This is a genomic window from Streptomyces sp. NPDC107654 (assembly GCF_055639035.1).
Genome location: NZ_JBVKBI010000001.1, coordinates 354,976 through 410,725 on the forward strand (window position 1 = coordinate 354,976; position 55,750 = coordinate 410,725).

At 73.3% G+C, this 55,750-nt stretch carries 50 protein-coding genes (1 of these 50 cut by a window edge); 18 read left to right on the forward strand and 32 right to left on the reverse strand.

All coding sequences use genetic code 11. From position 1 onward, the window contains the following. On the reverse strand, positions 1 to 258 hold the start of the coding sequence (locus ACZ7N4_RS01595; RefSeq protein WP_471352579.1) for a TetR/AcrR family transcriptional regulator. 372 nt of this gene lie to the left of the window's left edge; only the first 258 of its 630 coding nucleotides appear in the window; it begins with the start codon at positions 256 to 258; its stop codon lies beyond the left edge, outside the window. Between the two features lie 76 nt (positions 259 to 334). Then, positions 335 to 1,921: an MFS transporter gene (locus ACZ7N4_RS01600; RefSeq protein ID WP_471352581.1), complete on the reverse strand. Its 1,587-nt coding sequence runs from the start codon at positions 1,919 to 1,921 to the stop codon at positions 335 to 337. Between the two features lie 224 nt (positions 1,922 to 2,145). On the opposite strand from ACZ7N4_RS01600, the gene panB reads away from it, so the two are divergent. After that, entirely contained in the window at positions 2,146 to 3,024 is an 879-nt protein-coding gene (gene panB, locus ACZ7N4_RS01605; RefSeq protein ID WP_471352583.1) for a 3-methyl-2-oxobutanoate hydroxymethyltransferase, read from the forward strand. A 390-nt stretch (positions 3,025 to 3,414) separates the two neighbouring features. Here panB and ACZ7N4_RS01610 read toward each other — a convergent pair whose 3' ends face one another. Beyond that, the gene (locus ACZ7N4_RS01610; RefSeq protein WP_471352585.1) at positions 3,415 to 4,830 is read right to left on the reverse strand and encodes a glycosyltransferase family 39 protein; all 1,416 of its coding nucleotides are present in this window, start codon (positions 4,828 to 4,830) and stop codon (positions 3,415 to 3,417) included. A gap of 660 nt (positions 4,831 to 5,490) precedes the next feature. Here ACZ7N4_RS01610 and ACZ7N4_RS01615 point away from each other — a divergent pair. Together ACZ7N4_RS01615 and ACZ7N4_RS01620 are read left to right on the forward strand one after the other, a co-directional pair. Then, positions 5,491 to 6,516 (forward strand): ATP-binding cassette domain-containing protein, encoded by a 1,026-nt coding sequence (locus tag ACZ7N4_RS01615; protein WP_471352587.1) that lies wholly within the window; start codon positions 5,491 to 5,493, stop codon positions 6,514 to 6,516. Then, positions 6,513 to 7,334 (forward strand): ABC transporter permease, encoded by an 822-nt coding sequence (locus ACZ7N4_RS01620; RefSeq protein WP_471352589.1) that lies wholly within the window; start codon positions 6,513 to 6,515, stop codon positions 7,332 to 7,334. The genes ACZ7N4_RS01615 and ACZ7N4_RS01620 overlap by 4 nt, the downstream gene beginning before the upstream one ends. A gap of 56 nt (positions 7,335 to 7,390) precedes the next feature. Here ACZ7N4_RS01620 and ACZ7N4_RS01625 read toward each other — a convergent pair whose 3' ends face one another. Both ACZ7N4_RS01625 and ACZ7N4_RS01630 read right to left on the reverse strand, forming a co-directional pair. Then, a complete protein-coding gene (locus tag ACZ7N4_RS01625; protein WP_471352591.1) occupies positions 7,391 to 10,681 on the reverse strand; it encodes an ATP-binding protein in 3,291 nt (1,096 codons plus the stop codon). 14 nt (positions 10,682 to 10,695) lie between these two features. Further along, positions 10,696 to 11,223: a DUF6578 domain-containing protein gene (locus tag ACZ7N4_RS01630; RefSeq protein WP_471352593.1), complete on the reverse strand. Its 528-nt coding sequence runs from the start codon at positions 11,221 to 11,223 to the stop codon at positions 10,696 to 10,698. A 116-nt stretch (positions 11,224 to 11,339) separates the two neighbouring features. Between ACZ7N4_RS01630 and ACZ7N4_RS01635 the strand changes: the two genes are divergently transcribed. After that, on the forward strand, positions 11,340 to 12,140 hold the full coding sequence (locus tag ACZ7N4_RS01635) for a site-2 protease family protein (protein ID WP_471352595.1): 801 nt from the start codon (positions 11,340 to 11,342) through the stop codon (positions 12,138 to 12,140). On the opposite strand, the gene ACZ7N4_RS01640 is transcribed toward ACZ7N4_RS01635, so the two are convergent. From ACZ7N4_RS01640 to ACZ7N4_RS01650, 3 genes are read right to left on the reverse strand one after another with little or no spacing between them, the layout of a single operon-like run. Beyond that, positions 12,130 to 12,366 (reverse strand): hypothetical protein, encoded by a 237-nt coding sequence (locus tag ACZ7N4_RS01640; protein ID WP_471352597.1) that lies wholly within the window; start codon positions 12,364 to 12,366, stop codon positions 12,130 to 12,132. The two genes, ACZ7N4_RS01635 and ACZ7N4_RS01640, sit on opposite strands and share 11 nt — an antisense overlap. A gap of 13 nt (positions 12,367 to 12,379) precedes the next feature. Further along, positions 12,380 to 13,093 carry an NADPH-dependent F420 reductase gene (gene npdG / locus ACZ7N4_RS01645; RefSeq protein ID WP_471352599.1) on the reverse strand — a complete coding sequence of 238 codons (714 nt, stop codon included), beginning with the start codon at positions 13,091 to 13,093 and terminating at the stop codon, positions 12,380 to 12,382. Between the two features lie 37 nt (positions 13,094 to 13,130). Then, a complete protein-coding gene (locus ACZ7N4_RS01650) occupies positions 13,131 to 14,207 on the reverse strand; it encodes a sialidase family protein (RefSeq protein ID WP_471352601.1) in 1,077 nt (358 codons plus the stop codon). 107 nt (positions 14,208 to 14,314) lie between these two features. Between ACZ7N4_RS01650 and ACZ7N4_RS01655 the strand changes: the two genes are divergently transcribed. Further along, positions 14,315 to 14,911 (forward strand): hypothetical protein, encoded by a 597-nt coding sequence (locus tag ACZ7N4_RS01655; RefSeq protein WP_471352603.1) that lies wholly within the window; start codon positions 14,315 to 14,317, stop codon positions 14,909 to 14,911. Between the two features lie 64 nt (positions 14,912 to 14,975). On the opposite strand, the gene ACZ7N4_RS01660 is transcribed toward ACZ7N4_RS01655, so the two are convergent. Further along, positions 14,976 to 15,209 (reverse strand): hypothetical protein, encoded by a 234-nt coding sequence (locus ACZ7N4_RS01660; protein WP_471352605.1) that lies wholly within the window; start codon positions 15,207 to 15,209, stop codon positions 14,976 to 14,978. A 58-nt stretch (positions 15,210 to 15,267) separates the two neighbouring features. Here ACZ7N4_RS01660 and map point away from each other — a divergent pair, with 58 nt between their 5' ends. Continuing rightward, the gene (gene map, locus ACZ7N4_RS01665) at positions 15,268 to 16,125 is read left to right on the forward strand and encodes a type I methionyl aminopeptidase (protein ID WP_471352607.1); all 858 of its coding nucleotides are present in this window, start codon (positions 15,268 to 15,270) and stop codon (positions 16,123 to 16,125) included. Positions 16,126 to 16,195: 70 nt separating this feature from the next. Here the strand turns inward: map and ACZ7N4_RS01670 are convergent, their stop codons facing one another. The 3 genes from ACZ7N4_RS01670 to ACZ7N4_RS01680 form a co-directional block, all read right to left on the reverse strand. Continuing rightward, positions 16,196 to 16,393: a hypothetical protein gene (locus ACZ7N4_RS01670; RefSeq protein ID WP_471352609.1), complete on the reverse strand. Its 198-nt coding sequence runs from the start codon at positions 16,391 to 16,393 to the stop codon at positions 16,196 to 16,198. Positions 16,394 to 16,532: 139 nt separating this feature from the next. After that, positions 16,533 to 17,177 (reverse strand): PhzF family phenazine biosynthesis protein, encoded by a 645-nt coding sequence (locus ACZ7N4_RS01675; protein WP_471352611.1) that lies wholly within the window; start codon positions 17,175 to 17,177, stop codon positions 16,533 to 16,535. Then, positions 17,170 to 18,030 carry a hypothetical protein gene (locus ACZ7N4_RS01680; RefSeq protein WP_471352613.1) on the reverse strand — a complete coding sequence of 287 codons (861 nt, stop codon included), beginning with the start codon at positions 18,028 to 18,030 and terminating at the stop codon, positions 17,170 to 17,172. Before ACZ7N4_RS01680 ends, ACZ7N4_RS01675 begins: the two co-directional genes overlap by 8 nt. Before the next feature lie 185 nt (positions 18,031 to 18,215). Here ACZ7N4_RS01680 and efeO point away from each other — a divergent pair, with 185 nt between their 5' ends. From efeO to ACZ7N4_RS01700, 4 genes are read left to right on the forward strand one after another with little or no spacing between them, the layout of a single operon-like run. After that, on the forward strand, positions 18,216 to 19,352 hold the full coding sequence (efeO, locus tag ACZ7N4_RS01685; protein ID WP_471352615.1) for an iron uptake system protein EfeO: 1,137 nt from the start codon (positions 18,216 to 18,218) through the stop codon (positions 19,350 to 19,352). A 16-nt stretch (positions 19,353 to 19,368) separates the two neighbouring features. Next, positions 19,369 to 20,643, forward strand: a complete 1,275-nt coding sequence (efeB, locus tag ACZ7N4_RS01690; RefSeq protein ID WP_471352617.1) for an iron uptake transporter deferrochelatase/peroxidase subunit — start codon at positions 19,369 to 19,371, stop codon at positions 20,641 to 20,643. 3 nt (positions 20,644 to 20,646) lie between these two features. Next, positions 20,647 to 21,519 (forward strand): iron uptake transporter permease EfeU, encoded by an 873-nt coding sequence (efeU, locus tag ACZ7N4_RS01695; RefSeq protein WP_471352619.1) that lies wholly within the window; start codon positions 20,647 to 20,649, stop codon positions 21,517 to 21,519. Next, a complete protein-coding gene (locus ACZ7N4_RS01700) occupies positions 21,479 to 22,471 on the forward strand; it encodes an SCO2278 family lipoprotein (RefSeq protein ID WP_471352621.1) in 993 nt (330 codons plus the stop codon). Before efeU ends, ACZ7N4_RS01700 begins: the two co-directional genes overlap by 41 nt. A 24-nt stretch (positions 22,472 to 22,495) precedes the next feature. On the opposite strand, the gene ACZ7N4_RS01705 is transcribed toward ACZ7N4_RS01700, so the two are convergent. The 5 genes from ACZ7N4_RS01705 to ACZ7N4_RS01725 all read right to left on the reverse strand — a co-directional run bounded on the left by ACZ7N4_RS01705 (position 22,496) and on the right by ACZ7N4_RS01725 (position 27,846). Next, on the reverse strand, positions 22,496 to 23,236 hold the full coding sequence (locus ACZ7N4_RS01705) for a bifunctional DNA primase/polymerase (RefSeq protein WP_471352623.1): 741 nt from the start codon (positions 23,234 to 23,236) through the stop codon (positions 22,496 to 22,498). A 107-nt stretch (positions 23,237 to 23,343) separates the two neighbouring features. After that, on the reverse strand, positions 23,344 to 23,958 hold the full coding sequence (locus ACZ7N4_RS01710) for a TetR/AcrR family transcriptional regulator (RefSeq protein ID WP_471352625.1): 615 nt from the start codon (positions 23,956 to 23,958) through the stop codon (positions 23,344 to 23,346). 31 nt (positions 23,959 to 23,989) lie between these two features. Continuing rightward, entirely contained in the window at positions 23,990 to 24,985 is a 996-nt protein-coding gene (locus tag ACZ7N4_RS01715) for a small ribosomal subunit Rsm22 family protein (RefSeq protein WP_471352627.1), read from the reverse strand. A gap of 426 nt (positions 24,986 to 25,411) precedes the next feature. Then, on the reverse strand, positions 25,412 to 26,593 hold the full coding sequence (locus ACZ7N4_RS01720) for a serine hydrolase domain-containing protein (protein ID WP_471352629.1): 1,182 nt from the start codon (positions 26,591 to 26,593) through the stop codon (positions 25,412 to 25,414). Then, positions 26,533 to 27,846 carry a multidrug effflux MFS transporter gene (locus ACZ7N4_RS01725; RefSeq protein WP_471352631.1) on the reverse strand — a complete coding sequence of 438 codons (1,314 nt, stop codon included), beginning with the start codon at positions 27,844 to 27,846 and terminating at the stop codon, positions 26,533 to 26,535. Before ACZ7N4_RS01725 ends, ACZ7N4_RS01720 begins: the two co-directional genes overlap by 61 nt. A 137-nt stretch (positions 27,847 to 27,983) precedes the next feature. Between ACZ7N4_RS01725 and ACZ7N4_RS01730 the strand changes: the two genes are divergently transcribed. Continuing rightward, positions 27,984 to 29,024: a Gfo/Idh/MocA family protein gene (locus tag ACZ7N4_RS01730; RefSeq protein WP_471352633.1), complete on the forward strand. Its 1,041-nt coding sequence runs from the start codon at positions 27,984 to 27,986 to the stop codon at positions 29,022 to 29,024. Positions 29,025 to 29,080: 56 nt separating this feature from the next. Next, the gene (locus ACZ7N4_RS01735; RefSeq protein WP_471352635.1) at positions 29,081 to 29,839 is read left to right on the forward strand and encodes an SDR family oxidoreductase; all 759 of its coding nucleotides are present in this window, start codon (positions 29,081 to 29,083) and stop codon (positions 29,837 to 29,839) included. A gap of 229 nt (positions 29,840 to 30,068) precedes the next feature. Here the strand turns inward: ACZ7N4_RS01735 and ACZ7N4_RS01740 are convergent, their stop codons facing one another. From ACZ7N4_RS01740 to ACZ7N4_RS01750, 3 genes are all read right to left on the reverse strand, one after another. Further along, on the reverse strand, positions 30,069 to 31,262 hold the full coding sequence (locus ACZ7N4_RS01740) for a D-alanyl-D-alanine carboxypeptidase family protein (protein WP_471352637.1): 1,194 nt from the start codon (positions 31,260 to 31,262) through the stop codon (positions 30,069 to 30,071). 192 nt (positions 31,263 to 31,454) lie between these two features. Beyond that, a complete protein-coding gene (locus tag ACZ7N4_RS01745) occupies positions 31,455 to 32,435 on the reverse strand; it encodes an aldo/keto reductase (protein ID WP_471352639.1) in 981 nt (326 codons plus the stop codon). Between the two features lie 55 nt (positions 32,436 to 32,490). Then, positions 32,491 to 32,817 carry a nuclear transport factor 2 family protein gene (locus ACZ7N4_RS01750; RefSeq protein ID WP_471352641.1) on the reverse strand — a complete coding sequence of 109 codons (327 nt, stop codon included), beginning with the start codon at positions 32,815 to 32,817 and terminating at the stop codon, positions 32,491 to 32,493. A 133-nt stretch (positions 32,818 to 32,950) separates the two neighbouring features. Here ACZ7N4_RS01750 and ACZ7N4_RS01755 point away from each other — a divergent pair, with 133 nt between their 5' ends. From ACZ7N4_RS01755 to ACZ7N4_RS01765, 3 genes are all read left to right on the forward strand, one after another. Next, complete coding sequence (locus tag ACZ7N4_RS01755) at positions 32,951 to 33,496, forward strand: DoxX family membrane protein (RefSeq protein ID WP_471352643.1); 546 nt, start codon at positions 32,951 to 32,953, stop codon at positions 33,494 to 33,496. Positions 33,497 to 33,675: 179 nt separating this feature from the next. Continuing rightward, positions 33,676 to 34,488 carry an AfsR/SARP family transcriptional regulator gene (locus tag ACZ7N4_RS01760; protein ID WP_471352645.1) on the forward strand — a complete coding sequence of 271 codons (813 nt, stop codon included), beginning with the start codon at positions 33,676 to 33,678 and terminating at the stop codon, positions 34,486 to 34,488. A gap of 47 nt (positions 34,489 to 34,535) precedes the next feature. Then, positions 34,536 to 35,222, forward strand: coding sequence for an NADH oxidase (locus ACZ7N4_RS01765; protein ID WP_471352647.1), 687 nt, complete (start codon positions 34,536 to 34,538; stop codon positions 35,220 to 35,222). A 20-nt stretch (positions 35,223 to 35,242) separates the two neighbouring features. On the opposite strand, the gene ACZ7N4_RS01770 is transcribed toward ACZ7N4_RS01765, so the two are convergent. From ACZ7N4_RS01770 to ACZ7N4_RS01815, 10 genes are all read right to left on the reverse strand, one after another. Next, positions 35,243 to 35,851: a response regulator transcription factor gene (locus ACZ7N4_RS01770; RefSeq protein ID WP_471352649.1), complete on the reverse strand. Its 609-nt coding sequence runs from the start codon at positions 35,849 to 35,851 to the stop codon at positions 35,243 to 35,245. 80 nt (positions 35,852 to 35,931) lie between these two features. Next, on the reverse strand, positions 35,932 to 37,134 hold the full coding sequence (locus ACZ7N4_RS01775; RefSeq protein WP_471352651.1) for a sensor histidine kinase: 1,203 nt from the start codon (positions 37,132 to 37,134) through the stop codon (positions 35,932 to 35,934). Positions 37,135 to 37,277: 143 nt separating this feature from the next. Then, positions 37,278 to 37,925 (reverse strand): response regulator, encoded by a 648-nt coding sequence (locus tag ACZ7N4_RS01780; RefSeq protein ID WP_471352653.1) that lies wholly within the window; start codon positions 37,923 to 37,925, stop codon positions 37,278 to 37,280. A gap of 57 nt (positions 37,926 to 37,982) precedes the next feature. Next, entirely contained in the window at positions 37,983 to 39,176 is a 1,194-nt protein-coding gene (locus ACZ7N4_RS01785; RefSeq protein ID WP_471352655.1) for a sensor histidine kinase, read from the reverse strand. A 52-nt stretch (positions 39,177 to 39,228) separates the two neighbouring features. After that, positions 39,229 to 41,433, reverse strand: a complete 2,205-nt coding sequence (locus ACZ7N4_RS01790; RefSeq protein WP_471352657.1) for an MMPL family transporter — start codon at positions 41,431 to 41,433, stop codon at positions 39,229 to 39,231. 87 nt (positions 41,434 to 41,520) lie between these two features. Then, entirely contained in the window at positions 41,521 to 42,414 is an 894-nt protein-coding gene (locus ACZ7N4_RS01795; RefSeq protein WP_471352659.1) for a GHMP family kinase ATP-binding protein, read from the reverse strand. Then, on the reverse strand, positions 42,411 to 45,731 hold the full coding sequence (locus tag ACZ7N4_RS01800) for a non-ribosomal peptide synthetase family protein (RefSeq protein WP_471352661.1): 3,321 nt from the start codon (positions 45,729 to 45,731) through the stop codon (positions 42,411 to 42,413). Before ACZ7N4_RS01800 ends, ACZ7N4_RS01795 begins: the two co-directional genes overlap by 4 nt. After that, complete coding sequence (locus ACZ7N4_RS01805) at positions 45,728 to 46,972, reverse strand: ATP-grasp domain-containing protein (protein ID WP_471352663.1); 1,245 nt, start codon at positions 46,970 to 46,972, stop codon at positions 45,728 to 45,730. The genes ACZ7N4_RS01800 and ACZ7N4_RS01805 overlap by 4 nt, the downstream gene beginning before the upstream one ends. 71 nt (positions 46,973 to 47,043) lie before the next feature. Beyond that, a complete protein-coding gene (gene argH / locus ACZ7N4_RS01810) occupies positions 47,044 to 48,528 on the reverse strand; it encodes an argininosuccinate lyase (RefSeq protein ID WP_471352665.1) in 1,485 nt (494 codons plus the stop codon). Further along, positions 48,525 to 49,607 carry a pyridoxal-phosphate dependent enzyme gene (locus ACZ7N4_RS01815; protein WP_471352667.1) on the reverse strand — a complete coding sequence of 361 codons (1,083 nt, stop codon included), beginning with the start codon at positions 49,605 to 49,607 and terminating at the stop codon, positions 48,525 to 48,527. The genes argH and ACZ7N4_RS01815 overlap by 4 nt, the downstream gene beginning before the upstream one ends. A 221-nt stretch (positions 49,608 to 49,828) precedes the next feature. On the opposite strand from ACZ7N4_RS01815, the gene ACZ7N4_RS01820 reads away from it, so the two are divergent. Then, the gene (locus ACZ7N4_RS01820; RefSeq protein ID WP_471352669.1) at positions 49,829 to 50,560 is read left to right on the forward strand and encodes a thioesterase II family protein; all 732 of its coding nucleotides are present in this window, start codon (positions 49,829 to 49,831) and stop codon (positions 50,558 to 50,560) included. Between the two features lie 26 nt (positions 50,561 to 50,586). On the opposite strand, the gene ACZ7N4_RS01825 is transcribed toward ACZ7N4_RS01820, so the two are convergent. Then, complete coding sequence (locus ACZ7N4_RS01825) at positions 50,587 to 51,966, reverse strand: class II 3-deoxy-7-phosphoheptulonate synthase (RefSeq protein WP_471353135.1); 1,380 nt, start codon at positions 51,964 to 51,966, stop codon at positions 50,587 to 50,589. 210 nt (positions 51,967 to 52,176) lie between these two features. On the opposite strand from ACZ7N4_RS01825, the gene ACZ7N4_RS01830 reads away from it, so the two are divergent. Together ACZ7N4_RS01830 and ACZ7N4_RS01835 are read left to right on the forward strand one after the other, a co-directional pair. Then, on the forward strand, positions 52,177 to 53,688 hold the full coding sequence (locus ACZ7N4_RS01830; protein ID WP_471353137.1) for an anthranilate synthase component I family protein: 1,512 nt from the start codon (positions 52,177 to 52,179) through the stop codon (positions 53,686 to 53,688). 14 nt (positions 53,689 to 53,702) lie between these two features. Then, positions 53,703 to 54,284 (forward strand): anthranilate synthase component II, encoded by a 582-nt coding sequence (locus ACZ7N4_RS01835; protein WP_471352671.1) that lies wholly within the window; start codon positions 53,703 to 53,705, stop codon positions 54,282 to 54,284. A gap of 5 nt (positions 54,285 to 54,289) precedes the next feature. Here the strand turns inward: ACZ7N4_RS01835 and pdxR are convergent, their stop codons facing one another. Then, on the reverse strand, positions 54,290 to 55,675 hold the full coding sequence (gene pdxR, locus ACZ7N4_RS01840) for a MocR-like pyridoxine biosynthesis transcription factor PdxR (protein WP_471352673.1): 1,386 nt from the start codon (positions 55,673 to 55,675) through the stop codon (positions 54,290 to 54,292). Positions 55,676 to 55,750 lie beyond the last annotated feature (75 nt).

Here is a 55,750-nt window from a genome sequence, read left to right on the forward strand (position 1 = left end):
GGGGAGTTCGGGGTCGGGGGGTTCGGCGGCGCGTACGACGTCGACGAACAGTTCCTCCTTGCCGCTCCAGCGGCGGTAGATGGTGGCCTTGCCGACCCCGGCCGTGCGCGCGACCCGCTCGATGGACAGCTCGGCGAGGGGCACGCCCTCCTCCAGGAGCTTCATCACGCCTTCCAGGATGGCGTGTTCCACGGCTTCGCTGCGCGGGCGGCCCCGGGCGGGTCCGTCCGGACGCGACCGCTGGTCGGCAAGGCTCACGTCGTTCCGTCCTCTCACTGTGCTGCGGGAATTGTCCCGCAGCGGCCTCCTTCCCCCGTGGAACCGCGCGCGGAGCTCACTCCCCGGCGGCGACCAGTTCCGGCTCTTCCTCCCGCCGCCGCCCGGCCGGCGGCCTGCCCGGCAGGAACAGGGCGGTCACCACGGCGCCGATCAGCGCGACGCCCGTACCGCACAGGGCGGTGACGTGCATGGCGTGCAGGAAGGCGTCGTGGGCGGGGGTGACGAGGGCCTCGCCGCGCGGGCCGAGCTTCTCGGCGACACCGAGGGTGGCCTCGATGGACTCGCCGGCGGTGGCGCGCACGCCCGGCGGCAGCAGGCCGAGCTTGTCCTCGATGCCGTCGCGGTAGGAGGTGGCGAGCACCGAGCCGAGGACGGCGATGCCGAGGGCGCCGCCGACCTGGCGGAAGGTGTTGCTGAGCGCGGAGGCGGAGCCGGCCTTCTCGCGGGGCAGGGCCTGCATGATGACGACGGAGGTCGGCGTCATGATGTGCGCCATGCCGGCGCCCATGAGGAAGAAGACGACCTCCAGCAGCCAGATGGGCGTGTCGGCCTCGAAGCCGGCGAACGCGGCCAGGGTCGCGGCGATCAGCAGCAGGCCCCCGGTGGTGGTGGCCTTGTTGCCGAACCGGTCGACGACGAGCCGGGCGCGCGGCGCGAACAGCAGCTGGGCGAGGGCGAGCGGCAGCATCAGCACGCCGGACTCCAGCGGGGAGTAGCCGCGCACGCTCTGGGTGTAGAAGACGCCGAAGAACGTGACGCCCATCAGCGCGAAGAAGACCAGCGCGATGGCGCTCATGGCGGCCGAGAAGACCTTGTTGCGGAAGTAGGTGACGTCCAGGGAGGGGTGGTCGCTGCGCTTCTCGAAGACGACGAAGGCGGCCAGGACGGCGAGGCCGGCGGCGATGGTGGCCAGCACCTTGGCGTCGGTGAAGTCGGCGAGTTCGCCGCCCTTGATGATGCCGTAGACCAGCAGGACGAGGCCGACGACGGACAGCACCACGCCGACGGGGTCGAGACGGCCGGGCTTCGGGTCGCGGGAGTCGGGCACCAGCCAGCTCATCAGGACCAGGGCGACGATCACGATGGGCACGTTGACGAAGAAGACCGAGCCCCACCAGAAGTGGTCGAGCAGCGCACCGCCGGTGATCGGGCCGATGGCGATGGCGAGGCCGACGCCGCCGGCCCAGATGCCGATGGCCTTGGGCTGTTCCTCGCGCTCGAAGACGTTCATGAGGACGGCGAGGGTGGCGGGCATCACGAAGGCGGCACCGAGGGCCATCAGGGCGCGGTAGGCGATCAGCTGGCCGGGCGAGCCGGACTCGGCGGCGAGCGCGGAGCCGATACCGAACACGGCGATCCCGCCGAGCAGTACCTTCTTGCGGCCGATCCGGTCGCCGACGAGTCCGGCGGTGAACAGCAGGCCGGCGAAGACGAGGGTGTAGGCGTTGATCGCCCACTCGATCTCGCTCTGGGTGGCGCCGAGGCCGGTCGGCGCGGGGGTCGCGATGGTCTTGATCGCGACGTTGAGGATCGAGTTGTCGAGCACGACGATGAGCAGGCTCAGCATCAGCACGCCGAGGATCGCCCAGCGGCGCCGGTGGACCGCTTCCGGTATTCGGGAGGCAGGGACGGGACTTGTCATGGGTCCGAGCCTACGATCATTTCGATACGGAACCGTCTCGTATCTTATTCTTTTACCGAGATCTTACTCACGAGGGGCTTACGCAACCCCGGGTCGCACCGTGTTTCCGCCCCGGGCGGGGATCACAGGGGGTACCCCTGGCCCCCGATGGCACGAGGTGCCACCATGGAGTCGATCCGGAGACGCCGTAAGGGCGCTTCGAGATGACTGAAGGAGCCGTTGCCATGACGCAGCTTTCGGCTGCCCGGAACAAGCCCTCCGACGGCAGCAAGGCGCTGTACGGGGGCCTCTACGGAGGAAAGGGCACCCGCCGCATCACCGTCCGCGACATCGCCCTCGCCAAGGAGCGGGGCGAGAAGTGGCCCATGCTCACCGCCTACGACGCGATGACCGCCTCCGTCTTCGACGAGGCCGGGATCCCGGTGATCCTCGTCGGCGACTCGGCGGGCAACTGCCACCTCGGGTACGAGACCACCGTGCCCGTCACCCTCGACGAGATGACCATGCTCTCGGCCGCCGTCGTACGCGGCACCCAGCGCTCCCTGATCGTCGGCGACCTCCCCTTCGGCTCCTACCAGGAGGGCCCGGTGCAGGCGCTGCGCTCGGCGACCCGGCTGGTGAAGGAGGCCGGGGTCGGCGCGGTCAAGCTGGAGGGCGGCGAGCGGTCGCACGAACAGATCCGGCTGCTGGTGGAGTCCGGCATCCCGGTCATGGCCCACATCGGGCTGACCCCGCAGTCCGTCAACGCGATGGGCTACCGCGTGCAGGGGCGCGGCGAGGAGGCGGCGCAGCAGCTGCTGCGGGACGCCAAGGCCGTACAGGACGCGGGCGCCTTCGCGGTCGTGCTGGAGCTGGTGCCGGCGGAGCTGGCGGCCGAGGTGACGCGCGTGCTGCACATCCCGACGGTCGGCATCGGCGCCGGACCGGAGACGGACGCGCAGGTGCTCGTCTGGACCGACATGCTGGGCCTGACGTCCGGCCGGGTGCCGAAGTTCGTGAAGAAGTACGCGAACCTCCGTGAGGTCATGGGCGACGCGGCGAAGGCGTTCGCGGAGGACGTCGTCGGCGGAACGTTCCCGCTGGAGGAGCACTCCGTCCACTGAGCCACTGCGGCACCACCGGTCAGCCCGCCGATCATCCCCCGTCGGCGGGCTGGCCGTTTTCCGCCCAGGGGTGCCGGGGGCGTGCGCGTTCGTCTTCCCGGGCCGCCCGGCAGCGGCCGGCGCGGTTCGCGCCGTGACCGCCGGGCGCGCCACCCAGTGCCCCGCTCACCGACTGTCTCCCGGCAGGCGAGGTCCTCGTCACCGTCGCACTCGTCCTGGCCGCCACCGAGCCCGCCGCGAGCGGATGCGACGTGCCCGCCGCACTGGGCGCGCTCGCGCCGCGGCCGACAGCCGGCCCGTGCGTGCCTGGCCCGAGTTCGGCTGACCCCGCGCCGCGCGATCCGCCGGGCGCTGTGCCGGGTGACAGACCGCGCTGCGCGGGCACATGCGTCAGCGAGGCGCGGGCCGGCGTTCATACACGGTCACCCGGCGGCCGCGATCCTGTTCGTCGGCCATGGGTGTGAAGTACTCGTGCAGGACGGCGATCTTCATTCTGTCGCGCGCGGCCGTCAGCGGGCGGGCCACCCCCGATGAGTCCGAGACCAGGAGGACTCGGCGTTCGGCCAGGATCGCGGTACGTATGCGCCCCGGGGCCGCCTCCACGCCTTTCAGGGTGCCGGACTCCTCCGGGGTTTCCGCGAGCGCTATGTCCCGGAGCCCCGCGAAGGCGTTCGGCGAGACGGACTCGGTGTCCCTGCGGGCCGAGGGAATGAAGAGCACCGCGTCCCCCCTCTGCTTCAAGTGCCGTACGTCCGAGGCAACCGCGAGGACGTCGTCCACCCTGCTCGCCGGGGATCTCTTGGCCAGTGACTGTGGCAGCAGGGCCGGCATCGCCACGGCGAGCACCGCGGGAAGGATCCACCCCGACGCTCTCGGGAAGCGGGGCCTGGCCGCCTGTACCGCCGAGCCGACGGCCGTACCGATCAGCAGTGCCAGGCCCAGCATGCTGTAGAGGATGTAGCGGTCCAGGAAGACCGGCTGGACGAGGGACAGCAGGACGAGGCCGAGTTGCGGCACCGCCAGCAGCGGCAATCCCACGGCCGCCGCCGACAACCGGGCCGTCCGCGGCCGGTCCAGCAGTGCGCCGGCACCGCCGATCGCCAGCAGGACCCCCGGACCGATCAGCATGTGCCCGGACAGCGGCGGGATCCAGGACAACTGCGCGGACTGGCTCCGGCTGAACACGATCAACGGCAGTACACCGGCGGTGGCGCACCCGGCCGCGACCGCCCAACGAGTCAGGACCGCGCGCTCGGCCCGGACCCAGAGCAAGGTGGCCAGTTGCGCCGCGAGGATCATGAGTGAGAGCCAGTTCAGGAGACCCATGAGGAGAACGACGGCGCCATGGGCGACCCAGTGGCTCGTCCCGACCGGCCGTTCCAGGGCGGTCACGAGAAGCAGGGTGGAGATCCCGGCACCGGCCGCCACCAGCGCGTACGAGCGGCCCTCCTGGAGATAGAACTGCACGGCAGGCAGCAGCGCGAAGGCCATTCCGCCGGCCAGACCGGCCCAGGCGCCGGCCAGTCGGCGGCCGATGACGGCCACGCAGGCCGCCGCCACCGCCATCGCCATCACCGAGGGCAGCCGCAGGGTCGTGGTACTGGGGCCGAAGCACTCGAACAGCAGGTGCATGAGCAGGTAGTGGAGCCCGTGGACCACGTCCACGTGCGCCAGCATGTGCCATATCTCCGCCGTGGAGCGTCGGGCCACCTGCCAGGTCGCGGCCTCGTCCCGCCACACACTGTCCTGCCGCGACAACCCCCACAGGCCGAAGGCGAACGTCCACAGCGCCGGCAGCAGCCACACGGAAGCGGCACGACGCGAGGGAGTCGGTGCCGCAGATGGTTTCCGGAGCAGGGAAAAACGGAACGTCGTCTCTAATTTGCCGATCGGCATGAGAAAGGGCCCCCGAGGCGGTTGTCCATGAAAACCGGCCGTCAGAGGTCACTTGACGGCCGTTACCCGTGGCACCTTAACGAAATGCACCGGGCCGCACGGCAACGCCCCTGGTCCACCGTCGTCCCACCCCTATGGATCACGCCACTGTCCGAATTCCTCTGCCCTTATTCACGCCAACCCGTCTCACGATCGATGAGGTTTCGGCCATCTGTCCGCCGATCGGCGATGGAACGTGGTCAGGGACGTCGTTGCCAGCGGAGTTGAGGCGAAGAACGGCGGCAGAATTTCTTACCAGGACGACCCGAGCCGTTCACCGACTCAACTGTGGGGGCGAACACATCCCGTTCTCACAGCTGCTGTTCTCCCATGCGCTCCGATTCTTCTCTTCGTGCGCGGTCTCGACGACACTGGAGTGCTGGGGCGAAATCGTCGAATACGACGGAGCGAAGAACGGAATTCAAGCCAGACCGCCACGACCGGGGACGTGGAGGCCGGTGTCGGCGATACGTCGGGCCGTGTCGGTCGGGTGTCGGTGTTTTGTCGGTGGGACCTGGCACTGTCGTCGGCATGACACGCATCGATGACAACCCCGCCGGCGGACGCTCCGCCGTGACCGTACGGGGACTGGTCAAGCACTACGGCGAGACCAAGGCGCTGGACGGTGTCGACCTGGACGTGCGCGAGGGCACCGTGATGGGTGTGCTCGGGCCGAACGGCGCCGGCAAGACCACCCTCGTACGGATCCTGTCCACCCTGATCACCCCCGACGCCGGGCAGGCCACCGTGGCCGGCTACGACGTCGTACGCCAGCCCCGTCAGCTGCGCCGGGTGATCGGGCTGACCGGCCAGTACGCCTCGGTGGACGAGAAGCTGCCGGGCTGGGAGAACCTGTACCTGATCGGCCGGCTGCTGGACCTGTCCCGCAGGGACGCCCGGGCCCGCGCCGACGAGCTGCTGGAGCGGTTCTCGCTGACGGAGGCCGCCCGGCGCCCGGCGGGCACGTACTCCGGCGGTATGCGCAGGCGGCTGGACCTGGCCGCCTCCATGATCGGCCGGCCCGCCGTGCTGTACCTGGACGAGCCGACCACCGGTCTCGACCCCCGCACCCGCAACGAGGTGTGGGACGAGGTGAAGGCGATGGTCGGCGACGGCGTCACCGTGCTGCTCACCACCCAGTACATGGAGGAGGCCGAGCAGCTCGCCTCCGAGCTGACCGTGGTGGACCGGGGCAAGGTCATCGCGAACGGCGGCATCGAGGAGCTGAAGGCCCGCGTGGGCGGGCGCACGCTCCGGGTGCGGCCGGTGGACCCGCTGGAGCTGCGCCCGCTCGCCGGCCTGCTGGACGAGCTGGGCATCACCGGGCTCGCGGCCACCACCGTCGACGCCGAGACCGGCACCCTGCTGGTGCCGATCCTGAGCGACGAGCAGCTGACCGCCGTGGTCGGCGCGGTCACCGCGCGCGGCATCACGCTCTCCTCCATCACCACCGAACTGCCCAGCCTGGACGAGGTGTTCCTGTCCCTCACCGGCCACCGCGCCAGTGCCCCGCAGGACACCGTGCCCGCCGACGACCGCCAGGAGGTCGCCGTATGAGTTCCGCCACCCTCTCCCCCGCCGCCGCGAAGGCCGACACCCCGATACCGCTGCGGGCCCACCTGCGGCACACCGGCGCGCTGATCCGCCGCAACCTGCTGTGGATCCGGCAGGACCCGGAGTCGATGTTCGACGCCATCCTGTTCCCGGTCATCTTCACCCTGCTGTTCGTGTACGTCTTCGGCGGCTCCATCGGGCAGTCGCTGGGCGGCGGCCAGGAGCGGTACGTCCAGTACGTCATCCCCGGGCTCATGGCCATGATGGGCATGAACATGGCCCAGGGTGTGGGCACCGGCTTCAACCAGGACTTCAACTCCGGTGTCATGGACCGCTTCCGGTCCCTGCCGATCGGCCGCGGCTCGGTGCTCTTCGCGAAGATCGCGGTGGAGCTGATGCGGATGCTGTTCGCGACCGTGGTGCTGATGGTGGTCGCCGTGCTGGTGGGCTACGACATCAAGGACTGGGTCGGGATGCTGGCCTCGGTCGGGCTGTCCGCGGTGTTCGGCTCCGCGCTGATGTGGGTGTTCCTGACCCTCGGCGTGGTGATGAAGAACGCCCAGTCGGTGCAGGCGATGGGCTTCCTGGTGCTGATGCCGCTGCAGTTCGGCTCGTCGATCTTCGCACCGCCCGCGTCCATGCCGGGCTGGCTCCAGGCGTTCACCGACTACAACCCGCTGTCCACGCTGGCCGACACCGCGCGCGGCCTGATGGAGGGCGGCCCGGTCGCGCACGACCTGTGGGTGACGGTGATCTGGTCGGTCGGTCTGACCGCGGTCATGGCGCCGGTCGCGATCCACAAGTTCCGCACCAAGAGCTGACGGCACCGAGATCGTCGAGAAGCCGTCGTCACGAGCGAGCCGGTGTTCTCCGGCGCTCAGACGACCAGGGCGGTGGCCTCCGCGAGGGAGAGGCCGCCGCCCTCGGCGTACGCGGCCTCGTACGACCGCGCGTCCAGGGCCTGGCGGATGCGGGCCTCGGCCAGCTCGCGGCTGCGCCGCTCCACGCCGGAGACCACGTGCCCGGGCGGCAGCAGCGCGGCGGCGGCGCCCAGGCAGCGGGCGGCGTCGGTGGCGCGGCCGCCGCCGTCGGCGCGGGCGAGGGCCATCGCGGCGACGGTCAGGCCGATGGAGTGCAGATGGGGGGTGACCGCCGAGGTCAGCGGGTCGGTGGCGAGCTCGAGCGCCCTGCGGGCCCGTTCCAGGGCGTCCTCGGTGCGGTCGTCCACGGCGTCCAGCCAGCCCTCCTGGCAGACGATGATGGCGTCGAAGACGATGAAGTGCGCGATCGCGATCTCCTCGCGCAGCAGCCGCAGTTGTTCGCGTGCCTCCGTGGTGCGGTCGGTCAGGCCGAGCCAGGCGGCGAGGAAGAGCCGGGCGGCGGGCATCGCCTCGTTGTGGGTGCCGCCCTGGCCGGCGATGACCTCGCGGAGCATCCGCTCGCCGCGCTCGCTCTCGCCGGCCTCCATGAGCACGTTGCCGAGGCGGGCGTGGAGCACGGCGACCTGGGCGCGCGCGCCGAGGCGTTCGGCGTGTTCGATGGCGGCCCGGTAGTCGGCGGCGGCGTCCCGGTGGGCGCCCTTGCGTTCCTGGGCCTCGCCGCGGGCGGACAGGGCCTCGGTGGCGCCCCAGGCGTCGCCGAGGCGGCGGTAGATCTCCAGGGACTCGTCGGCGTCGCGGGTGGCGTCGCCGGCCGAGGCGGTGCGGTTGGCGAGGAAGTTGGCGCGCAGGTGGAGGGCGCCGGCCAGCTCCCACTCGTAGCCGGGAGTGTCCCGGCAGGTGCGCACGGCGGCGTCCGCGATGGCGCGCAACCCCTTCGCGCCGCCGGTCAGCAGCACGGCGAAGAACCACAGCATGCCCGGCGCCCGGCAGGTCTGCGGCAGGCCGGGCTCGTAGACCTGGGCGACCACGCGCAGCTTGGCCTGGGCGTCGGGGGTCTGCCAGGCGTCGATCTCGGTGTCCATGCAGGCCAGGTGGGCCAGGTGGACGCCGCGCCGGGCCTCGGCGAGGATCTCGCCGGTGTACGGGGGCGGAACGTCGGTGCAGCGCTGCCAGACGGGGGCGGCGCGGCGGACCGGTTCGGCGAACGGGTCGGGGCCGAGTGCCATGACCTCCCGGCACCAGGCTCGGGTCTCGATGCGCTGGTCGCGCATCTGCCAGAACCAGAGCAGCGACAGCACCAGGCAGAGTGCCTCCTGTTCGTCGCGTTCGGCGACGGCGTGCCGGAAGGCGGTGCGCAGGTTCTCGTACTCCAGCTGGAACCGGTCGATGGCGGCGCGCTGTTCGGGGCCGCGCAGCAACGGATCGGTGGCGCGGGCGAGTTCGCGGTAGTGGATCAGGTGGGCGCGTTCGGCCTCGCCGCGGCGGCCGGTCTCGGCGAGGCGTTCGGCGGCGTACTCGGCGACGGTCTCCAGCAGCCGGTAGCGCATCCCGCCGTCGGCCGCGGGGGCGGCCACCACCAGGGACTTGTCGACCAGGGAGCCGACGGCGTCGAGGGCGGCCGGGCCGCACACGGCCTCGGCGGCGGCCAGGTCGCAGCCGCCGGCGAAGACGGACAGGCGGGCGAGGACGTCGCGTTCGCCGGCGTCCAGCAGGTCCCAGGACCAGTCCACGACGGCCCTGAGGGTCTGCTGGCGGGGCAGCAGGGTGCGGCTGCCGGAGGTGAGCAGCCGGAACCGGTCGTCCAGCCGGTCCGCTATCTGGCGGGGGGTGAGCATGCGCAGCCGGGCCGCCGCCAGCTCGATCGCGAGGGGCAGTCCGTCCAGGCGGCGGCAGATCTCGGCGCACGCCTCCGGGTCGTCCTCGGGCCGGAAGCCGGGGCGGGCCGCCGCGCCGCGGTCGGCGAGCAGCCGCAGCGCGACCGGCTCGGGCAGCGGCTCCACGGGCCGCAGCAACTCCCCCGGTACGCCGAGGGGTTCGCGGCTGGTGGCGAGGACGGTCAGCTCGGGACAGCGGGCCAGCAGCCGCTCGGTGAGCCGGGCGGCGGCGTCGACGACGTGCTCGCAGTTGTCCAGGATGATCAGCATGCGGCGCCGGGCGCAGTGCTCCACGAGCCGTTCGACGGGGTCGCCGTGCCGTTCGGAGACCGCCCGCATGCCGTCCACGCCGGCGCCGTGCAGCACGGTCTCACGGGCGCCGATCGCGGTGAGCACCGCCTGCGGTACGGCGTCGGGGTCGTCCACGGGGGCCAGCTCGGCGAGCCAGACGCCGTCCCGGAGGGTGGGCCGTACCGCCTCGGCGGCCTCCAGGGACAGCCGGGTCTTCCCTGCGCCGCCGGGTCCGAGGAGGGTGACGAGGCGGGCCGCGCCGAGGTCGGCGCCGATGGTCCGGATGTCGCTCTCCCGGCCGACGAAGGAGGTGATCCGGGCGGGCAGGTTGCCCGGGCGGTCCGCGGGCCGGCGCGGGTCGGGTCGGCCGGGGGCGGGGCGGCCGGACTCGGGTTCCTCGCCGAGCAGCTCGGCGTGCAGGGCGCGCAGGTCGGGACCGGGGTCGGAGCCGAGCCGGTCCGCGAGCAGGTGGCGTACGTCCTCGTAGGCGGCGAGGGCCTGGGCGGGGCGGCCGGCGTCGCGCAGGGCGCGCAGCCGCAGGGCCTGGAGCTGTTCGTCCAGGGGGTGGCTGTCGCACAGGGCGGTCAGTTCGGGCAGCGCCTGCTCGGCCTGGCCGAGGGCGAGGGCGGCGGTGTGCCGGGCGCGCTGGGCGTCGAGCCGGCGGGTCTCCCAGCGGGCCGCCTCGGCGGTGTGGTCGGGGAGGTCGGCGAGGGCGGGTCCGTGCCACAGGGCGAGGGCGTCGTCGAGGACGGCGGCGGCCTTGGCCGGGTCGCCGTCGGCGAGGGCGGCGAGGCCGTCGCCGGTGAGCCGGTCGAAGCGGGTGAGGTCCACGTCGTCGGGGGCCGCGGTGAGCCGGTAGCCGCCGTCGGCGGAGGCGACGGCGGCGGCACCGAGGGCCCGCCGGAGCCGGCCGACGAGCGCCTGCAGGGCGCCGGCGGCGTCCGCGGGCGGGTCGGCGCCCCACACCTCGTCCACCAGCACGGGCGCGGGCACGGTCCGCCCGGCCCGCAGCGCGAGCACGCTCAGCAGAGCACGCAGCCGCGCCCCGCCGACCGGGACGGCCGTACCGTCGGGACGGATTGCCTGGGTGGTGCCGAGCAGCCGATAACGCACGGGGCCCATTGTCCCTGGAGCGATCAGCCCCGGTCACCGGGCTCACCCGGCGCGGCGCCCGGGGGCTGGTCCGGTGCGTCGGGGGGCTCCGGGGGGCGTGGTCGGGTGGCGGTGGCGTCCAGGGTGACGAGTGCGCCGGTGGGGCGGTGGAGCCGCTGGGGGGTCGGGTCCGGGGCGGGTTCCGTGTGGGTGAACCACCGGGGGCAGGTGGCGACCGGCTCCAGGGTGTGCGCGCCCGGGATCTCTTCCCAGCGGTGGGGGGACGGGAGCAGGATCACGCCCTCGGGGCCCGGGCGGGGCCTGAGGGCACGGTCGTTGCGTTCCCGGATGCGGGGGTCGGTGTGGACCACGTACCGCTGGTGCACCAGCTCGATGGCGTGGACCCGGCCGAGGGTCTCGTGGTCGGGGCCGCCGTGGTTCTCCACCAGGGCGGTCTCGCCGTAGCGGCTCTCCCGGCCGGTCGTGGGCACGAGGCGCCAGGCGACCTCGTCCCCCACGGCGAACGGCGTGCCGCAGCATTCCATCTGCCGGTCCGCGTAGAACACCCTCATCCGTGGCATTCCTTCAGCCTCCGGGAACCGGGCGCCGGGCGCGAGACGTTTTCCCCACGCGTCCGCGGCCGGTACGGTCGCAGTTCCGTCCGTTCCCGCAGACCAGGAGCCTGCCCATGACCACCGCCACCAGCCGCCGCGGCGACCGGCAGATCAGCCCCGTGTTCGTCGGCATACTGGCCGTGACGGCGGTGACCGGCTGGGCCACCTGGAGCGGGTTCGCCGCGCAGCCGGGTATCGCGGTGTTCCTGTTCGTGACGGCGGCCTGGGTCGTCTCGCTGTGCCTGCACGAGTACGCGCACGCGCGCACCGCCCTGCACAGCGGGGACATCACGGTCGGCGCGAAGGGCTATCTCACGCTGAACCCGCTGAAGTACACGCACGCGCTGCTCAGCATCGTGCTCCCGGTGCTGTTCGTGATCATGGGCGGGATCGGTCTGCCCGGCGGCGCGGTGTTCATCGAGCGGAGCCGCATCCGGGGCCGCTGGCGGCACAGCCTGATCTCGGCGGCCGGCCCGCTGGCGAACGTGCTGTTCGCCGCGGTGTGCACGGCACCCTTCTGGCTGGACGCGCTGGACGGCGTCCCCGCGGAGTTCCGGTTCGCGCTGGCGTTCCTGGCGCTGCTGCAGGTGTCGGCGGCGCTGCTGAACTTCCTGCCGGTGCCGGGCCTGGACGGCTACGGCGTGATCGAGCCGTGGCTGTCGTACAACGTGAAGCGGCAGGTGGAGCCGTTCGCTCCGTTCGGTCTGCTGTTCGTGTTCGCGCTGCTGTGGCTGCCGTCGGTCAACGGCGTGTTCTTCGACGTGGTCGACTCGATCACGCGGGCGCTGAACGTCGACGACCTCTCCCAGTACTGCGGACAGGAGCTGTACCGGTTCTGGGAGGGCACCAACGACTACTGCGCGGTCAGCCGGTGACGGAACCGCTCCGGCCCGCCTTGCCGCGCTTGACGTAGTACCAGGTCATGTTGGACGACAGGCCCGCCAGCAGCACCCAGACGATCCCCAGCCAGCTGCCGCGGGAGAAGGAGACGACGGCCGCGACGACGGCGAGGACGCAGACCGCGAGGGGGTAGAGGGCGATGCGGGGCATGGGGCTGGGCTCCTGTCGGGGGACACTGCTTCGCCGACCAGTGTCCCCCATCGCCCTCCCCGGCTCACACGTCGGTGACGCGGAGCCCGGCGTGCGCCTTGTAGCGGCGGTTGACGGAGATCAGGTTCGCGACCAGCGACTCCACCTGGTGGGCGTTGCGCAGCCGGCCCGCGAAGATGCCGCGCATGCCGGGGATGCGCCCGGCCAGCGCCTGCACGATCTCCACGTCCGCGCGCTCCTCGCCGAGCACCATGACGTCGGTGTCGATCTGCTCGGTCCGCGGGTCCTGGAGCAGGACGGCCGACAGGTGGTGGAAGGCGGCGGTGACCCGGGAGTCCGGCAGCAGCGCGGCGGCCTGCTCGGCGGCGCTGCCCTCCTCCGGCTTGAGGGCGTAGGCGCCCTTCTTGTCGAAGCCGAGCGGGTTGACGCAGTCCACGACGAGCTTGCCGGCCAGTTCCTCGCGCAGGGACTTCAGCGTGTCGCCGTGGCCGTCCCACGGTACGGCGACGATCACGATGTCGCTGCGGCGCGCGGTCTCGGCGTTGTCGGCGCCCTCGACGCCGTGGCCGAGTTCACCGGCGGCGGCCTGCGCGCGCTCGGCGGCGCGGGAGCCGATGATCACCTTCTGCCCGGCCCGGGCCAGCCGGTAGGCGAGGCCCTTGCCCTGCGGTCCGGTGCCGCCGAGCACGCCGACGACGTACCCGGAGACGTCGGGCAGGTCCCAGGGGTCCTTGGCGGGGGCCTTGGCAGGGGTCTGTGCGCTGTCGGTAGAGGTCATGGGCCGACTCTACGTCCGCCGCCGGGGCGGTACCGGCTCAGGTCAGCCGGTGCACCGGCACCCGGCGGAAGGTGATCGTCTCGTAGGCGCCGAAGTCGCCCGTCTCGTACAGCAGGCCGACGGTGTGCGGGTCGACGCGGACCAGGTCGGAGTAGGCGGCGGGGAGCCCGTCGGCGGTGTACGCGGTGCTCCAGGTGGTGCCGCCGTCGCGGGAGGCGCGGATCGTCATGAGGGCGCGGGCGCCGCCGGGGTCGGCGGGGGCGGAGAAGAGGAGCAGGTCGGGGTCGCGGAGCTGGAGCACGGCGGCCTCGCAGACCGGCGCGGTCAGTCCGGCCTGCGGCCGGAAGGGTGTGACGAGGGTCTTCCCGCCGTCCCTGGAGTGGGCGTCGGCGCGGTTGCCGGGCGAGGGGGAGTCGTTGCGGGTGTTGAGGTAGACGCGGCCGTCGGGGAGTTCGGCGGCGGTGGTCTCGTTGACGTTGACGTAGCCGTCGGTGTTCTCGTCCAGGTAGCCGAGGTACCAGGTCTCGCCGTGGTCGTCGCTGAGCAGGCAGTGTCCGCTGTTGTACTTCGCCTCGGCGCCGGTGTCGGTGCCGGTGGGCGGCAGGGTGTGGTTGGCCGGGACGAGGACGCGGCCGGAGCCGAGCTGAAGGGCGTGACCGGGGGTGGTGGCGTACCAGCGCCAGCCGGGTTTCTTCACCTGGGGGGTGATCTCCCTGGGCGCGGACCATGTCAGTCCGTCGTCATCGCTGTGTTGCACCCACACCCGCCGGCCGTCGGCGTCCGCGACCTGGCCGCGCAGGATGGCGGCCTCGGTGGCGGCGGCGGCGGCGCGTACGTGCACGAGCAGGATCCGGCCGGTGTCCAGGACGACGGGGGCGGGGTTGCCGGCGAGGTCCGTGCCGTTGCGTGCGGCTACCTGGAGCGGTCCCCAGGTGCGGCCGCCGTCGGCGGACCGTTTCAGCACGATGTCGATGTGCCCGTGGTCGGCGGCGGAGTCGACGCGGCCCTCGCAGAAGGCCAGCAGGGTGCCGGAACGGGAGGCGACGACGGCCGGTATGCGGAAGCTCGCGTATCCCTCGCGGCCCGCGCGGAAGGGGACGGTCACGTCGGTCATCGGGCGGCTCCTGAAGGCCTGCGGACGGGCCGCCACCATCCCCGGGTCGGGCGAATTCCGGGTGAACGGCGCGTCACGGGTGAGTGGTTGCGGCAGGATGCGGTCGCATGGACGCCGTACGGGTCGCGTTGCTGCGGGAAGTGCTCGCCGGGACCGAGTGGCTGGGGGCCACCCGGAGGTTCGCGGGGGTGCTGCGCGGGTCGGTGGTGGCGCACGGGGGCGGGCTGCTGCTGGTGGGCACGCCGGAGTACGAGCCCTGGCATCTGGCCGCGCACCTGGTGGACGAGGCGGCCTGGTCGGGCACGCCGGAGCTGGCGCCGACGCTGGTACGGCACCACGCGCGCCCCTCGGATCCCGCGCATCTGGCGGTCGGGCCGGGGCGGCTGGCGGCGGCGCGGCGCGGTGAGACCCTGCTGGTCGTGGCGCCCGGGGAGCCGGCGCCGCTGCTGGAGCGGGTGCACGACGCCCGGCGGGCCGGGGTGACGGTGCTGGCGCTGGGCGCGGGCGGGGGCGAGCTGGCCGCGATGGCCCATGACACGCTGGCCGTGCCGCCGGGGGCGGAGCTGGACCTGGACACGGTGCAGCACCTGGTCAGCGCGGCGGCCGGGGAGAACGGGGGTTCTCCGCGGGCGCGGCGGGGGTTCCGGGACCGCCTGTCCCGCTGGACGGAAGCGCTGACGGCTCCTCCACCGGCCCCCTGGTGACCACGGCTCCCCGCCGGCCCCCTGGTGACTCGCCCACCCGCCGGCCGGCCGGACTCCGCTCCGCTCAGCTCTCTTCCGTGGTGCCGCCGGCGGGCGCGTCGTGCCAGCGGGGGTCGTTCTCCCACTGGAGGTTGCGTTCCGCGGCGGTCTCCATCGCGTGCCGGGCCTCCTCAGGCGACGCGTACGGTCCGAAACGGTCCCTGCCCGGGCAGTCCGGGCCCTCCTCGACCTTCTTGTGCTCCAGGCAGTAGTACCACTCGCCCGGCTTGCCGGCGGTGCGCTTCTTGAACAGGGCCATGACCAGCTCCTCTCGCCACCGACATGTTCCCCCATGTCCGCTGGTTAGACTCGCTGGCATGTCTGGCCAGTCGCTGCTCGTACCAGGGGAGCTGTCTCCCACCCGTTCGGTTCCCGGAAACATCCGCCGCCCCGAGTACGTCGGCAAGCCCGCGCCGGCGCCGTACACCGGGCCGGAGGTGCAGACCCCGGAGACCATCGAGGCGATGCGGATCGCCGGCCGTATCGCCGCGCGGGCGATGGCGGAGGCCGCGAAGATCATCGCGCCGGGGGTCACCACGGACCGGCTGGACAAGGTCGCCCACGAGTACATGTGCGACCACGGGGCCTACCCCTCCACGCTGGGCTACCGGGGCTTCCCGAAGTCGCTGTGCACCTCGGTCAACGAGGTCATCTGCCACGGCATCCCGGACTCGACCGTCCTGCGCGACGGCGACATCGTCAACCTGGACGTGACGGCGTACATCGGCGGGGTGCACGGCGACAACAACGCCACCTACCTGGTGGGTGACGTCGACGAGGAGTCGCGGCTGCTGGTGGAGCGCACCCGGGAGTCGCTCGACCGGGCGATCAAGGCGGTGAAGCCGGGCCGGCAGATCAACGTCATCGGCCGGGTCATCGAGTCGTACGCCAAGCGCTTCGGCTACGGCGTGGTCCGGGACTTCACCGGCCACGGCATCAGCACGTCGTTCCACTCGGGGCTGATCGTCCCGCACTACGACAGCCCGCACGCGACGACGGTGATGCAGCCCGGGATGACCTTCACGATCGAGCCGATGCTGACGCTCGGCACCCACGAGTACGACATGTGGGACGACGGCTGGACGGTCGTGACGAAGGACCGCAAGCGGACCGCGCAGTTCGAGCACACCCTGGTCGTGACGGACACCGGCGCGGAGATCCTGACCCTCCCCTGAGCACCGCGCGGGGCGCGTGAGCCCTGGACGACCGGGCCCCCCGCACCGCGTGCGGGGGACCCGGGTCGCATCAGCGCAGGTAGTCGCTGCAGTGGGCGCCGGACCAGGTGAGGTGGTTCTCCAGCGACGTGAGCGAGCCGGCGTACGGGCTGCAGACGGCCTCGTCGTCGTCCTTGGTGTCGTGGTTGCTGGCACTGGCCGTCGTCGCGCCGGCGGCGGCGAGAGCGGCGGCGAGGCAGGTCGCGGCCACGACTGATCTGATGCGCATGGTGCTCCTCTCGGGGAGGCGGAGTGGTCACGCCCAGTGGTCCCCGTTCGCCCTCGCGCGCACACGCGGATCCACCCGGACGGGCGCTCGGACGCTCACCCGGACGCCGTACCGGCCGTCGCCGCGCCGGCGCCGTGCGTCAGCGCTCCAGGTGGACGCGTCCGCCGACCTCGATCCACCCGTGCGGCTGGGGCGCGGTCAGGATCTGCGAGCCCCGGCCCTGGGTGATGTTGAGGGCCCGGCCCAGCCGCTCGGTCAGGAGGAGGGCGGCGGCGCCGGTCGCCTCGTCCTCCTCGATGCCGTCGTCACGGCCGGGGAAGGCGCGGGCCCGGATCCGCCCGGCGGCCTCGTCCTCCCAGGCCCAGGCGTAGATCCACTCCCCCTTCGGCGGCACCGGGAGCGCGTCCACCTCGGCGGCGCCCGGATATTGGCGCAGGGTGCGCGGAGGCGCCCATTCCGCGCGGGCCTCGATCCAGCTGAACTCACCGTCCAGCCGGGCGCCGACGACTCCGGCCGGGGTGACCAGTTCGGGTACGTCGAGCAGCCAGGCCGTGCCTACGCAGGGGTGGCCGGCGAAGGGCAGCCGGAGGGTGGGGGTGTAGATGTCGATCAGGCCGCGTTCGGGGTCGTCCACGAACACGGTCTCGCTGAAGCCGAGTTTGCCGGCGAGCGCCTGCCGGTCGCTCCGCTCGGGCAGCACCGAGCCGTCGCGGACGACGCCCAGCTCGTTGCCGTAGCCGCCGTTCGGTCCGCAGAAGACGCGGAGTACGTCGTAGTCAGTCACCGGGGAATTGAAACACCGCGTCCGCGGCGAGCGCCTCCCAGGCGGGGGCACCGCCGGGCAGGGGCCAGGACCGGGTGCGGGCCTCCTCGTACGGCAGGCCGGAGAGGGTGTCGGCGCAGGCCCGTGCCGGCGTCTCGTGCGGCTCGGGCCCCGCGGCGGCCGACCACAGCCGATGGGCTTCGGTCGCCTCGCGGACCTGACCCCGCCAGTCCTCCTCGTCCGGCACCCGGGCGAGCACCACACACGGCGGAGTGAGCCCCTCGGCGACCGCCGCGACGGCCCTGTCGTGCCCGTCGAGCAGCAGCCAGCCGTCGAGGCCGGTGACCCACCAGAGCAGCACCGGAGCCAGGGTGCCGTCGCGGGCGTGCTTGCGGTAGGCCCGCACCCGGGGCGCGTCCTCGGAGGAGAGCGGACGCAGCGGAACGACTCCGTGCCAGCCGTATCCGGACCAGTCGAGATGGCAGTGGGGCCACGCGCGGACGAAGTCGGCGGCGTGCCAGACGTACGGGGGGAACACCGTGCGCACTCCCAGACGCCAACGGGAGTCGCGCAGCGGGCCGTGGCGCGTCTCCTCCAGCCATCGGGCGCAGGCGTGCACCCAGTTGCCCGGGTCGCGCATCAGCGCGGAGCGCATCGGCGGGAGGGGCGGGCGGTAACCGGCGTACCGGCTGACGTACACGCCCTGGTTCGCCTCCTCCACCCGGGCCAGCAGCAGCACCCGCTCGTCCTGCCGCAGCAGCAGGCGGCCGCCGTCGGCCGCCTCGAAGCGCAACGGCGGCGGTCCCGGCCTGTTCCGCACGTCCAGCACCAGGCCGCCGGGCCCCAGCGGTTCTCTGCGCGCGCTCTCCCCCATGACCGCCACCCTCCCACCGCTTGGCGTCGCCTTTGCCGTTCGTTGCCGTCTTTTTTGAGACATCGCGATCACGCCGTGTCGGTGATCTCACGGTGAGAGCTGAATCACGGCACGCAGGGGTATGGGTGAGGAAGCCTCATGTAAGTTAGGGCAGCCTCACCAGATCAGATCCGCTTGGAGCCCGCATGCGAGCCGTCCGACTGACCGTCACCGCCGCCGCCACCGCGGCGGCTCTGACCGCCCTCTCGGCCTGCACCGCGAAGAGCGATGCCAAGGACGGCGACGCCATCCATGTCACGGCCGCCGACTCGAAGTGCGACACCTCCAGCACCTCCGTGCCGGCCGGGCAGGTCACGCTGAAGATCGAGAACAAGGGATCGAAGGCGACCGAGGTCGAGATCCTGTTCCCGGACGACCGGATCGTCTCCGAGAAGGAGAACATCGGCCCGGGCACCAGGTACACGCTGACCGCCGAGGTGAAGGCCGGGTCGTACGAGATCGCCTGCCGGCCCGGCATGAAGGGCCACGGCGTGCGGCAGAAGCTGACCGTGACCGGCGGCGGCAGCGCGGCCCAGCGCGACCCGCGGCTGGACAAGGCCGTCGCCGACTACCGCCAGTACGCCCAGGACCAGGCCGACGAGACGCTGCCGAAGGCCGAGACCTTCGTGAAGGCCGTCAAGGCCGGCGACCTGGACGCCGCGAAGAAGGCCTACGGCCTCTCCCGCCTCGGCTGGGAGCGCACCGAGCCGGTCGCCGAGTCCTTCGGTGACATCGACCCGAAGGTCGACGTCCGCGAGGACGGCCTGGAGGACGGCCAGAAGTGGACCGGCTGGCACCGGCTGGAGAAGGCCCTCTGGCACGACCGGAAGATCGGCGCCGAGGAGAAGGCCCTCGCCGGGCAGCTGCTGACGGACCTCAAGGACTGGCAGGGCCGGGTCGGCAAGGCCGAGATCACCCCGACCTCGATGGCCAACGGCGCCAAGGAGCTGCTGGACGAGGTCGCCACCGGCAAGGTCACCGGCGAGGAGGACCGCTACGCCCACACCGACCTGGTCGACTTCAAGGGCAACGTCGAGGGCGCCCGGAAGGCGTACGAGCTGCTGAAGCCGGTCGCCGCGAAGAACGACCCGGCGCTGGTCAAGGAGCTGGACGAGCAGTTCGCGGCGCTGGACGCGCTGCTCGACAAGTACCGGACGGACAAGACGTCCTACGACTTCGTCTCCTACGACAAGGTCACCAAGGACCAGCGCAAGGAGCTGTCGGACGCGGTGAACGCGCTCGCCGAGCCGCTGTCCAAGCTCGCCGCCGCGGTCGTGAAGTGAGCAGGGGGCGAGAGCGATGACCGAGAGCCAGGAGACCCAGGAGGCCCGGGAGTCCCGGGAGAGCAGTCCGTCGCGCCGCGCGCTGATCGGCTGGGGCGGTGCCGGGCTCGCGCTCGGGGCCGCCGTGGCCGGCGGGGCCGTGGCGATGGCCAGGACGGGTGACGACATGGATCCCGCCGCCGGGACCGGCGGCGAGGTGCCGTTCCACGGTGCCCACCAGGCCGGCATCGCCACTCCGGTGCAGGACCGCCTGCATTTCGCCGCGTTCGACGTGAAGACCGAGGACCGCGACGCGTTCGTCCGGATGCTCAAGGACTGGACCGACGCGGCCCGCCGGATGACCGCGGGCAAGGCGGTCGGCGAGGGCGCCTACGGCGGGCTCGCCGAGGCCCCGCCGGACGACACCGGTGAGGCGCTCGGACTCAAGCCGTCCCGGCTGACGCTGACCATCGGGTTCGGGCCGTCGCTGTTCGGGAAGTTCGGGCTGGAGGAGCGGCGGCCCGAGGCCCTGGTCGACCTGCCCAGGTTCCCCGGCGACAACCTGGACCGCGGCCGCACCGGCGGCGACCTGTGCGTCCAGGCCTGCGCCGACGATCCGCAGGTCGCGGTGCACGCCATCCGCAACCTCGCCCGGATCGGCTTCGGCAAGGTCGCCATCCGCTGGTCGCAGCTCGGCTTCGGCAAGACCTCCTCGACCACCCCGGACGCGCAGACCCCGCGCAACCTGATGGGCTTCAAGGACGGCACCCGCAACATCGCGGGCACCGAGACCGACCGGCTGAAGAAGTTCGTGTGGGTCGGCGAGGGCGACGGGCCGGACTGGATGACCGGCGGGTCGTACCTGGTCGCCCGGCGGATCCGGATGAACATCGAGACCTGGGACCGCGCCTCGCTCCAGGAGCAGGAGGACGTGTTCGGCCGCGACAAGCGCGAGGGCGCGCCCGTCGGCAAGGCCAAGGAGCACGACGAGCCGTTCCTGAAGGCGATGAAGCCGGACGCGCACGTGCGGCTCGCGCACCCCGACTCCAACAACGGGGTCACCATCCTGCGCCGGGGCTACTCGTTCACCGACGGCACCGACGGCCTGGGCCGGCTCGACGCGGGCCTGTTCTTCCTCGCCTACCAGCGGGACGTGCGCAAGGGCTTCATCCCGCTCCAGCGCAAGCTCTCCGCCCACGACGCGCTCAACGAGTACATCCAGCACGTGGGTTCCGCGGTCTTCGCGGTCCCGCCCGGTGTCCGGGACTCCGGTGACTGGTGGGGCCGCACGCTGTTCTCGAAGGAGGCGTAGCCGGTGTTCTCCAACTACCTGATCGGCCTGCGCGAGGGTCTTGAGGCGTCGCTCGTCGTCTGCATCCTGATCGCCTATCTGGTCAAGACCGGCCGCAAGGACGCCGTGAGGCCGATCTGGATCGGCATCGGCATCGCCATCGCCATCGCCATGGGCTTCGGCTGCGCCCTGGAGTTCGGCTCCCAGGAGCTGACCTTCCAGGCGCAGGAGGCGCTCGGCGGCTCCCTGTCGGTCGTCGCCGTGGGCCTGGTGACCTGGATGGTGTTCTGGATGCGGCGCACCGCCCGGCACCTGAAGTCGGAGCTGCACGGCAAGCTGGACGCGGCCCTGAAGCTCGGCACGGGCGCGCTGGTCGCCACCGCCTTCCTCGCCGTCGGCCGGGAGGGCCTGGAGACCGCGCTGTTCGTGTGGGCGTCGGTGCACGCGGCGAGTGACGGCACCCCGCGCCCGCTGGTCGGTGTCGCGCTGGGCCTGGCCACGGCGGTCCTCCTGGGCTGGCTGTTCTACCGGGGCGCCCTGAAGATCAACCTGGCCAAGTTCTTCACCTGGACCGGCGGCATGCTGGTCGTGGTCGCCGCGGGCGTGCTCGCGTACGGCTTCCACGACCTGCAGGAGGCCGGCTGGATCCCGGGCATCAACGAACTGGCCTTCGACATCAGCGGCGTCATCCCGCCGGACAGCTGGTACGGCACCCTGCTGAAGGGCGTGTTCAACTTCCAGCCGGACCCGACGGTCGTCCAGATCACGGTGTGGGCGCTGTACCTGGTCCCGGTGCTCGCGCTGTTCCTCTCCCCGGTAGGGTTCGCCTCCGGAAAGGGGAAGGTGAAGGAGCCCGATGACCAGGGAACGCAGCCGTCGACGGCTTCCCAGGCGTGACCGGAACGCACTCATAGCGGCCTCGCTGACCGCTTTGTCGCTGACCGCGAGCGGATGCGTGGTGGTGCACGGGGAGCGCGAGGTGCTCCCCGCGGCCACCCGCGCCGAGGCCGCCAAGGCGCTCACCGCGTTCACGGACGCGTACAACAAGGCCGACAAGGCCTACGACAGCTCCCTGGACGCGCCCTACGTGACCGGCGCCCTCGCCGACATCGACGCGGCCCGGCTGAAGGCCGGGCACGTCAACAGCCCGTCCGGGAACCCGGACCACACCCCGCTGAAGCTGACGGACGTGCGGATCACGATCCCGAAGAAGGCGGGCTGGCCCCGCTGGTTCGTCGCCGACGCCGCCGGCAACAAGGGCGGGAGCTACCGCTGGGTGCTGGTCTTCACGCGGGGCGACCTCGGCGAGCGCTGGCGGGTGGCCTACCTGACGCTCATGGCCCCCGGCACGCTGCCGGAGTTCAGGAAGGACGAGGACGGCTGGGCCGAGGCCGTACCCGCCGGCACCACGCGACTCGCCGTCCGCCCGGACGAGCTGAGCAGGTCGTACGCGGCCTACCTGAAGAGCGGCGGGAAGACCTTCGCCGACGGCCCGGACACCAGCAGGCTGCGCGCGGACCGCGCCAAGGAGGCCAAGAAGCCCGGCCTGGTCCGCCAGTTCATCGACGAGCCGCTCACCCGCGGCGCGTACGCGCCGCTCGCGCTGCGCACGGCGGACGGCGGGGCGCTGGTCTTCTTCACCACGCACCACTACGAGAAGCAGACCGCCTACACCGGAGGCTTGGTGCAGGTCCCGAACAAGTCCGTGCAGGCCCTGGTCAAGGGTGAGGTGAAGCAGTCCCTGACGATGGAGTCGGTCGCCAACGAGGCCGCCCTCGACCCGGCCGGCAGCGGCCCGGTGCGGATGCTGGGGCGGGTCCAGGGACTGACGTCCGCCCAGGGCGAATAGCGGGGCGAGCAGGCCGGCCGACGGTCAGTGGTGCAGGGGCCAGGCGGTGCCGTACCGGCCGGTCTCGGTGCCCACGTGCCGGGCGCAGGCGTCGGTGAGCGCCTCCAGCAGGGTCAGCGGGTCGGGCAGCGGGTGCTCGGGGCCGCGCACCCAGCGCACCTGCTGGTCGTCGACGCCGGGCAGCCGGGCGGGCGGTACGAGGACGTAGGAGCCCCGGCAGTGCCAGCGCAGGCCGGGGTGCTCGTCCATCGTCTCCGGGTGGCAGTCCAGCTCGCAGGGCCACCACTCGTCCTCGTCCTCGGGGGTGCCCCGGGTGAGGGTGAAGAACAGCATGCGGCCGTCATCGCTCTCGGCGACCGGCCCGACCTCGACGCCGGAGCCGAGCAGCCGCTCCATGGCCTCCCGGCCGGCCGCCAGGGGCACGTCCAGCACGTCGTGCACCATGCCGGTGGCGGTGATGAAGTTCGCCTGCGGCTGGTGCCGGGCCCAGCGCTCGATCTGGGCGCGGTCGGTGGTGGACTGGGTCTGCCAGGCGAAGGACACCGGGTGGCGGGCCGGGGTGGGACAGCCCACGCGGTCGCAGGAGCAGCGGTAGCCGTCGGCGGGGTGCGCGGCGGGCGCGAGGGGCAGTCCCGCCGCCGCGGCGGCCAGCAGGAGGGGCTCACGGCCGGCGTCGTCCGCGGCGGTCTCCTTCGAGCGGCGTCCGAGCAGCCACTGGGAGAGTTTGCCCTGCCGGCCGGTCCGGCCGCCGAACGTCTCGCTCATCTATCCCCTTCGGTCCCGTGGTCGCCTCGCTGGTGTGCGGACAGCATGCCTTATCGTCCCATCTTCGCGTACTTCGGGGGGTCCGGAAGGCGTTGTGCGGAAGTACGTCAACGGGGTGCGATGCCGTGCAGGGCGTACTCGACCAGGGTGTCCGTGTAGTCGTACGAGATCGGCCCGGTCCGTTGCAGCCAGCGCTGCGCGAGCGGGGAGACGAACAGCTCCAGCGCGACCCGGGGGTCGACGTCGGCCCGGACCGCCCCCGCGGCCTGTGCCGAGCGCAGGCGGGCGACGTACAGCTGGAGCTGCGGTTCGAGGAGTGCGTGGACGAACTGGCGGCCGAGCTGCTCGTTGACCACGCCCTCCGCGGCCAGCGCCCGCGCCGGCGCCTCGAAGCGGGGGTCGAGGAGCTCGTCCACCGTGGCCCGCAGCACCGCCTTCAGGTCGGCGGCCAGGTCGCCGGTGTCCGGGATGACGTCCGCATCCTGCCCTGCCGCCCGGGCCGCCTGCCCGGCGAGGTCCAGGAAGGCCTCCAGCAGGACGTCCCCCTTGGACGACCACCACCGGTAGATGGTCTGCTTGCCGACTCCGGCCCGGGCGGCGATGGCTTCCACGGTGGTCTTCGGGTAGCCGACCTCGCCGACCAGGGCGAGGGCGGCGGCGTAGATCGCCCGGCGGGACTTCTCGCTGCGGCGGGTGGCGTCGGGGGCGGACTTGTCGACCATGGGGTCGAAAGTAACAAGCCCGGGCGGTGGGCTACGACGCCGAGTCGTACGGCGGCCAGGCGTCGCCCCAGTCGGCATCCCGGGCGGCCCTGTACAGGTCGCCGTGGCGCTTGGTGACCGTCGTACGGCGCAGCCGCTCCTCGGTCTCGCACAGGTCGAGCAGCACCTGGCCCTTGCGGATCTGCGGGCGCCGGACCACGCGGGCGGGGGCGGGCTCGGCGGGCAGCCGGGTGGCGGCGACGTAGGAGAACTTCTCGTCCTCGTACGCCAGCGAGCCGCCCTTGACCTGGCGGTGCAGGGAGGAGCGGCCGACCCGGGCGGAGAAGTGGCACCAGTCCGTGCCGGGCGCGATGGGGCAGGCGGCGCTGTGCGGGCAGGGGGCGGCGACGCGGAAGCCGGCGCGGACCAGCCGGTCGCGGGCCTCGATGATCCGCTGGTAGCCGGCCGGGGTGCCGGCCTCCACGATCACGACGGTCCGGGCGGCGCCGGCGGCGGCGTCGACGAGGGCGGCGCGGTCGGGCTCGGCGAGTTCGTTCAGGACGTACGACACGGTGACCAGGTCGGTGGCGTCCAGGGTGAGGTCCTCGCCGATCCGGGCGCGCTGCCAGCGGGCGTCTTCCAGGGCCGGGTTGGCGGCGGCGATCCGCCGGCCGAGGGCGAGGGCGGGCTCGGCCCAGTCCAGCACGGTGACGCTGCGCACGCCGGGCCAGGTGGCGGTGACGGCCCAGGTGGCGGCGCCGGTGCCGCCGCCGACGTCGGTGTGGCTGCCGGGGGTCCAGTCGGGGACGGTGTCGGCGAAGGCCGTGAGCGCGGAGCGGACGGCCTCGAAGGTGGCCGGCATGCGGTAGGCGGCGTACGCGGCGACGTCGGCGCGGTGGCGGAGGATCGGGGCGTGGGTCGGGGTGTCGCCGCGGTAGGTGGCGATCAGCCGGTCCACGGCGGCGGTGACCTCCGTGGGGGGCAGGCCGTCGAGCAGGTCGGCCAGGGCCGTGCGAAGGGTTGCGGCCGGGGAGGCGGGGTCGTTCACCCGGCGATTCTATGGTGCGGGTGCCGTCCGGCGGGGCGGCGGTTCCGGGGCGCGGGCGCCGTCCGGCGGGGCGGCGGTTCCGGGGCGCCCTGCGCTGGTGCCGGCCTGCTGGGGGCTCCGCCCCCAGACCCCCGGCCTATGCCCACCCACCACCCGACTCGGTCGGCCGAGAGGGGACCGTCACGGGGTCACCGCTCGGGTGGGTGGGAGGGAGCCGGCACGTGGGGTCCGGTCGGTGGGTGGGAGGGGGCCGGTACCTGGGTCCGGTCGGTGGGTGGGAGGGGGCCGGTACCTGGGGTCCGGTCGGTGGGTGGGAGGGGGCCGGCACGTGGGGTCCGGTCAGGTGGGAAGGCGCGGCACCACCACCCGACTCGGTCGGCCGGGAGGGGAAGGTCGCGGGGGCACCGCTCGGTAGGGGGTCGGCGCTCAGTTCAGGGCTCTTGACAGGTGGGTGGCCAGGTTGGCCCGGGGGGCGCTGTCCGGGGGGCGGCGACGGGGGTGGACCGTGTTGGCCAGGAGGACGAGGAAGGTGTCGGTCGCCGGGTCGAGGACCAGGGACGTGCCGGTGAAGCCGGTGTGGCCCGCCGCGCCGCGGCCGGCGAGTTCGCCCATGAACCAGGGCTGGTCCAGGGCGAAGCCGAGGCCGGGCGGCGTGAAGAGCAGCTCCACGAAGTCGGGGCCGAGGATGCGCGCGGGGCCGTAGGAGCCGCCCGCGAGGAGGGCGCGGCAGAAGACGGCGAGGTCGGGTGCGGTGGAGAAGAGGCCGGCGTGGCCGGCGACCCCGCCGAGCGCCCAGGCGTTCTCGTCGTGGACGACGCCCCGCAGCATCCCCCGGTCGGCCTTGGCCCACGGCCGCCGCTGGTCCTCGGTGGCCGCGGCGCCGGGGCAGGGCCCGAACGCGGTGGCGGTCATGCCGAGCGGCCGGGTGATGCCGTCCCGGACGAGGACGTCGAGGGTACGGCCGGTGATGCGCTCCAGGACGTGCTGGAGCAGGAGCATGTTGAGGTCGGAGTACCGGTGCCGGCCCGGCTCGGCGGACGGGGCCTCGGAGCGCAGGAGGTCGAGGCGGGTGGCGTCGTCCGGGCAGTCGTACAGGGGGAGTTCGGGGCGCAGGCCGGAGGTGTGGGTGAGCAGCTGCCGCACCGTGACGCGGTACGCGGCGGCGGCGTGGAAGTCGGGCAGGTAGTCGCCGACCCGGGCGTCCATGCCGAGGGTGCCGCGCTCGATCTGCTGCACGGCGGCGACGGACGTGAACAGCTTGGTGAGGGAGGCCAGGTCGAAGGGGGTGTCGAGGGTGGCGGGGACCCGGGCGGCGGGCGGCAGCTCGACACCGGTGCCGGACTCGGGGTCGTAGGAGGAGTAGCGGACCGCCCAGCCCGACGCCTCGGCGACGGCGATCACGGGGCCGCGGCCGGCCACCACGACGGCGCCGGCCGCCCAGGGGCGCTCGCCGGCGGTGAGGGCGCGCACCTCGTCGACCAAACGGGCGAGGGCGGCGGGGTCCAGCCCGGCCCGTTCCGGTGTGCCGGTGCGCAGTCTCGGGGTGCTCAGCTCTCGTCTCCCTCCGAGCCGGCACGGGCGGCGGCCCGTGTCGTCCAGGGACGGCACAGTCCCACGAAGCAGGCCGCCGCGACCAGTGCTCCGGCCAGCTGGACGACGGCCATGGGGACGGCGGTGTGCTCCCCGGCGACGCCGACGAGCGGGGAGGCGACCGCGCCGACCAGGAAGGAGGAGGTGCCGAGGAGCGCGGAGGCGGAGCCGGCGGCGTGCCTGGTGCGCAGCAGGGCGAGGGACTGGGCGTTGGGGAGCGTGATGCCCATCGCCGACATCAGGACGAACAGGGCGGCGGCGACGGGGACGAGCCCGGTGTCGCCGAGGGCGCCGGTGGACATCAGCAGCAGGGCGGTCGCGGCGAGCACGATCACGGTGAGTCCGGCGGCGAGCACCTTGTCCAGGCTGACCCGGCCGACCAGCACCTTGCCGTTGATCTGTCCGGCGGCGACCAGGCCGACGGAGTTGAGGCCGAACAGCAGGCTGAAGGTCTGCGGGGAGGCGCCGTAGATCTCCTGGATCACGAAGGGGGACGCGCTGACGTACGCGAACAGCGCGGCGAAGGCGAAGCCGCCGGCGAGCATGTAGCCGGTGAAGGGCAGGTCGGCGAGGAGGGAGCGCATCGCGCGCAGCGTTTCGCCCATTCCGCCGCGGTGCCGTTCGGCCGGGGGCAGGGTCTCCGGCAGCCGCAGCCAGACCAGGGCGGTGAGCAGCGCGCCGATCACGGTGAGCACCACGAAGACGCCCCGCCAGTCCGTCACCCGCAGGATCTGCCCGCCGACGAGCGGGGCGACGATGGGGGCGGCGCCGGAGATCAGCATCAGGGTGGAGAAGAAGCGGGCCATGGCGACGCCGTCGTACAGGTCGCGTACGACGGCCCGGGCGATGACCACCCCGGCCGCTCCGGCGAGGCCCTGCACCAGCCGGAACGCGGTCAGCGTCTCGACGGTGGGCGCGAGGGCGCACAGGGCGGTGGCGGCGAGGTAGAAGGCGAGCCCGGTGAGCAGGGGGCGGCGCCGGCCCCAGCGGTCGCTCAGGGGGCCCACGACCAGCTGGCCGAGCGCGAGTCCGGCCATGCAGGCGGTGAGGGTGAGCTGGACGGTGACGGCGGGGGCGTGCAGGGAGCGGGTGACCTCGGGCAGGGACGGGAGGTACATGTCCATGGCGAGCGGGGTCGTCGCGGTGAGGCAGCCGAGGAGGAAGGTGACCAGGGGGCCGGTGCGGGACGGGGCCCGCGCGGGTGAGGGTGCGGTGGCGGAGTCGGACCGCTGGTCCTGTTCCGGTGTCGGTGCCGCCGCGTGGTCCGGCATGTGCCCCTCCCTGGTGCTCCGCTGCTGTCCGTCCGCTGCTCGACCGCTGCTCGCCTGACATCGCTGTCGTCGACAGGGCCGGCACCTATGCTCTCAGCTCGTACACACTGCCGAGGCACACGTGAGCGAGGGTGGGGATGGCGGAGCAGGGCGTGCGGTGGGGCATCCTGGCGACGGGCGGGATCGCGGCGGCGTTCGCGGCGGATCTGGTCGATCTCCCGGACGCGGAGATCGTGGCGGTGGCGTCACGCCGCCGGGAGTCGGCGGAGGCGTTCGCCGAGCGGTTCGGGGTGGGGCGGGCGTACGGCGACTGGGAGTCGCTGGCGGCGGACCCGGAGGTCGACGTGGTGTACGTCGCCACTCCGCACGTGGCGCACCGGGCGGCGGCCGGCCTGTGTCTGGCGGCGGGCCGGAACGTGCTGTGCGAGAAGCCGTTCACGCTGAACCTGCGCGGGGCGGAGGAGCTCGTCGCGCTGGCGCGGGAGCACGATCGTTTCCTGATGGAGGCGATGTGGATGTACTGCAATCCGCTGGTGCGGCGGCTGAGGGCGCTGGTGGCGGACGGGGCGGTCGGCGAGGTGCGGTCCGTGCACGCCGACTTCGGGCTCGCCGGGCCGTTCCCCGCGGCGCACCGGCTGCGGGATCCGTCGCTGGGCGGCGGGGCGCTGCTGGACCTGGGCGTGTACCCGGTGTCGTTCGCGCAGCTGCTGCTGGGCGAGCCGGACGGGATCGCCGCGAGCGCGGTGCTGTCGCCGGAGGGTGTCGATCTCCAGACGGGGGTCGTGCTGTCGTGGGAGAGCGGGGCGCTGGCCTCGCTGCACTGCTCGATCGTCGGGGGTACTGCGGTGACCGCGTCGGTCACCGGTTCCCGCGGCCGGATCGACATCCCGTCCGGTTTCTTCCACCCGGACCGTTTCGTCCTGCACCGGGACGGCCGTGACCCGGAGGAGTTCACCGCCGATCCGGCCGACGGGCCGCGCACCAGCCTGCGGCACGAGGCGGCGGAGGTGATGCGGGCGCTGCGGGCGGGTGAGAAGGAGTCGCCGCTGGTGCCGCTGGAGGGGACGCTCGCGGTGATGCGCACGCTGGACGCGGTGCGGGAGCGGATCGGGGTGCGGTATCCCGGGGAGGACGAGAAGGGCACGGTGGCCGACGAGCCGGCCCCACTGGTTGGGTAACCGTATGGCGGACACCGGATTCCGCATGGCGGACTGGCCGCCTACGCTGCGGTGCCATGACTGACACGCACTCGAAGATCGCCGTGGTGACCGGAGCCGGCTCGGGCATCGGGCGGGCCGTCGCCGTGGAGCTGCTGCGCGCCGGCTGGTCCGTGGCGCTGGCCGGCCGGCGCGCCGAGCCGCTCGCGGGGACGGCGGCGCTGGCGCCGGGGACGGCCGCGCTCGCCGTACCGGCCGACGTGTCCCGGCCCCAGGACGTCGACGCGCTGTTCACGGCGGTCGTGGAGCGGTTCGGCCGGGTGGACCTGCTGTTCAACAACGCGGGGACCTTCGGGCCGGGCGGGGTCCCGGTGGAGGAACTGCCGTACGACGCCTGGCGGCACGTGGTGGACACCAACCTCAACGGGGCGTTCCTGTGCGCGCAGGCGGCCTACCGGCGGATGAAGGAGCAGGATCCGCAGGGCGGCCGGATCATCAACAACGGGTCGATCTCGGCCCACACACCCCGCCCGCACTCGGTCGCCTACACCGCGACCAAGCACGCGCTGACCGGTCTGACCAAGTCGCTGTCGCTGGACGGGCGGCCGTACCGGATCGCGGTCGGACAGATCGACATCGGCAACGCGGCGACCGACATGACGGCCCGGATGGGGACGGGGGCGCTCCAGGCGAACGGGGAAGTGGCCCCGGAACCGGTGATGGACGTGGCCGACGTGGCGCGCACGGTGCGGCACATGGCGGAGCTGCCGCTGGAGGCGAACGTGCAGTTCGCGACGGTGCTGGCGACGACGATGCCGTACGTCGGGCGGGGTTGAGCGGTCGTTCCGCTCGCCCTGCAAGCGGAAGTAGAACATCCGCGCTCTTGCGGCTCGTCGTGGACCTGTGCTCAACTTTTCTCCACGAGAGCTCCACATGTGACGCACCGAAGTTCCGCGGCCACTCCGAGGGGGGAGGCGGCGGCCGTTCCACCCGGCCGGAGTTGGGGGTGGACCTCGCGGCGGACCGCGGGTACACGCCGGCCGGTGGAACGGCCTCCGCACCACGTCACACGGTGTCGCGCCGTCCGGTTCCGTTCTCCTCCCGCGCCGTCGCCGTCCGTGCCACCCGACGCCGGCGCAGGGCCCAGGCGCCCAGTCCCAGGACCGCCAGCGCGCCGGCGGCGCCCTCGGCGGCCAGCCGGCCCGCACCGCCCCCGGGCGCCGGTCCGGGCGCGCCCGCCGCCGCCTGTACGGTCCTCCGCCCGGGCGCCGCGCTCGCGCCCGCGCCCGCCCCGCCCTCGCTGAGCGGCGCGACCAGCGTGCCCACGGGCTGGGCCGAACGCCCGTGCGTGAAGCCCCAGTCGAGCAGCGCGGCGGTGTGCTCGTAGACGGCGTTGCCGCCGGAGTCGGGGTGCATCACGGTGACCAGCAGGGTGCGTCCGCCGCGGGTGGCCGCTCCGGTGAAGGTGTTGCCGGCGTGGCTGGTGTAGCCGTTCTTGACACCGATCAGGCCGTCGTACGTCTTCAGGCCCCATGCCCCGGTCAGCAGGCGGTCGGTGTTCTGGATCTGGAACGTCTTCTTGCCGCCCGCCGGGAAGTCGGCGGTCCGTGTGCCGCAGTAGCCGCGGAAGTCGGCGTCCTTCAGGCCGTGCCGGGCGAAGAGCGTGAGGTCGTACGCCGACGAGAGCTGCCCCTTGTGGTCGAAGCCGTCGGGGCTGACCACATGGGTGTCCAGGGCCTGGAGGTCCTCGGCCTTGGCCTGCATCTCGGCGACGGTCTTCGCGATGCCGCCGTTCATGTGGGAGAGCACGTGCACGGCGTCGTTGCCGGAGCGCAGGAACACGCCCTGCCACAACTGCTCGACGGTGTAGGTCAGGCCGGGCTTGATGCCGACGAGACTGGAGCCGGCCGGGACGTCGGCGAGGTCGGCGTCGGTGACCTCGTACCGCTCGGCGCGGTCGAACTTCTTCAGCACCGTGACCGCGAACAGCATCTTCAGGGTGGACGCGGGCGCGAGCCGGCGGTGCGCGTTGAACGCGGCGAGCACCTCCCCGCTCTCGCCGTCGGCGACCAGCCAGGCCTGGGCGGTGAGCTTTCCGGGCAGTCCGGAGGCGCCGCGCACCTGGACGCCGGTCCGGGCCAGGCGTTCACCGCCGACGACCGGGGTCGCGGCGGTGGCCTCGGTGGCGGTGGACAGGGGAAGGGCGGCGGCCGTCAGCCCGAGGACGGCACGCCGGCTGAGCCGGGAACATTCGCGCACCCGGGGACCGTACACCGCTTCGAGCAGGGGATTCGCGACCCGTGGGGCCCGACGGACCGGAATTTGCCGCGTTATGAGAATCCGATGAGCCACCCCGCTCCCCCGGCCCCGGGGCCGGGCGGCTCACGCCGGGCGAACGGACGGCGGCGTACCCGGTCGTACCGGCCGCGCCCGTACGGCCCCGGCGGCCGCTCACCTGCCGAGCAGACGGTCGATCTCGGCCATCTGGGCGGCGGTGAGCGGTCCCTTCGCGAGCGCCCCGGCGTTGTCCTCGGCCTGGGCGACGGTCCGGAAGCCGGGGATCGGCACGGTGCGCGGGCTGCGGGCCCACAGCCAGGCGAGGGCGCCCTGGGCGAGGGTGCGGCCGCCGCTGGTGAGGACGGACCGGACGGCGTCGATCCGGGCCAACCACCGGGGGTCGGCACCGGAGCCGTCCTCCGCGTACCCGGGGAGCCAGGCGGGCGGCCGGCTGCGGATGTCCCCGGCCTCCAGCGGCCCGCCGCGCCGCCCCGCCAGCAGCCCCATGGCGAGCGGGCTGCGGTTGACGCTCGCCAGCTCCAGCCGCTCGCACAGCTCCAGCATGCCGGGCGCGTCCTGGAGGACGTTGAGGCGGTGCTGTGCGGCCGTGGCGTGCGGGCCCTCGGCGAAGACCGCGGCCCGCGCGGGATCGTCGGTGCTCCAGCCGTAGCCGCGTACGAGGCCCTCCCGCACGAACTCCTCGCACGCGTCGCGGAGTTCGGCGGCCCGGGCCGGGCCGGCGTCGGAGAGGTGCAGCTGGTACAGGTCGACGTGGTCGGTGCCGAGGCGGCGCAGGGAGGCGGTGAGGGCCCGCCGGGCGTACTCGGGGGTGTCGTCGGTGCCGGTGAGGGTGCGGGTGCCCGGGTCGAAGACGTTGCCCCACTTGGTGGCGAGGACGACGTCGTCGCGCCGCTTGCCGAGGGCCCGGCCCAGGATCTCCTCGCTGTGCCCGGTGCCGTAGGAGTCGGCCGTGTCGAAGAAGGTGACGCCGAGGTCGAGCGCCCGCCGGACGGCCCGTACGGACTCGTCGTCGTCCACCTTCCCCCAGCCGACGGGATGCCCGTCGGCGGTCCGGTGCTCGCCCCCGATGGCCCAGCACCCGAACCCGAGTGCGCTCACCTCGATACCCGTGCGTCCCAGCGCGCGTGTCGTCATGGACGCAGACGCTAGGGATTGGAGCGCACGCGAACACAAGCCCCCGGTGGCCGTGTTACGCCTGCCCGGTCTCGAACCGCGAGATCCGCCCGTCCTCGTCGACGGTGAAGCTCCACTTGGTGCGCATCTCGCCCCAGGTGTCGTTGCTGTAGCGGGCCAGCAGGGTGCGGCCGCCGTCGGACTCGTTGTCGACCTCCATGTGGCCGCGGGAGGAGAAGATCTCCCGGTCGGTCCACTCGGCGAGGTCCCGGTCGGTGCCGTCGTCGGCCATGGTCGCGCCGGGCGCGAGCAGGGACATGAAGCCCTCGCGGTCGTGTGCGTTGACGGCGTGGACAAAGGCCCGGACGGCCGGATCGCTGAGCCTGGCTGGCTGAATCGTCATGGCGTCAGGCTCACACCGCTCCCCCGGCCCCGCCACCCGAACGGCAGCCAGGACGGGCCGGCCGGGGGCGGGGGTGCGAGGGTGGGGGCAGGGGAGGCTGTCTGCCTGTCCGCCTGTCTGCCGGGGAGTCACCGTGAGCTGTTACGACCGACGTGATCTGGGCCTGCTGCTGCTCCGGCTGGGCACCGGCGGGGTGCTGGCCGCGCATGGCGCGCAGAAGCTGTTCGGCTGGTTCGGCGGACACGGGCTGGAGGGCACCGGCCAGTTCATGGAGTCCGTCGGCTACGCCCCGGGCAAGGCGAGCGCCACGGCGGCGGGCCTGGCGGAGGCGGGCGGCGGCACGCTGCTGGCGCTGGGCCTCGCCACCCCGGCGGCGGGCGCGGCGGCGGCGGGCGCGATGGCCGGGGCGTCGGCGGTCCACACACCCAACGGCTTCTTCGCCCAGGAGGGCGGCTACGAGCACGCGGCGACCCTGGGCCTGGCCGCGGCCGGACTCGCCGTCACCGGCCCCGGCCGGCTCTCCCTCGACCATGTGCTCGGGCACGTCCTCGACCGCGGCTGGATGGTCCCGGCCGCCCTCGGCGCGACGGCGGCGGCGACGGCCCTGGTGGTGGGCGCACGCAACCGGCGGCTGCGGCGGCAGCGGGAGGGTGAGCAGGAGGCGTTGTTCCAGGAGTGACGGCCGCTCCCGGTGTCCGGCGGCAGGGCCGGCCGCGTTCCCCGAGGGGGCGGCTCGGGGGGACGTGAAGTTCTCATATGGGCGGGCTTTCACATTCATCCCCTTCTTGTGGAGCTGTCACTGTCCGCCACTCGGCCCCTCGTGCCAGGCTCACGCCATCCGGAGAGAAGGGAACTGGCATGGCGCATCTGGACATCGGGCTCCTGGGACCGTTCACGGCGTGCATCGACGGTGCGTCCATCGTCCCCACCGCGGCCAAGCAGCGCAGGCTCCTGGCACTGCTGGCGATCGACACCGGGCGCGAGGTGAGCATGACCTCGATCGCGGAGGGCCTGTGGGAGGGGTGCCCGCCGACCGGCCCGTCCGCGGCCGTGCAGACGTACGTGAAGCAGCTGCGGCAGCGCATCGCCCCCGCGGCCTCCCGGCTCACGCCCCGGATCGACCCGAAGCGGATCCTTCTGCGCGGTCACAGCGGGTACCAGCTCCACATGCCGCAGGTCCGGATCGACGCACGGGAGTTCGAGCGTCTTGTGCAGCAGGGTCATCAGGCGATCGCCGACGGTCAGGACGACCGGGGTGCGCGCCTGTTGTCGGACGGTCTCGCGATGTGGCGGGGGCAGGCGCTGGGTGACGTGCGGGCGTCGGGGGCGCTGCGTGCCGAGGCCCTGCGGCTGGACGAGATGCGGCTCGCCGCCCTGGAGGCGCGCATCGACGCCGAGCTGCGTCTGGGCCGCCACGCCCGTCTGGTGAGCGAGCTGACCGCGCTGACCACCCTGCACCCGTTGCAGGAGAACCTGCACGCCCAGCTCATGGTGGCCCTCAGCCGCAGCGGTCGTCCGTCGCAGGCGCTGGAGGCGTTCCGCCGGCTGCGGGAGACCTCGGTGCGGGAGCTGGGGATCGAGCCGTCACGGCGGCTCCAGGAGCTGCACTGCAGGGTGCTGGCCGGCGAGCCGCACCTCGACGCCCCGCTGCGCACTCTGGCCCCGCTGTAGTCGGTGCGCCAGGCCCGCAAGGCTGTCCTGACAGGAAAAGGTAGGTCATGCAAGACACGCCCGCTGCCGCCGTCACGGTCCATCTGTGGTCGCTGTCCGAGGACGTGATCGTGGAGCACGACGACGAGAACGACCAGGTGGTGCTGAAGAGCCGCTGGGGGGTCGACTACGTGGAGCGGCCCTGTGCCGAGGTGCGGGAGGCGCTGCGGCGGATGGAACTCGGGCCGGTGTCCCTCGCCAACGCCGCCGGGCAGCACGTCGACCTGTACGCGGTGATGCTGCCGGCGCTGAGCCGGCTCTCCCATCTGGTGGTGCGCACGCTCAGCGTCGACGATCTCCGGGGTCCGCTCCTGTCGGTGTTCCCGGTGGCGCACGACGCCCCGCTGGCGCTGGTCTGGCTGCCGGGCCAGCGTCCCGTGCAGCTGCTCCGGCACACCGTCCTGACCAGGCTGGACTCGGGTCTGTCGCTGGAGACCGTCGGCGGCCGCCACATGGTCGTGCTGCACCGGCCGGAGGCGGCGCTCGTGGTGGCGATGCTGGCCTGGCCGGTCACCCCGGACAAGGCGTCCGCCTCGCTGCCGCTGCCGCCGCAGATGACCGAGGGCATCATCCGCTATCTGGCGGCGGCCGGAATGGCGGCTCCGGTGGACGACGCGGGGTACGACGCCGGGTACGGCGGACAGTGCGACGCCGGGTACGGCGCGGAGTACGGCGGCGCTCACCGGTGTGAGTGACGGACGGCGGGGCCGGGGCGCTAGACCAGCCAGCCCGCGTCGCGGGCGATGCGGATCGCGTCCACCCTGTTGCGGGCGTTCAGTTTCGCGACCACCGTCGTCAGGTAGTTGCGCACCGTTCCGGTGGACAGGTGGAGCGCGCCGGCTATCTCCTTGGCCTCCGAGCCCTCCGCGGCCAGGCGCAGTACCTCGGTCTCCCGCTCGGTGAGCGGGCTCTCCGTACCGCTCCACGCGGCCAGCGCGAGTTTGGAGTCGATGACCCGGTGGCCGGCGACCACGCGCCGGATGGCGTGGGCGAGTTCGGCCGGTGACTCGTCCTTGAGGAGGTATCCGTCGACCTCCGCGGCGAGGGCGCGGCGCAGGGTGCCGGGACGGCCGAGGCTGGTGAGCATCAACGTCCGGCAGTGGGGCAGTCGTTCACGGATCTGTGTGGCGGCGCTGAGGCCGTCCAGGCCCGGCAGGTCGATGTCGATCACGGCGATGTCGGGTTCGACCTTGAGTGCGGCGTCGAGGATCTGGTCCCCGCGCTCCAGCTCGCTCACGACCTCGAAATCGTTTTCCAGGCTCAGCAGTGCGACCAGCGCCCCGCGGACCATGTTCATGTCTTCTGCGAGCAATATCCGAATCACCGCAACGCCACCCCCATTTGGCAAAGCGATCTACGCCCGTCACCCTATCAACTACACCGGTTCAGCAGACTGGTCCGGGTTCAGGCGGCCGACTGTCCGTCGTCGGCGTCGGCGGTCAGCGCGGTGCCGGAGCGCTTCCGTTCGGGCACCCGGGCCGCGAGCCGGAACGTTCCGTCGTCGCCCTGGTGCACGGTGAGCGTGCCGCCGACGGCGCTCAGCCGGGTCTGGAGGTTGCCGAGGCCGCTGCCGCTGTGCGGGGAGGAGTCCCGGTAACCGCTCGTCACACCGTCGTTGACGATGACGAGCCGTACCCGCTCCACGGTGCGTTCGGCGGTGATCTCGCAGTAGGTGGCGCGGCTGTGGCGCAGCACGTTGGTGACCGCCTCGCGCAGGACCGTCGCGAACACCGTGTCCAGTTCGCGTTCCAGCTCTCCGACGCGGACCCGTGCGTCGACGCGCACGTCGGCGGCGCTGAGCACGGACTGGGCCGAACTGATCTCGTCCCGCAGGGACATGTCACGGTATCCGCTGGCCACGCTGCGCACGTCGGCCAGCGACTGCCGGGACATGGTGAGCACCTCCTCGACCTCGGCCTTGGCGCGGCCCGGGTGCCCGGGCAGCAGGCGGTGGATCAGCTCGCCCTTGAGCGTGATCGCGGAGAGGCTGTAGCCGAGCAGGTCGTGCAGGTCGCGGGCGAAGCGGAGGCGTTCCTGGGTGACGGCGACGCGGGTCAGTTCGCCGCGGGTCTCGTGCAGGACGCGGATCAGGTCGGCCAGCCGGGTGAGGCCGAAGACCACGAGGCCGGTCAGCAGGGTGGACTGGACGTAGTAGAACGTCTCGACCAGGGGCAGGTCGGCGAGGAGCGGCGGCATGAGCATGGAGGCGCCCACCACCGCGTACATGAGCCAGGCCCGGTTCGGCGGCAGGAGGAGCAGCAGGGAGCCGGCGAGGAACCCCGCCATCGAACCCCACTGCGTCCGGAAGATCAGTAAGGGCAGGTAGGTGAGGAGCGCCTGGACGCTCAGCGTGATCGTCTTGCGGGGCGTGGGCTCCAGCTGCGCCCCGGGTCTGGAGTGCAGCAGCTGGAGCCCCATGATGCCGAGCAGGCACACCACCGCGAGGCCGGCCTCGGCCACCGAGGCGTGGGAGCTGAGGATGTTGAGCAGGGTGATGCTGAAGTAGCACAGCAGCGCGGCGAGGAGAACGAGCCGGCCCAGCCGGGGGGCGGGAAGGTGCCCGCTCCTGACGAGCAGTGCGTCCGGCTGCCCGGCACCCTCGGTCACCTTTGGCGAGGACTTGTGTCGGCACATCACGTTCGCATCCCCTCTCACGCAGCGCCACCCGTGCGGAGCATAAGCGAGGGAGATGTGGATCACGTAAGGAGTTGTGCGCTCACGGCAGATGCGCGTGGAGATGACATGAGTGCTCAGGAGCGTGCGAGAAGGCCCCGTTCGAGGGCGACGACGACGGCCCGCGTGCGGTCGCTGACGTCGAGTTTCGCGAAGACCCGCAGCAGATGGGTCTTCACGGTGGCCTCGCCGATGACCAGCCGGCGGCCGATCTCGGCGTTGGAGAGCCCGTCGGCGACCGCGAGCAGCACGTCGCGTTCCCGCGCGGTGAGAGCGACCGGTTCCGGACGGCGCATTCTGGCCACGAGGCGTTCGGCGACCTTGGGCGCGAGAACGGTCTCCCCCCGCGCCGCCGAGCGGATGGCGTCCGCGAGCTGCTCCCGGGTGGTGTCCTTGAGCAGGTAGCCGACGGCGCCGGCCTCCACCGCCCGTTCGATCTCCACGTCCGTGTCGTAGGTGGTGAGGATCAGCACCCGGGTCGGTACCGGCAGGGCGACGATCTCGGTGGTGGCGGCCACGCCGTCGAGGACCGGCATGCGCAGGTCGAGCAGGGCGACGTCGGGGGCGAGCCGCCGGACCAGGTCGACGCCCTCGCGTCCGTCGCTCGCCTCGCCGACGATCTCGATGGTGGGCTCGCCGGTCAGCAGGGCGACGACCCCGGCGCGCATCACGGCGTGGTCGTCCACCACGACCACGCGGATCCGGTCGTTGGCGGTGTCGGTCATCTGATGTCCTTCGCGGTCGGTCGGCCACGACGGCCCGGCGGGAGCCGAGGCCGCGCCTCAGCCGTGTGCGTGGCCCTGTGTGGGAAGAGTGGCGAGGATGCGGGTGCCGTCCCCGAGGGAGCTGGTGACGGTGAGTTCACCGTCGAGTTCGGCGAGGCGCCGGCGCATGCCGTCGAGGCCAAAACCGCGGGACTCCTCCACGACGAACCCGTTGCCGTCGTCGGTGATCTCCAGCTCGACCCCGCCCGGTACCTCGGAGAGGACGACCCCGACGGTGGAGGCGCCGGAGTGCTTGCGCACGTTGGCGAGGGATTCCTGGGTGCAGCGCAGCAGGGCGACGCGGGTGCGCTGGTCCAGGTCGACGTCGGGCAGTTCGGCGGTGACGGTGAGGCCGGTGTCCTGGACGAAGCGGTCCAGGGTCCGGCGCAGGGTGGTGGCGACCGAGCCGGGTGCGACACCGCTCGCCGGGACGGAGCCGACGAGGATGCGGGCCTCGGTGAGGTTCTCGCGCGCGGTGTGCTCGATGGAGGTGAGCTGCTGGGCGCAGCGCCCGGGGTCGGCGTCGACGGCGGCGCGGGCGGCCTCGGCGAGCACGACGATGGAGGCGAAGCCCTGGGCGAGGGTGTCGTGGATCTCCCGGGCCATCCGCTCGCGTTCCTCGGCCGCGCCCTGACGCTGGTAGGCGGCGGCCAGTTCCTCCTGGGTGAGGACGAGTTCGGCGGTCAGCTGCTCCTGGCGCTCGTTGCTCTGGCCGATGAAGCGGTGCATCCACAGACCGAGGCCGACCCCGGCGGCGTAGGCGATGACGGTGAACACCGCGTTGCCGGTGAGGAACTGGGGGCTCCAGCCCTGGCCGAGCGTGCCGCCGAACACGGTCAGGGCGGCGGCCGCGCCGCTGAACGCGGCCGCTTCGCGGGGGCCGCGGGTGAAGAGCCAGAACTGCGGCAGGGACACCACGTAGAAGGCGGCTCCGCCGTCGAGCAGGTAGGAGCTGGCGCCCAGGACCAGGGCGAGGACGCCGAGGTAGGCGCGGCGGTTCAGGACCCGGTTGCGGGGCCGGGTGAGGGTGACGGTGTGGCACAGCGCGATCAGGGCGAGCAGGCCGAGCAGCCAGAACTTGCGGGCCGGGGACCGGTCGGCCACGGCTACGGCCGTCGGCAGCAGGCCGAGCAGGATCCAGCCCGCCAGGTTCCAGCGACGGATCCGGTCCAGGGTGAGCCGGTCACTCGGCTGCTGCTGCCACTGGGACACGCTGATTCACCTCATTCGCAAGGGCGTTGGGAGATCGTATCGGCGGTGGGGGTCACCGGACGGCTTCCAGGGAGCGGGCGGCCGGTTCGGTGGTGGTGCGGGCGCGGCGGACTCCCTTGGAGGGCCACCAGTTGGCCTCGCCGAGCAGGAGCATCAGGGACGGCAGGACCAGCATGCGGATGACGAAGGCGTCCAGCAGGACGGCGACGGCGAGGCTGAAACCGATCTGCTTCATCTCGATCAGGTGCAGGGCCGCGAAGCTCGCGAAGACGGTGACCATGACCACGGCGGCGCTGGTGACCACGCCGGCCGAGCTGCCGATGCCCTCGATGACGGCCTTGCGGGTGGGGACTCCGCGCAGGGCGGCCTCGCGGATCCGGCTGATCACGAACACCTGGTAGTCCATCGACAGGCCGAACAGGATCACGAAGAGGAACAGCGGGACGCGGGACCCGATCGATCCGGTGGAGGTGAAGTCCACGAGGCCCTCGGCCCAGGTGTGCTGGAAGACCATGACCAGGATGCCCAGCGAGGCGGCGGCGGACAGCATGTTGAGGACGATGCCGACCAGGCCGAGGACGACGGAGCGGAACGCCCAGACGGTCATGCCGAAGGTGACCAGGAGGAGGGCCCCGATGATGAGCGGCAGCTTCTGTTCCTGGTGGGTCGGGTAGTCGGTGTAGCGGGCGACGTCACCGGTCACGGCGGTCTCGGCGCCCTCGATCTTGCCGACCGTCTCGGGGACGTAGGTGTGGCGGATGTCCTTGAGCGAGCTCTGGGCCTCGTCCGAGCTGACGTAGTGCGGGACCTGCAGCTGGAGCATGCTGATCCGCTTGTCCGGCGAGGTGGTCAGGGTGGAGGTGCCGCTCAGCCGCGGGTCGTCCTTGACGTCGGCGGCGAGTTCGCGCAGGGCCGCGGTGACCTCGGCGGAGCGGTCGGCGTCGGCGCGGACGACGACCTGGTGCATGGACTTCATGTCGGGGAAGGCCGCGTTGAGGCGGTCGTAGACCTGCATGGCGACGATGGAGCGGGAGTGGGTCTCGCGGCCCATGTCGGTGAGCTTCAGGCCGAGGACGGGGGCGGCCAGGGCGAGCAGCGCGAGGACGGTGACCGTGAGGGTGGCGGCGGGGCGCTTGGCGACGGGGCGCAGCACGGCGGCGGTCAGCCGGCCGGGGCCGTTCCGGTGCGCCTTCGGCTTCTTCGGGGCGAGCCCGCGGGCGGCCCGGCGCTCGGCCCGGCGTTCGGCGCGCATGCCCATCTTGGCCAGCAGGGCCGGCAGCACGGTGAGGGAGCTGACGACGGCGACGAGGGTGACGACGATGGCGCCGGTGGCGATCGAGGAGAAGATGACGTCGTCGGCGAGGTAGAGGGTGGCGCTGGAGACGGCGACGGCGAGACCGGAGAGGACGACGGCGCGGCCGGAGGTGGCGGCGGCGATCTCGACCACGGCCTGCGGGCTCAGCCCGCCTCCCGACCGGGCCCGTTCCTCACGCTCGCGCTTGAGGTAGAAGAGGGTGTAGTCGACGCCGACGGCGAGGCCGATGAGCAGGATGACGTTGGTGCCGACGCCCGCGTCGGGGAAGGCGTGCGAGGCCACCATCGACAGGCCGACGGCCGCCACGATCGAGGACAGGGCGAGCAGCAGCGGTACGAGCGCCATGGCGATGGAGCTGAAGACCAGCAGCAGGGTGATGAGGGTGACCGGCAGGGCGATGACCTCGGTGCGGGAGAGGTCGTCACCGCGCAGTCCGTCGACGCCCTTGCTGATGGAGGGCGACCCGGTCTCCTCGACCCGCAGGCCGGGGTTGGCCTTCTGGACGGCGGCGGTCTGGGCGAGCAGCGGGTCGACGTGCTTCTTGCCCTCCAGCTCGGGGCCCTTCAGGGTGACCGTGACGCGGACGGCGGTGTTCTTCGCGTTGTGCACGGGGTCGGCGACGGAGCGGACCTCGGGGAGCTTGTGCATCCGGGCGGCGATGTCGGCGGCGGCCGCGTCGGCGGCGGCGATGTCGAAGGATCCGCTGCCGGGCTTGGCGGTGATCAGGACGTGTTCCACGGGGCGCTGCTGGAGGCCGCCCTCGGCGGCGATCTCCTCACCGCGTCCCGCCTCGCCGATGCGGAAGTCCTCGGTGGTCGCCGCGTTGGTGCCGACGGAGATGCCGATGCCGAGGCAGAGGACGACGAACACCAGCCAGCCGACGATGCCCCGCCACGGGTGGGCGGCGCTCCAACGAGCCATGCGTACAGGAAGATTCTTCATGCGTCCATGCTCTTCGCGGGGGGTGTGCCGCCGACAGCAGCGACCGGTTGAACCTGGGGTCCACCACCTGGTGGACCCCCGTGCGGCTCAGTGGAAACTGAGGGTGTGGTAGATCGTCACGTTGCCCTCCAGCTCCTGGCAGCGTTGTGCGGCGGCGGCGAGCCGGCCGACGTGCCCGGGGGCGCTCGTGTCCAGCAGGATGCCCAGCGAGGTGCCGCTGTGGCCGATGACGACACCGAGCCCGCCGATGTCCTCGCAGATGCGGATCATCGGCTCCAGCGAGCGTTTGTGCCGCAGCACCTGGTTCATGCGGGCGCTCTCGGTGGCGACCCGGCCGACCTCGGCGAGGTCGTGGCGGGCCACGGCATGGGTGACGCGGTCGAGGAGGCGGGCGTAGTGCCGCCGGTCGGCCGCGGTGAAGGGTTTCGGCAGGGCGTTGAAGGCGACGGTGTCGACGGCGCCGCCCTCGTCGATGCCGACGACCGTCATCGCGGGCAGCGAACCCAGCCGGGCACGCAGCCGTACGCTGCGGTGGTGGAAGGCGACGATCGCCGGGTACAGGACGCCGTCGGTGGGTTCGATGCGCGCCAGGTACGTCTCGATGCGGCGGTGCGGCATGGGGGCGCCGAGGGCGTTGGCGACGGCGCGGGCCGTGGCCACCAGGTCGGCGGAGGAGCTGGCCAGCCCCTTGCCCTCGGGCAGGGTGCTGTCGATGTGCAGCACCCCGCCGCCGGGCGCCCCGCAGTCCTCCAGGATCATCCGGGCCAGCCGCAGCGCCTTCTTCTTGTGCGCGGGGCCGACCGTCACCTCCGGTTCGTCCGGGGTGAGTTCGAAGCGGGCGGTGGACCAGCGGGCGACCGGCAGGGTGACCAGGAAGTTGCCGTCGTCCTCGGGCAGCACGCCCTGCAGCAGTTCACCGAAGGTGCCGAAGGCGGTGCTGACGCCGGTGGCGGTCACCCGGCGGTGGTCGATCGTGGTCACGTGTGCGTCCTTTCTCGGAGGTCCGGCAGGTGTCCGGAGGCGGGTTCGGGGGCGAGTGCCGCCCGTACGCGCGCCGCGCTGAGCGCGGGCCGGGTGCCGACGAAGTAGTGGCCTCCGTCGTCCAGTTGGTGGAGGGTGACGTGCTCGGCGAGTCGACGCCAGGCGCCGGCCGCGTGCGCCGCGTCGGCGGTCTGCGGGTCGTCGCGGGCGACGACGACGTCCACCGGGGCGGCCAGGCGGCGCGGGTCCTGTTGTTCCTGGAGGCGGATGAGGTGCCGGTGGGCGGTGCCGAGGTCGTGCCGGTAGGCGCGGTCGGCGACCTCGGCGCGCTCGGGCTGGTAGGCGTCCAGCTCCACGAACGCCCGGCCGCCGCGGAGCCGGCCCAGCAGGGTGGGCCGGTCCACCGCCGCGAGGTCGGCGAGCTCGGTCCGCAACCGGTCTGCGCCGGGCAGCAGTTGGGCGCCGAGGAAGACCCGTTCGACGGGCCGGCCCGCCTCCTGGAGGAGCCGGGCGGTCTCCAGCGCGGTCGCGGCGCCCGCGCAGTGCCCCCACAGCAGGACGGGGCCGGTGAGGTGGCCGAGGATCTCGTCGCGGGCCCGGCGGGCCAGCTGGGGCACGTCCTGGAGGGGTTCGCCGGGGGCGGCGAAGTCGTGGCCGGGCGGCTCGGCGCCGTACACGGCGATGCCGTCGTACTTCAGCTCCTCCGCGAGCGCCCGGAAGTTGACCGCGTTCCCGGCGGCGTACGGGAAGCACACCAGGGTGTGGTGCGGGCTGCGGACCTCCAGCAGCGGGTGCAGCAGCCTGCCGTGCCGTTCCGGGGCCGGTGCGCCGTCGCGGCGGCGGGTCAGGACGCGGGCGAGGTCGGCGAGGACCGGGTGGGCGACCAGGTCGGCGACGGTCAGGTGGCGGCCGAGGTGGGCGATGAGGCGGGCGGCGGCCAGGGAGGTGCCGCCGAGCGCGAAGAAGGTGTCGTCGGTGCCGATGCGTTCCAGCGGGACGCCGAGCGCCTCGGCCCAGGCCACGGCGAGGCGTCGCTCGTCGGCCGTCGCGGGGGCGGTCCGGGCGGCGCCGCCGTGGCCGAGGGTGCCGGCGAGTTCACTCAGTGCCGACTTGTCGACCTTTCCGTTCGCGGTGAGCGGGAGGCGTTCGAGCCGGTGGCAGTAGGTCGGCACCATGTAGTCGGGCAGCAGGGCCGCGAGGAAGTCCCGGGCCCGGGCGGCGTCGGGCGGCTCGAGACCGGTGCCGTCCGTGGTGAAGAAGGCGGTGAGGGCGCGGGCGGCGCCCAGGTCGCCGTCGCTGACGACCGCGGCCTCCCGCACGCCGGGCATGGCCGCGAGCCGGTGCTCGATCTCGCCGAGTTCGATGCGGTAGCCGCGGATCTGCACCTGTTCGTCGTGCCGGCCGAGGAACTGCAGGCGTCCGTCGGGCAGCCAGCGGCCGAAGTCGCCGGTGCGGTACATGCGGGTGTCGGCGCGGAACGGGTCGGGGACGAAGGCCTGCCGGGTGCGGTCCTCGTCGTTGATGTAGCCGCGGCCCACGCAGACCCCGGAGAACGCGATCTCGCCGGTCGTGCCGAGGGGGACGAGCTGGAGGTTGTGGTCGAGGACGTAGGGGTTGACGTTCCTGAGGGACCGGCCCAGCGGGACGAAGCCGTGCTCGGGGACGGCGTCGAGGACCTCGTGCACGGTGTCGTCGCAGACCTCGGTGGCGCCGTAGGCGTTGACGAGGCGGATGCCCGGCTGGGCGGCGAACCAGCGGCGCACCAGCTCGTGGCCGAGGACCTCGCCGGTGACGGAGAGGGTGTGCAGGGGGCCGAGACCGCGTGGGTGCCGCTCCAGGTGGCGCAGCAGGACGTCGAGGTAGGCGGGCACGGTCTGCGCCACGGTGACGCCGCCGGCGACCAGCTCGTCGAGGAACCCGGAGACGTCGAGCAGGACGTCGGTGTCGACGATGCGCACGGTGGCGCCGGCCGACAGAGGCGCGGCGAACTGCCACAGGGAGATGTCGAAGCCCAGGGACGCGGTCTGCGCCACGACCTGGCCGGGGCCCGTGCCGAGCCCCATGTCGTCGGTCTTGGCGTGGAGGTGGTTGACCAGGCCGGCGTGCTCGCACAGGGCGCCCTTGGGGGTGCCGGTGGAGCCGGACGTGAAGTAGATGTACGCGGCCTGGGTGAGGGTCGGCGGTTCCGGGAGGGGGTGCGCGGAGGCGTCCTCGACGTGCCGTGCCGTCAGGACGGCCGGGCCGTGGTCGAGTTCGGCCGAGGCCTTGCGGACGACGGCCTCGCCGCGGTCGTCGGTGAGGGCCAGCACGCAGACGGCCTCGTCCAGCTGGACGGCCACCCGCTCCGCGGGGAGGTCCGGGGACATCGGGAGGTACACGGCGCCCGCCTTGAGGACGCCGAGGGCGCTCGCGATCCAGTCCAGGGTGCGGTCCATGACGACGGCGACCACGTCCTCGGCGCCCGCGCCCGCCGCCGCCAGCGCGCGGGCCACGCGGTCGGAGCGTTCGTCCAGCTCGCGGTAGGTCCAGGTGCGGGCGCCGTGGGCGGCGGCGGGGGCGCGCGGGTCCTGGCGTGCCCGCTGCCGGAACAGGTCGACGAAGGTGTGGGCGGGCGCGTCGACGCGCGGCCCGGCGAGGGCGTAGAGCTGGGTCGCGGTCTCCTCGGGGGAGAGCAGGCTCTGCCGGTCGTGGCGGGCGGTCGGGTTCTCGGTGAGCAGGCGCAGGGCGGCCAGCTGGTATCCGGCGAGCCTCCCGGCGTGGTCGCCGTCGAAGGCGCCGAGGTCGTGCGTCACGTGCAGGGTGAGGCCCTGGCGGTCGCGTGCCCAGGAGAACCGCACCACGGCGTCCGGGCCCGTGCCGGGTGTGCCGGTCGCGAGCCCGGACAGGTCCAGTACGGCGTCGTGGGGCCCGGTGGTGTGCGGCGCGCTGCCGACGGCGTCGACCAGTGCGGCCCAGGTGGACGGGGTGACGGTGAGGCGCAGCGCCTGCGGTGTGCTCCCGTGCCGGGCCGGTACGTGGCCGGAGACGACGCCCTGTTCGGAGGCGAGGGTGGCCAGGACGCGGGCGTGCGCGGCGAGCAGGAGGGCCGGCAGGCCGGTGCCGAGGGCGCGGGCGGTGCGGTCCAGGGCGTCGGTGAGGCCGGGGGGCAGGGGGGCGCGGTGGGTGGCGGTGCCGGGGCCGCCGGCGTGGGGGGCGCGCCAGCGCGGGAGGGTGGCGGTGAACTCGGCCGGGCCCCGCCCGGGCGGTGTCTCGGCGCCGGGGGCGAGGCAGCCGGTGTGCTCCTGCGGTCCCCCGCCGGCAACGGTGGTCTCGGTCATCGGACGGGGGCCCTCTCTCGTGTCGGGTGCGGGGCGGCGGCAGCCGGGTCCAGGTCGATCTCGACGAGGTCGGCGGCGGCCAGGGCGCGGCGGGCCGCCCGCGGCGCGTCGGGGGCCGCGGCCACCACGCTGGCCAGGCGGTCCTGGAAGGAGTGCGTGATCCGGACGTCCCGGCCGACGGCGGTGGTCGCCCGGGCGGCCAGGACGCCGGGGGCCGCGGCCGCCGCGGACAGTCCCCGCACCCGGCTGACCCGGCCCTCGCGGGTGGCCCGTACGAAGCGGACGGCAGCGTGGCCCGTGCCGGGCACCGGGTCCGCGGCGGGCAGACCGGCGGCCCGGGCCACCACGGCGTCCACGAGGTCGACGCCGAGGGCGGCACGGACGGCGACCGGGATCATGCCGCCCGCGAGGCGGGGGTTGACCTCGATGACGACCGGGCCGCCGCTGGACCAGCGCAGTTCGGTGTGGGCGGCGCCCCAGCCGAGACCGAGGGCGGTGACGGCGCGTACGGCCGTCTCCCCCAGGGCCGCCGCGGTGGGCTCGGGCAGGGCGGCGGGGACGTCGTGGCCGGTCTCCACGAAGTAGGGGGCGGGGCTGATGTGTTTGGCGACCACGGTGACGACCTCGCCGTCGAGGGTCTCGACGGAGAACTCCGGCCCGGACACGGCCTCCTCCACCAGGATGCGGGCGTCCGGGGCGTCGTCCAGGAGCCGGTGGGCCCAGGCGCGGGTGTCGTCGGCGTCGCGGCACAGCCGTACGCCGACCGAGCCGGAGCCGCTCACCGGTTTGAGCACGACGGGGTGGCCGATGGACCGTGCGGCGGCGACGGCCGCCTCCGGGTCGGTCACGGTCGCGAACCCCGGCACCGGGACGCCCGCCGCGCGGTGCCGCGCGCGCTGGACGTCCTTGGCGCGGCAGGCCTCCACGGCGTCGCCGTCCGGTCCGGGCAGGCCGAGCCGGGCCGCCGCCCGGGCGGCCGCCGCGACGTAGTACTCGGAGCTGGAGGTGACACCGGCGAGGCCGGCGTCGTCGGCGAGGCCGGTCAGGGCGCGCAGCACCGCGTCCGGGTCCGTGGTGTCCAGGGTCCGGGTGTCGATCCCGTCCTCGGCCGCGTACGGGTACCGTCCCGGGTCGCGCGCGAGCAGGACGGGCCGCAGACCGCGGGCGCGGGCGGCGGCGCAGAACTCCCGTCCGGTGCCGGTGGTGTTGCTCTCCAGGAACGCCATCCATCTGCCGTTCATCGCACGCCTCTCCCTCGGACGGCGCCCCGCTCGCGCGAGGGCGCCGTACAGATACACGAACCAGCCGCCGCTCACCCCAGGCCTCCGGGCGCGTACCGCGCCACGACGGCCGCCGCCTCGTCGTCCAGCCGGCGGGCGGCCTGGCGCAGGCGTGCCCGGTGGGCGGCGGCCCACCGGGCGTGCTCGGCCAGCCGGCCGCGCAGGGCGTCCACCACCTTGGCGCACTCCCCGGGGCCGCCGCCGCGGTCGAGGTCCGCGACGACCTCGTGCAGCCCGGGCAGCCCGGCCCCGTCGAGTCCTTCGAGGCCGTCCAGGCCGGTGAGTTCGGTCTCGCCGGACTCGACCGCGCGGCGCACGGCCGCGCCGACGACGTGGTGGGCCGTGCGGAACGGCACGCCCCGCGCGACCATCCGGTTGGCGACCACGGTGGCCGTCACGAAGCCCTCCCGGGCGCGGTCCGCCATCCGCCCGGCGACCGGGCGCGCGCCGGACACCAGGACCTGGCCCAGCAGGATCTGGTCCCGTACGGCGGCCAGGGCGGGCCAGGCGACGGAGACGGCCTCGGTGCCGACCTCGATGGAGTTCGTGAACGGGGTCGACTTCATGGCGGAGGCGGCCGCCGTCCACGCGCCGACGGCGATCGCCGCCTTGGCCTTGACGTGCTCCAGCAGGAACGCGTTGCGTTTCTGCGGCATCGCGGAGCTGCCCCCGACGAGCCGTTCGGGGAAGTCGAGGAAGCCGAACTCCTGGGTGCTCCACAGCTGCAGGTCGGTGGCGAGGCGGCTGAGGGTGACCGCGGCCGACGCGACCACGGCGAGGGAGCGCAGCAGGGTGTCGCGGGCGGCGACGGCGTCGGTGGCGTGCAGCGGCGGTGCGGTGAAGCCGAGCAGCGCGGCCGTGTGCTCGGGGTTGATGGGCAGGTCGGTGCCGGCGACGGCGCCCGCGCCCAGCGGGCAGCGGTCGAGTTCGTCGACGGTGTGGGCCAGGGCCGCGAGGTCGCGGTCGAGGGCGGCGGCGATGCCCGCCAGGTAGTAGCCGTAGCTGACCGGCATCGCGGGCTGGAAGTGGGTGTAGAGGGGCATGACGACGTCGGCGTGCGCCCGTGCCCGCGCGAGCAGCACGCCCTGCTGGCGCATCAACTCGCCGTACAGGTCGGTGAGTTCGTCGCGCAGTCGCATCGCGGTGACGGTCGCCTTGAGGTCGTTGCGGGACCGGGCGGTGTGCAGCTTGCCGCCGACGTCCGCGCCCAGTGCGTCGGAGAGGTGCCCCTCGTACATGAGGTAGGCGCCCCGCGGGGCGTCGAGACCGTCCAGCGCGCGGAAACCGCTGTCGCGCAGCGCGCGGACGGCGGTGACGAGCCGGGCTCCGGCGCCGCCCGGCAGCAGACCGCTGCGCACGAGCATCACGATGTGCGCGAGGTCGACCGTGGTGATGGGCTCCAGCTCGCGGCGGACGTCGTCGGGCCCCTGCTCGCCGTAGACGATGCGGCGGGTGCGCGGGGCGAGGGTGCGGGTGAGGCGGCCGGTGTCCCCGGCCCCGGGGTCCTGGACGCTCACGACAGCACCCCGTCCGCCGGCGCCGTCCGGTCCCCGGTGTCCCGCGCGGCCACGCCCGGTACCGCGTCGTACCCGCGGCGGCGCCAGACCAGCCGGGACCAGCGCTCCCCCGCGGCCTGCGGCTCGGTGACGCGCAGCGGCTCGGCCGGGCGGTCCGCCGCCGCGTGGCCGTTGGCGGCGAGCCAGGCGTCGTCGTAGACGGTGGCCTGGTAGCGGTAGCCCTCGTCGGGGAGCATCACCACGCAGGTGCGGTCGGGGTTGCGCTCGGCCCACCAGCGGGCGACCTGGTAGGCGGCGCCGCTGGTCGGGCCCTGGAACAGGGCGTGCCGGGTGTGCAGCGCGCGGGTGCTGGCGTAGGCCTCGGCGGCGGACAGCCAGTGGACCTCGTCGAACACGCTGTGGTCGAGGTTGGCCGGCCACAGGCTGTTGCCGAGGCCGCGCAGCTCGCGCGGGCCGTCCTCCTGGCCGAACAGGACGCTGCGGTGGGTGTCGACGCCGAGTGCGACGGTGTGCGGGGTGCGGACCCGCAGCCCCCGGGTGGTGCCGCACATGGAGCCGCCGGAGCCGACCGGGCCGACGAGGCAGTCGACCGTGCCGAGGGTGCGCTGCAACTGGTCGGCGACGGCGCCGTAGGAGCGCGGGTTGTCGGGGTTGCTGTACTGCTCGGGGCAGAAGGAGTCGGGCAGTTCGGCGCGGATCTCGGCGAGCCGGTTCAGGCGGGCCGTCTGGTAGCCGCCGACCGGGGAGGGCTCCTGGCAGATCTCGACGCGGGCGCCGAGGTCGGTGAGCCTGCGGTACAGGTTGGCGTCGATCGCCGGGTCGCTGACCAGGATCAGCTTGCGGCGCAGCAGGGCGGCCTGCATGGCGAGGGCCAGCCCGAAGGTGCCGGAGGTGGTCTCCACGATGACCGTGTCGGGTCCCAGCTCGCCCCGGTCCCGGGCGCGTTGCAGGATGTAGTGGGCGGGCAGCAGCTTCATCAGCGTGAAGACGGCCCCGTAGAGGTTGGAGCCGAGCCGGACGAGGCGCGGCATCATGATGGCCTCGGTGATCGAGGGGTACGTCGAGGTGGCCGGCGGCATGATGCTCCTGGGGTGGGTCGGGGGACGGGACGGGTCCTGCCGCTGACGGCAGGAGGCCCGTACCGTCCATGCTGACGAGCGGCCCTGACAGGCGGCTGACAGTGCGGGCGGGGACCGCCGTGTCAGCGGGGTGTCAGCGCGGCGCACGAGCATGGCCGGGGCACCGGTGAGTGCGTGAGCGAGCGACGACCCCTGGGGGCAGGATGCTGTGGACACAAGTGGTGGAACCGAGACCCTTCGCCGAGCGGCGCCTGGTGTGCTTCCCGCACGCGGGCGGCTCGCCGTACTTCTTCCGCGGCTGGGGGAAGGCCCTCGGCACGGTGGAGGTGCTCGCGGTGTGCTACCCGGGGCGCGCCGAGCGGTTCGGCGAGCCCTACGCCACCGAACTCGCCCCGATGGCCCGGGAGATCGCGGCGGAGCTGCTGGCGGTGGACGACTCCCGGCCGCTCGCCCTGTTCGGGCACAGCATGGGGGCGACCGTCGCCTACGAGACGGCCCGGGCCCTGGAGGCGGCGGGCCGCACCGTGGACCACCTGTTCGCCTCGGGGGCCCGCGCCCCGCAGCTGCACCTGCCGGACCCGGCGGCGGCGACCACCTGGGACGAGGCCGCGGTCACCCGGACCCTGCTCGAACTGGGCGGCACCGACCCGGGGTTGCTGCGCAACCGGTCGTTCGTGGACCTGGTGCTGCCCTACATCGGGGCCGACTTCCGGATGCTCGCCGGGTACGGCCGCGGCCCCGCCGACCCCCTCGCCTGCCCGGTCACCGCGCTGGTCGGCGCCTCGGACCCCCGGGTGAGCGCGGCCCAGTCGGCGGCCTGGCGGGGGGTCACCCGGGGTCCGTTCCGGTTCCGGACGCTGCCCGGGGAGCACTTCTACCTGGAGCAGGACCCGCCGCACGGGCTGGTGACCCGGACGCTGGAGGCGCCCCGCGGAGAAGCCGGGCTGCCGTGATCCGGGGTGGCCGGCGGGTCCGCCGGTCACCGGTCGCGGTACATCTCCGCGAGCAGGAAGGCGAGGTCCAGTGACTGGGTGTGGTTCAGGCGCGGGTCGCAGGCCGTCTCGTACCGGGCCGGCAGGTCCTCGGCCAGCAGCGGGTTGCCGCCGCCGACGCACTCGGTGACGTCGTCGCCGGTCAGCTCGACGTGGATGCCGCCCGGGTGGGTGCCGAGGGCGCGGTGGACCTCCACGAAGCCGCGCACCTCGTCCAGCACCGTCTCGAAGCGGCGGGTCTTGTGACCGCTGGGCGCGGTGGTGGTGTTGCCGTGCATCGGGTCGCTGACCCAGCACACCCGCGCCCCCTCGGCGCCGACCTTCTCGATCAGGACCGGCAGCACGTCCCGCACCCGGTCGGCGCCCGCGCGGACCACGAACGTCAGGCGGCCCGGCTCGCGCCTCGGGTCGAGGCGGTCGATCAGTTTCAGCGCGTCGTCGGCGGTGGCGGCCGGGCCGAGCTTCACGGCGATCGGGTTGCTGAGGCGGGAGAAGAACTCGAGGTGGGCGCCGTCCGGCTGACGGGTGCGTTCCCCGATCCACAGCAGGTGCCCGCTGCCCGCGTAGGCGCGGCCGGTCTCCGGGTCGGTGCGGACGAGGGCGGCCTCGTAGTCCAGCAGGAGCCCTTCGTGGCTGACGTGGAAGTCGGCGGTGCCCAGTTCCCGGGTGTCGATGCCGCAGGCGCGCATGAAGGCCAGGCTGCGGCCGATCTCGTCGGCGAGTGCCTCGTACCGCCGGCCCGCCTGTGAGCTGGCCACGAACCCCCGGTTCCAGGCGTGGACCTGGCTCAGGCCGGCGAAGCCGCCGGTGGTCAGGGAGCGGACCAGGCCGAGGGTGCGCGCCGACGCCTCGTACATGGTGTGCAGCCGGTCCGGGTCGGGGGTGCGGGCCTCGGCGGTGAACTCCAGGCCGTTGACGGCGTCACCGCGGTACGACGGCAGGGTCAGCCCGCCCTGCCGTTCGACCGGACTGGATCTCGGTTTGGCGTACTGCCCCGCCATCCGGCCGACCTTGACGACCGGCAGCGCGGTGGCGTGGGTGAGGACGACCGCCATCTGCAGCAGCGTCCTCAGTTTGCGCCGTACCGAGTCGGGGGTCACCTGTGCGAAGGTCTCGGCGCAGTCGCCGCCCTGCAGCAGGATCGCCTCGCCGCGGGCCACGGCCGCCATGCGCCCGCGCAGGGCGTCGCACTCGCCGGCGGTGACCAGCGGGGCGGCCGCGGCGAGGCGGCCGGTGACGTCGCGCAGCGCGGCCGGGTCGGGCCAGTCGGGCTGCTGGGCGGCGGGGAACGCGCGCCAGGAGTCGGCGGCCGCGACGGAATCGGCGGCCGGGGCGGATTCGACGGTGTGCCGTTCGGGCTTTTCCATCACTTCGGTGGCCATGCGTCTGCCTTCCGTATGTGCCGTACGTGCGTCGAATGTGCGCCCACTACATATCCGCTCCGTGCACCCGGTCAAGTAATTGAGAAATGGACCGTACCGGTCCCACGGAATTGGTCTGGCCCCGTTCACCGACCGGTTGATTGACTCTCGTCACACCCTGACGGAACAAAAGGTGGGGAGTTCGTCTTGACCGCAATGGAAACCATCGACGTGCACGTCAGCTCCGCCCCTGTCCCCCGGCACGAACCGCTCGCGCTCTACACCCGGCTGACCGGTGGCCGCCCCTCGGACGACGTGTTCCTCCTGGAGAGCCTGGCCGGTGCCGGCGAGGACCGGCGCTCGGCCGCCGTGGGCGTCGGACGGCTCGCCGAGATCCGGGTGTACGACCGGTACCTCGACATCGACGGCGTCCCGGCGGTGGCGGCGGCACTCGCCCGGGCCGCCGGGGCGGCGGGACTCGTCCGGGACAGGGCGCCGGGTCCGGAACCCGGGTTGTACCGGCTGCGCTTCACCGGCCAGGACATGCTCTGGGCGGCGCTCGGCCGGACCCAGCGGGTCTTCGAGGTGAGCGGCGAGGCGCCCGCGCGGGGTTACGCGTTCGGCTTCCTGGCCACCTTCGCGTACGAGTCCGCCTGGCACATGGAGACGCTGCCGGAGCGGACCAAGGAGCCGCACGGTCCGGACATCACGCTGTCGCTCTTCCGGGAGACCGTCTGGTACGACGTCGCGGGCGGCGCACCGCGTCACCTGCGCGCACGGGCCCCGGAGTTCGCGGGGGCGGGGCCGGGTGCCGACGTGGCCGCTGCCGCCGCCGCGGCGGCCGGGGCCGGCCCCGGCGGCGCTCCCGGGGCGCCCGCGCCCCGCTCGGTGCGGGACAGCGTCGACCGGGAGACCTTCCTGGGCTGGGCGGACCGCTGCCTGGAGCACCTCCGGGTCGGCGACCTGTACCAGATCCAGATCGGGCACCGCATCGACGTCACCACGGACCTGGAGCCGCTGGACGTCTACCGGCGGCTGCGCGAGCGGAACCCGTCGCCGTACATGTACGTGCTGCCGCGGGCCGGGGACACCCTGATCGGGGCGAGCCCGGAACTGTTCTTCCGGATCGAGCCGGACGGCGGGGCGGGCGACGAGATCGTGATGCGGCCCATCGCGGGCACGGCCCGGCGCTGCCGGGACGAGGAGGAGAACCGGCGCCGCGTCAAGGAGATGCGGGAGTCCGTCAAGGAGCAGGCCGAGCACATCATGCTGGTCGACCTGTGCCGCAACGACATCGGCCGCGTCAGCCGCCCCAGCACCCAGCCCGTGGAACGGCTCATGGAGGTGGAGAGCTTCTCGCACGTCTTCCACCTGGTGTCGACGGTCTCCGGGCAGCTGGAGCCGGACGTGGACGTGTGGCAGGCGGTGCGTGCGACGTTCCCCGCCGGGACGATGACCGGGGCACCCAAGGTCCGCGCCATGGAGGTCATCGACGGCCTGGAGGGCGAGGGCCGCGGCGCCTACGCGGGCGCGGTGGGGCTGATCGACGTGCGCGGCTGGGCCGAGCTGGCCCTGTGCATCCGCACGGTCGTGTACGACGGCACGGCGTACTCCACGCAGAGTTCGGCCGGCATGGTCGCCCAGTCCGAGCCGGAGGCCGAGTGGCGGGAGACGCTGGCGAAGATGGGCGCCGCCTACTGGGCGCTGACCGGGGAGGAGCTGCTGTGAGAGGGGACGGGCCCATGAGGGTTCTGCTGATCGACGCCTACGACAGTTTCGTGCACATCATCGACCAGTACCTGCGCACGCTCGGAGCGGAGACCCGGGTCGTGCGCTCCCTGACCCGGACGCCCGCCGGTCTGGCGGGCCTGGAACCGGACGCCGTGGTGCTCGGGCCGGGGCCCGGGCATCCCGCCGACTCCGGGCACGTGGAGCTGGTGCACGAGTTCGCGGGGCGGGTGCCGGTGCTCGGGGTGTGCCTGGGGCACCAGGCCATCGGGCTCGCGTACGGCGGGCGGATCGAGGTGGCCGAGCAGGTGATGCACGGGCGGACCAGCACGGTACGGCACGACGGCACGGGTCTGTTCCAGGGGCTCGGGCATTCGGTGGAGGCGACCCGCTACCACTCGCTGCTGGTCGCCGATCCCCTGCCGGACGAGCTGGTGACCACGGCCGTCGCCGCGGACCACGGCTATGTGATGGGCCTGCGGCACCGGACGCTGCCGGTGGAGGGGGTGCAGTTCCACCCGGAGTCGGTGATGACCACGGGCGGTCTGACGATGATGCGCAACTTCCTCCGGATGCGGCCCGCCCCGGTCGGCTGACGGCGTCAGCCGAGGACCTTGCCCAGCTCCGCGATCGCCTCCTCGATGCCCGTGCGCGGAAGCTGGGCGTGCCCCACCACCAGCGCGGGCGCGCCCTCCCCCGCCCGCGCGTGGAAGCCCGCCGCCCCGCGCACCAGGACGGAGCGGCGCAGCGCCCCCGCGACCAGTGCCGCCTCGTCGGTGCGCGGGGGCAGCCGTATGCAGGCGTGCAGGCCGGCCGCCGGGCCCAGCACCACGGCGCCGGGCAGGTGCCGGCGCACCGCCGCCTCCAGGACCTGTCTGCGGTCGCGGCACAGGGAGTTGAGGCGGCGCAGATGGCGGTCGTACAGGCCGCTGCGCAGGAACTCCGCGAACGCCAGCTGTGCCAGGCTGTCGGTGCCCAGGTCGTGCCGGGCGCGGGCGCGCAGCAGGGGGTCGAGGAGGGGGCGCGGGGCCGCGAGCCAGCCCAGGCGCAGCCCGGGGGCCAGGGTCTTGCTGGCGGTGCCGGCGTAGACGACGTGGTCGGGGGCGAGCCGGCGCAGGGCGAGCGGCCGGGGTGTGCCGCGTTCGTACCACAGGCCGCCGTCGTAGTCGTCCTCCACGATCCAGCCGCCGGTCTCCCGTGCCCAGGCGGCGAGTTCGGCGCGGCGCCGCGCGGACAGGGTGACTCCGGTCGGGTACTGGTGGGCGGGGGTGACGAGGACGGCCCGCACCCCGGACGCCCGCAGCGCGGAGACGTCGATGCCCTCCGCGTCGACCGGCAGCGGCACCGGCCGCAGCCCGCACTCGCGCACGAACCGGCGCTGCCGCGGGTGCCCCGGGTTCTCCATGCCGAGCGCGTCCACGCCCAGTTCGGGCAGTGCCGCGCCGAGCAGACCGAGCGTCTGGGCGAATCCCGCGACGACCATGATCTGGTCCGGTGTGCCCGGCACCCCGCACACCCGGCCCAGGTAGTGGGCGAGTTCGACGCGCAGGGCCGGCACCCCGGCGGGCGGCGGGTAGTCGTGGTCGGCGGGGTCGGCGGACTGCAGGGCCCGCTGGTAGCTGGTGAGCCAGTCGCGGCGCGGGAAGTGCGGGAACGCGGGGGCGCCCGGGCGCAGGTCCCAGCGCACGGCGGGCACCCGGCCGTCGTCCAGCAGGGTCGGGACGACGGCCGGCTCGGGCCCCAGATGCCGTACGACACGGGTGCCGGCGCCCTGCACCGCCTCCAGGTACCCCTCGGCGACGAGCTGTCCGTACGCCTCGACGACCACGCTGCGGGAGACGCCGAGGTCGTCGGCGAGGCTGCGGCTGGAGGGCAGCCGGCTGCCGGGGTGCAGGACGCCGGCCGCCACCTCGCTCTTGATGAATCGCTGGATCTGGGACGTCAGCGGGACCTCGCAGTCCCGTACGACTTTCATCGCGACGTGCATGACACTCGATTCCCTTCCTGTACACGTTTCTCGCGTCGGCGGAATTGGACCGCATCAACGGCTCGGCACTGGTCT

Coding starts and splice junctions, on each gene's coding strand:
- ACZ7N4_RS01600 (WP_471352581.1), bottom strand. CDS start 1,921: ATGACAAGTCCCGTCCCTGCCTCCCGAATACCGGAAGCGGTCCACCGG.
- panB (WP_471352583.1), top strand. CDS start 2,146: ATGACGCAGCTTTCGGCTGCCCGGAACAAGCCCTCCGACGGCAGCAAG.
- ACZ7N4_RS01615 (WP_471352587.1), top strand. CDS start 5,491: ATGACACGCATCGATGACAACCCCGCCGGCGGACGCTCCGCCGTGACC.
- ACZ7N4_RS01620 (WP_471352589.1), top strand. CDS start 6,513: ATGAGTTCCGCCACCCTCTCCCCCGCCGCCGCGAAGGCCGACACCCCG.
- ACZ7N4_RS01625 (WP_471352591.1), bottom strand. CDS start 10,681: ATGGGCCCCGTGCGTTATCGGCTGCTCGGCACCACCCAGGCAATCCGT.
- ACZ7N4_RS01630 (WP_471352593.1), bottom strand. CDS start 11,223: ATGAGGGTGTTCTACGCGGACCGGCAGATGGAATGCTGCGGCACGCCG.
- ACZ7N4_RS01635 (WP_471352595.1), top strand. CDS start 11,340: ATGACCACCGCCACCAGCCGCCGCGGCGACCGGCAGATCAGCCCCGTG.
- ACZ7N4_RS01640 (WP_471352597.1), bottom strand. CDS start 12,366: ATGGGGGACACTGGTCGGCGAAGCAGTGTCCCCCGACAGGAGCCCAGC.
- npdG (WP_471352599.1), bottom strand. CDS start 13,093: ATGACCTCTACCGACAGCGCACAGACCCCTGCCAAGGCCCCCGCCAAG.
- ACZ7N4_RS01650 (WP_471352601.1), bottom strand. CDS start 14,207: ATGACCGACGTGACCGTCCCCTTCCGCGCGGGCCGCGAGGGATACGCG.
- ACZ7N4_RS01655 (WP_471352603.1), top strand. CDS start 14,315: ATGGACGCCGTACGGGTCGCGTTGCTGCGGGAAGTGCTCGCCGGGACC.
- ACZ7N4_RS01660 (WP_471352605.1), bottom strand. CDS start 15,209: ATGGCCCTGTTCAAGAAGCGCACCGCCGGCAAGCCGGGCGAGTGGTAC.
- map (WP_471352607.1), top strand. CDS start 15,268: ATGTCTGGCCAGTCGCTGCTCGTACCAGGGGAGCTGTCTCCCACCCGT.
- ACZ7N4_RS01670 (WP_471352609.1), bottom strand. CDS start 16,393: ATGCGCATCAGATCAGTCGTGGCCGCGACCTGCCTCGCCGCCGCTCTC.
- ACZ7N4_RS01680 (WP_471352613.1), bottom strand. CDS start 18,030: ATGGGGGAGAGCGCGCGCAGAGAACCGCTGGGGCCCGGCGGCCTGGTG.
- efeO (WP_471352615.1), top strand. CDS start 18,216: ATGCGAGCCGTCCGACTGACCGTCACCGCCGCCGCCACCGCGGCGGCT.
- efeB (WP_471352617.1), top strand. CDS start 19,369: ATGACCGAGAGCCAGGAGACCCAGGAGGCCCGGGAGTCCCGGGAGAGC.
- ACZ7N4_RS01700 (WP_471352621.1), top strand. CDS start 21,479: ATGACCAGGGAACGCAGCCGTCGACGGCTTCCCAGGCGTGACCGGAAC.
- ACZ7N4_RS01705 (WP_471352623.1), bottom strand. CDS start 23,236: ATGAGCGAGACGTTCGGCGGCCGGACCGGCCGGCAGGGCAAACTCTCC.
- ACZ7N4_RS01710 (WP_471352625.1), bottom strand. CDS start 23,958: ATGGTCGACAAGTCCGCCCCCGACGCCACCCGCCGCAGCGAGAAGTCC.
- ACZ7N4_RS01725 (WP_471352631.1), bottom strand. CDS start 27,846: ATGCCGGACCACGCGGCGGCACCGACACCGGAACAGGACCAGCGGTCC.
- ACZ7N4_RS01730 (WP_471352633.1), top strand. CDS start 27,984: ATGGCGGAGCAGGGCGTGCGGTGGGGCATCCTGGCGACGGGCGGGATC.
- ACZ7N4_RS01735 (WP_471352635.1), top strand. CDS start 29,081: ATGACTGACACGCACTCGAAGATCGCCGTGGTGACCGGAGCCGGCTCG.
- ACZ7N4_RS01745 (WP_471352639.1), bottom strand. CDS start 32,435: ATGACGACACGCGCGCTGGGACGCACGGGTATCGAGGTGAGCGCACTC.
- ACZ7N4_RS01750 (WP_471352641.1), bottom strand. CDS start 32,817: ATGACGATTCAGCCAGCCAGGCTCAGCGATCCGGCCGTCCGGGCCTTT.
- ACZ7N4_RS01760 (WP_471352645.1), top strand. CDS start 33,676: ATGGCGCATCTGGACATCGGGCTCCTGGGACCGTTCACGGCGTGCATC.
- ACZ7N4_RS01765 (WP_471352647.1), top strand. CDS start 34,536: ATGCAAGACACGCCCGCTGCCGCCGTCACGGTCCATCTGTGGTCGCTG.
- ACZ7N4_RS01780 (WP_471352653.1), bottom strand. CDS start 37,925: ATGACCGACACCGCCAACGACCGGATCCGCGTGGTCGTGGTGGACGAC.
- ACZ7N4_RS01790 (WP_471352657.1), bottom strand. CDS start 41,433: ATGAAGAATCTTCCTGTACGCATGGCTCGTTGGAGCGCCGCCCACCCG.
- ACZ7N4_RS01800 (WP_471352661.1), bottom strand. CDS start 45,731: ATGACCGAGACCACCGTTGCCGGCGGGGGACCGCAGGAGCACACCGGC.
- ACZ7N4_RS01805 (WP_471352663.1), bottom strand. CDS start 46,972: ATGAACGGCAGATGGATGGCGTTCCTGGAGAGCAACACCACCGGCACC.
- ACZ7N4_RS01815 (WP_471352667.1), bottom strand. CDS start 49,607: ATGCCGCCGGCCACCTCGACGTACCCCTCGATCACCGAGGCCATCATG.
- ACZ7N4_RS01825 (WP_471353135.1), bottom strand. CDS start 51,966: ATGGAAAAGCCCGAACGGCACACCGTCGAATCCGCCCCGGCCGCCGAT.
- ACZ7N4_RS01830 (WP_471353137.1), top strand. CDS start 52,177: ATGGAAACCATCGACGTGCACGTCAGCTCCGCCCCTGTCCCCCGGCAC.
- ACZ7N4_RS01835 (WP_471352671.1), top strand. CDS start 53,703: ATGAGGGTTCTGCTGATCGACGCCTACGACAGTTTCGTGCACATCATC.
- pdxR (WP_471352673.1), bottom strand. CDS start 55,675: ATGCACGTCGCGATGAAAGTCGTACGGGACTGCGAGGTCCCGCTGACG.